Origin of the sequence: Streptomyces sp. NBC_01689, assembly GCF_036250675.1 — a bacterium.
Taxonomy (GTDB): domain Bacteria; phylum Actinomycetota; class Actinomycetes; order Streptomycetales; family Streptomycetaceae; genus Streptomyces.
This window is the reverse complement of sequence record NZ_CP109592.1, coordinates 7,693,962-7,751,359: the sequence shown is the minus strand read 5'-3', so window position 1 is coordinate 7,751,359 and position 57,398 is coordinate 7,693,962. Positions and strand designations below refer to the sequence as shown.

The window sequence follows — 57,398 nt, the reverse complement described above, 5'->3', positions numbered from 1 at the left end:
GACACCCTGCGCGATGTCCGGTGACTGGGAGCCGATCGACACCGAGACACCGCAGGAAGCGCCGTCGAAGCCCTTCTTCGACGAGTCGTAGCCGATCTCCAGGATCTTCTCCCGGACCAGCTGCGCGATCGGCGCGTACGCCTTGGTCGTGACCTCCCCGGCCACGTGCACCAGGCCGGTCGTGATCAACGTCTCCACGGCGACCCGGGACGTCGGGTCCTCCCGCAGAAGCGCGTCGAGAATGGTGTCGCTGATCTGGTCAGCGATCTTGTCGGGGTGACCCTCGGTCACGGACTCCGAGGTGAACAGGCGACGGGACACAACGCTCCCTGTGGTTGCAGCGGCTGCTGGCTGATCATTGGCGGACGGGACGGGAGCTGCGCCCGGCGTCGTCCGAGAACAGTTTATCGGTCGCACTCGCCGACAGGCCCCCCTGTCTCGCTTCTCGGAAGCGCTGTGACCTGCGGCACGGGCATTCTGCGCCATGGAGATCGCTCTCCACCAGGGTCCCCGCGGGCGAATTTCGCACGGACGGAGGCACCCGTCGGGGTGACGGGACCCCCTCAGGCCAGACGGCGTGTCACCAGATCCCACACGGTCTCGGCCAGGGCTTCCTTGGGTCCGTGGGGCACCGCGGTCTCGCTGCCGTCGGCGCCCAGCACCACGGCCTCGTTCTCCTCGGAGCCGAAGGTCCTGCGCTCCCCCACCTCGTTGACCACGAGGAGGTCGCACCCCTTGCGCTCCAGTTTCGCGCGGCCGTTGGCGAGGACGTCGTCCGTCTCGGCGGCGAATCCGACCACGATCTGGCCGGGGCGCGCACGGTCCGCCGAGATCTCGGCCAGGATGTCCGGATTGCGCACCAGGACGATCGGTTCGGGCTCCTCGCCGTCCTTCTTCTTGATCTTCCCCGCCGCGTACACGGCCGGACGGAAGTCCGCGACGGCCGCCGCCATCACGACGGCGTCGGCGTCCGAGGTCGCCTTGAGCACCGCCTCGCGCAGCTGGACGGCCGTGCCCACCCGCACCACGTCCACGCCCGCCGGGTCGGGCAGTCCGGTGTTCGCGGCGATCAGCGTCACCCGGGCGCCCCGGGCGGCGGCGGTGCGCGCGAGGGCGTACCCCTGTTTGCCGGAGGAACGGTTGCCGAGGAAGCGGACGGGGTCGAGCGGCTCGCGGGTTCCGCCGGCGCTGACGACGACATGGCGGCCGGCGAGGTCGGGCTCGCGGACACCGCGCGCGAGCACCCGGCGGCAGACCTCGAAGATCTCCGCGGGGTCGGGCAGCCGGCCCTTGCCGGTGTCCACGCCGGTCAGCCGGCCCACCGCGGGTTCGATGACGACGGCTCCGCGGCGGCGGAGCGTCGCCACGTTCTCCTGCGTGGCCGGGTGCTCCCACATCTCGGTGTGCATGGCGGGCGCGAAGACGACCGGGCAGCGGGCGGTGAGCAGGGTGTTGGTGAGGAGGTCGTCGGCGAGCCCGTGCGCGGCCTTGGCGAGCATGTCGGCCGTCGCCGGTGCCACCACCACCAGGTCCGCGTGCTGTCCGATCCGGACGTGCGGGACCTCGTGGACGTCCGACCACACCTCGGTGGAGACCGGATGGCCGGATAGCGCGGACCAGGTGGCGGCGCCCACGAAGTGCAGGGCGGACGCGGTCGGTACGACCCGCACGTCGTGCCCCGACTCCGTCAGCCGGCGCAGCAGCTCGCACGCCTTGTACGCGGCGATGCCGCCGCTGACCCCCAGCACGACCTTCGGCTTGTCCACCGGGCCTCCCCACACTCGACACCCGCACGCCCCGGCTCGAAGGCGTACGGCTCCATGACACGACTCCATGACACACCACGGGCCCGGCAGGTGTGCTGCCGGGCCCGGAATGAAGTGCTGCGGCGGACTACTGCGCGGGGCCCTCGATGGCCTCGGACGTCAGCAGACCGGCGTTGATCTCGCGCAGGGCGATGGAGAGCGGCTTCTCGTGGACGTGGGTGTCGACGAGAGGACCGACGTACTCGAGGAGGCCCTCGCCGAGCTGCGAGTAGTACGCGTTGATCTGACGGGCGCGCTTGGCCGCGTAGATCACGAGGCTGTACTTCGAGTCGGTGGCCTCGAGGAGCTCGTCGATCGGAGGGTTGATGATGCCCTCGGGAGCGGTGATGGAAGAGGACACGCTCTGCCTTCCGAAAGGTGGAAATTGACCTGGAATATCAAACAACTTCCATCAAGGCTAGCAGCTCACGCGCCACGTCCTCGACGGAGGTGTTGACCAGGGTGACGTCGAACTCCGGCTCGGCGGCCAGTTCGACCTTCGCGGCGTCGAGCCGGCGTTCGATCACCTCGGGCGGTTCGGTGCCCCGCCCGGTGAGCCTGCGCACCAGCTCCTCCCATGAGGGCGGAGCCAGGAACACGAGGAGCGCCTCGGGCATGGACTCGCGGACCTGCCGGGCGCCCTGGAGGTCGATCTCCAGGAGGACCGGCACACCCGTCTCCAGGTGCTCCAGGACGGCCGCGCGGGGCGTCCCGTAGCGGTTGCCGGCGAATTCGGCCCACTCCAGGAGCTCGCCGTTGGCGATCAGCTTGTCCATCTCCTCGTCCGAGACGAAGAAGTAGTGGACCCCGTGCTTCTCACCGGGGCGCGGCTTGCGGGTCGTCGCCGACACCGAGAGCCATACCTCGGGGTGTTCCTTGCGCATATGAGCGACGACCGTGCTCTTGCCGACCCCTGAGGGGCCGGAGAGCACGGTCAGCCGCGGACGTTCACTCATGCAGCGATTATTCCAGCAATCCCGGAGTGCCCAGGACTCAGGCGCCGGAACCGCCGAACTCACGCTCCAAGGAGGCGATCTGGTTCGAGCCGAGACCGCGCACGCGGCGGCTCTCGGAGATCCCGAGTCGCTCCATGATCTGCTTGGCGCGGACCTTGCCCACGCCCGGCAGGGACTCGAGGAGAGCGGAGACCTTCATCTTGCCGATGACGTCGTTCTCCTGGCCCTGCTTGATGACCTCGTGAAGGGAGGCGCCGGAGTGCTTGAGTCGATTCTTGACCTCGGCCCGCTCCCGGCGAGCCGCGGCGGCCTTTTCGAGCGCGGCTGCGCGCTGTTCAGGGGTAAGGGGCGGAAGAGCCACGCCTACGTCACCTCGGATGTCGAACTGTCGGATACGGACCGGTGAGGAACCTAGTCGCCCCACACCTGGGGAGCTGCGAGCAACACGCCTGCCCGCGCTCCCCCACTTGCCTGGGGGGCGTGGGAGGTGCCCCCACTCGACGGAGACTAGCGGGCAAGTCCGCCGGAGTCAGCGAGAACAGCGGAAAAGTCCTGGTCAGCCTCCCTGGAGCCGGTCATTTGCGACATACTGCCCCGGATTTGAGGATGTATTCAGACTCGGGCCGCTCCGGACTCGCCCGCCGGAGGACCGCGGCCCGCCGTCCGGAGGCTCGCGGGAGGCGGGCCCGGGGTCCCGAAGGCCCCGATAGGCCCCGGAAAGGGCGGCTCAGGCGGCCTCGACCGCGGACCTGATCTCCTCCGCGAAGCGGTCCGCGGACTCCCGCAGCGCGAGAACGTCGGGACCGTGACGAAGAACACCCCGGCTCACGTTCGGGACGACGTTGCGCACGGCCGCCCCGAAGACTCCCGCGAGATCGGCCGCGGTGGCCCCCTGGGCACCGATCCCCGGCGCCAGGAGGGGTCCGTTGATCTCCAGGTCGTAGGAGGAGAGATCGCCCAGGGTGGCGCCGACGACCGCGCCGAAGGACCCCAGGGGGCTCTCCGCGGCGTTCTCGGCGGCCAGATGGGCGAGCACGGTCGCCCCGACGGTACGGCCGTCGCCGCGGACCGCGTGCTGCACCTCGCCGCCCTCCGGGTTGGAGGTGAGGGCGAGCACGAAGAGCCCGGCGCCGCTCTCGCGCGCCAGCTCCACCGCGGGCTTCAGCGAGCCGTAGCCCAGATAGGGCGACACGGTCAGCGCGTCGGAGAACAGCGGCGCGCCCTTGCGCAGGAAGGTCTCGGCGTACGCGGCCATGGTCGAACCGATGTCACCGCGCTTGGCGTCCATGACGACCAGCGCCCCCGCCTCCCGCGCCTCCTCGACCGACCTCTCCAGGACGGCGATCCCGCGCGAGCCGAAGCGCTCGAAGAACGCGCTCTGGGGCTTCAGGACGGCGACCCGCTCGGCGAGCGCCTCGACGACCGTGCGGCTGAACCGCTCCAGACCCGCGATGTCGTCACCGAGCCCCCAGTCGGCGAGCAGGGAGGCGTGCGGGTCGATACCGACGCACAGCGGGCCGCGCTCGTCCATCGCGCGGCGAAGACGTGCGCCGAAGGGTTCCAGGCTCATGCGGACTTCCTCACGTCGGCGCCGACCGCGTCGGCGAGGGTGGCGTACGGGCTCGTGCGCAGGCGGGCGGCGAGGCCCTTGTGGATCCCGCGGGCCCAGAAGGGCCCCTCGTAGACGAAGGCGCTGTACCCCTGGACCAGCGTGGCACCGGCCAGGATGCGCTGCCAGGCGTCCTCGGCGTTCTCGACGCCGCCCACGCCCACCAGGGTGACGCGGTCGCCCACGCGCGCGTAGAGGCGGCGCAGCACCTCCAGGGAGCGTGCCTTGAGCGGCGCGCCGGACAGACCGCCGGTCTCCTTCACCAGGGAGGGGTCGGAGGCCAGACCGAGGCCCTCGCGCGCGATGGTCGTGTTCGTGGCGATGATCCCGTCCAGGCCGAGGTCGACGGCGAGGTCGGCGACCGCGTCGACGTCCTCGTCCGCGAGGTCGGGCGCGATCTTGACGAGCAGCGGGACGCGCCGGTCGGGCACGGCGCGGTCGGCGGCCTCGCGCACGGCGCCGAGGAGCGGGCGCAGTGCCTCGGTGGCCTGCAGGTCGCGCAGGCCGGGGGTGTTCGGGGACGACACGTTCACGACGAGGTAGTCGGCGTGCCGGGCGAGCCGCCCGGCCGACTTCACGTAGTCGGCGACGGCCTCCGCCTCGGGGGCCGCCTTGGTCTTGCCGATGTTGACGCCGACGACGGTCCTGAAGACGGGCGTACGGGCCGCCAGGCGCTCGGAGACGGCCGCGGAGCCCTCGTTGTTGAATCCCATGCGGTTGATCAGCGCGCGGTCCGGCACGAGGCGGAACAGGCGCTTCCGGGGGTTGCCGGGCTGGGGCTCCCCGGTGACCGTGCCGATCTCGATGTGGTCGAAGCCGAGCATGGCCATGCCGTCGACGGCCACGGCGTTCTTGTCGAAGCCGGCCGCGAGCCCGAAGGGGCCGTGCATGCGCAGCCCGAACGCCTCGGTGCGCAGTTCCTCGAAGCGGGGCGCGAGCGCGGCGGCGGCGAAGGTGCGCAGGACGGGTACGCGGGCGGCGAGGCGGATCCAGCGGAAGGCGAGATGGTGGGCGCGCTCGGGGTCCATGCGTTTGAAGACGAGGTTGAAGAAGATCTTGTACATGTGTCCTCACGAAGACGTGGAGCCCTCGCGAAGAGGGGGACACCGTTTCCGGTGTCCCCCTCGTCCGGGCTCCTCGGGCTGCTAGTCGCGGGCCGCGGTCAGGTGCTCGGCGTGTTCCTGCAGGGAGCGCACGCCCACGTCGCCGTGGTTGAGCGCGTCGATGCCCTGGACGGCGGCGGCGAGCGCCTGGACCGTCGTCAGGCACGGCACGGACCGTGCCACGGCGGCCGTGCGGATCTCGTAGCCGTCGAGCCGGCCGCCGGTGCCGTACGGGGTGTTGACGATGAGGTCGACCTCGCCGTCGTGGATCAGCTGGACGATGGTCCGCTCGCCGTTCGGGCCGGTGCCCTCGGACTGCTTGCGCACGACCGTGGCGTTGATGCCGTTGCGCTTGAGCACCTCGGCCGTGCCGGACGTGGCGAGCAGTTCGAAGCCGTGGGCGACGAGTTCGCGCGCTGGGAAGATCATCGACCGCTTGTCGCGGTTGGCGACCGAGATGAAGGCGCGGCCCTTGGTGGGCAGCGGGCCGTAGGCGCCCGCCTGCGACTTGGCGTAGGCGGTGCCGAACACCGAGTCGATGCCCATGACCTCGCCCGTGGAGCGCATCTCGGGGCCGAGCACGGTGTCGACGCCGCGTCCGTGGATGTCGCGGAAGCGCGACCACGGCATGACGGCCTCCTTGACGGAGATCGGCGCGTCGAGGGGCAGTTCGCCGCCGTCGCCGTGCGCCGGGAGCAGGCCCTCGGTCCGCAGCTGGGCCACGGTCGCGCCCAGGGAGATCCGCGCGGCGGCCTTCGCCAGCGGCACCGCGGTCGCCTTCGAGGTGAAGGGGACGGTGCGCGAGGCGCGGGGGTTGGCCTCCAGGACATAGAGGATGTCGCCCGCCATGGCGAACTGGATGTTGATCAGGCCGCGGACGCCGACGCCCTTGGCGATGGCCTCCGTGGAGGCGCGCAGCCGCTTGATGTCGAAGCCGCCGAGGGTGATCGGCGGCAGTGCGCACGCGGAGTCGCCGGAGTGGATGCCGGCCTCCTCGATGTGCTCCATGACGCCGCCGAGGTACAGCTCCTCGCCGTCGTAGAGCGCGTCGACGTCGATCTCGATCGCGTCGTCGAGGAAGCGGTCGACCAGGACCGGCCGGGAGGGGCTGATCTCGGTCGACTCGGCGATGTAGGAGGACAGCCGGGTCTCGTCGTAGACGATCTCCATGCCGCGTCCGCCGAGGACGTAGGAGGGCCGTACGAGGACGGGGTAGCCGATCTCGTCGGCGATGGCCTTGGCCTCGGCGAACGTCGTGGCCGTGCCGTGCTTGGGGGCCGGCAGGCCGGCCTCGGCCAGGACCCGGCCGAAGGCGCCGCGGTCCTCGGCGGCGTGGATGGCCTCGGGGGACGTGCCGACGACCGGGACCCCGTTGTCCTTGAGCGCCTGGGACAGGCCCAGCGGGGTCTGTCCGCCGAGCTGCACGATCACGCCCGCGACCGGGCCGGCGAGGGTCTCCGCGTGCACGATCTCCAGCACGTCCTCGAGCGTCAGCGGCTCGAAGTACAGGCGGTCGGAGGTGTCGTAGTCGGTGGAGACGGTCTCGGGGTTGCAGTTCACCATCACGGTCTCGTAGCCCGCGTCGCTGAGCGCGAAGGAGGCGTGGACGCAGGAGTAGTCGAACTCGATGCCCTGGCCGATGCGGTTCGGGCCGGAGCCGAGGATGATGACCGCGGGCTTCTCGCGGGGCGCGACCTCGGTCTCCTCGTCGTAGGAGGAGTAGAAGTACGGCGTCTTCGCGGCGAACTCGGCGGCACAGGTGTCGACCGTCTTGTACACCGGGCGCACGCCCAGCGCGTGCCGCACCTCGCGCACGACGTCCTCGCGCAGTCCGCGGATCTCGGCGACCTGCGCGTCGGAGAAGCCGTGCCGCTTGGCCTCGGCGAGCAGCTCGGGGTGGAGCTTGTCGGCGTCCGCCAGCTCGTCCGCGATCTCCTTGATCAGGAAGAGCTGGTCGACGAACCACGGGTCGATCTTCGTCGACTCGAAGACCTCCTCGGGCGTGGCGCCCGCGCGGATGGCCTGCATGACGGAGTTGATACGGCCGTCGGTGGGACGGACGGCTTCGCGCAGCAGCTCGGCCTTGTCGCCGGGGTCCCCCACGAAGGTGAACTGGCTGCCCTTCTTCTCCAGCGAGCGCAGCGCCTTCTGCAGCGCCTCGGTGAAGTTGCGGCCGATCGCCATGGCCTCGCCGACCGACTTCATGGTCGTGGTGAGGGTGGAGTCGGCGCTCGGGAACTTCTCGAAGGCGAAGCGCGGGGCCTTGACCACCACGTAGTCGAGGGTCGGCTCGAAGGACGCCGGCGTCTTCTCGGTGATGTCGTTCGGGATTTCGTCGAGCGTGTAGCCGACGGCGAGCTTGGCGGCGATCTTGGCGATCGGGAAACCGGTCGCCTTGGAGGCCAGCGCCGAGGAGCGGGAGACGCGCGGGTTCATCTCGATGACGATCACCCGGCCGTCCTCGGGGTTCACCGCGAACTGGATGTTGCAGCCGCCGGTGTCGACGCCGACCTCGCGGATGACGGCGATGCCGACGTCGCGCAGGATCTGGTACTCGCGGTCGGTGAGCGTCATCGCCGGGGCGACGGTGATCGAGTCGCCCGTGTGCACGCCCATGGGGTCGAAGTTCTCGATGGAGCAGACGACCACGACGTTGTCGTGCTTGTCGCGCATCAGCTCCAGCTCGTACTCCTTCCAGCCGAGGATGGACTCCTCCAGGAGCACCTCGGTGGTCGGGGAGAGCGTCAGTCCCTGGCCGGCGATGCGGCGCAGCTCCTCCTCGTCGTGCGCGAAGCCGGAGCCGGCGCCGCCCATCGTGAAGGAGGGGCGGACGACGACGGGGTAGCCACCGAGGGTGTCGACGCCCGCGATGACGTCGTCCATGGAGTGGCAGATGACGGAGCGGGCGGACTCGCCGTGCCCGATCTTCGCGCGGACGGCCTCGACGACGCCCTTGAAGAGTTCGCGGTCCTCGCCCTTGTTGATGGCCTCGACGTTGGCGCCGATGAGCTCGACGCCGTACTTGTCGAGGGTTCCGGCGTCGTGCAGCGAGATGGCCGTGTTGAGGGCCGTCTGACCGCCGAGGGTGGGCAGCAGCGCGTCCGGGCGCTCCTTGGCGATGATCTTCTCGACGAACTCGGGGGTGATCGGCTCGACGTAGGTGGCGTCGGCGATCTCCGGGTCGGTCATGATCGTCGCCGGGTTGGAGTTGACCAGGATGACCCTGAGCCCCTCGGCGCGCAGGACGCGGCACGCCTGGGTGCCGGAGTAGTCGAACTCGGCGGCCTGGCCGATGACGATCGGGCCGGAGCCGATGACCAGGACGGACTGGATATCGGTGCGCTTAGGCACGCTGGCCCTCCATCAGGGATACGAAGCGGTCGAACAGGTAGGCGGCGTCGTGCGGGCCGGCTGCCGCTTCGGGGTGGTACTGGACGCTGAAGGCCGGCTGGTCGAGGAGGTGGAGCCCCTCGACGACCTGGTCGTTCAGGCAGACGTGGGAGACCTCGGCGCGGCCGTAGGGGGTCTCGGAGACCTTGTCGAGCGGCGCGTCGACGGCGAAACCGTGGTTGTGCGCGGTGACCTCGACCTTGCCGGTCGTCCGGTCCTGCACGGGCTGGTTGATGCCGCGGTGGCCGTACTTCAGCTTGTAGGTGCCGAAGCCGAGCGCGCGGCCGAGGATCTGGTTGCCGAAGCAGATGCCGAACAGGGGCGTCTTCCGGGCGAGGACCTCCCGCATGACGGAGACCGGTCCGTCGGCGGTGGCGGGGTCGCCGGGGCCGTTGGAGAAGAAGACGCCGTCCGGGTCCACGGCGTAGACGTCCTCGGCGGTGGCCGTGGCGGGCAGCACGTGCACCTCGATGCCGCGCTCGGCCATCCGGTGCGGGGTCATGCCCTTGATGCCCAGGTCCACGGCGGCGACGGTGAACTTCTTCTCGCCGATCGCGGGGACGACGTACGTCTCCTTGGTGGCGACCTCGGCGGCGAGGTTCGCGCCCTGCATCTCGGGCGCCTGGCGGACCTCGCCGAGCATGGTGCCCTCGTCGGGCAGCGCGTTGCCGGAGAAGATGCCGACGCGCATGGCGCCGCGCTCGCGCAGGTGGCGGGTGAGGGCGCGGGTGTCGACGCCGCTGATGCCGACGACGCCCTGTTCGCGCAGTTCCTCGTCGAGGGAGCGGCGGGAGCGCCAGCTGGAGGGGACGCGCGCGGGGTCGCGGACGACGTAGCCGGCCACCCAGATCCGGCGCGACTCGGGGTCCTCGTCGTTGACACCGGTGTTGCCGACGTGCGGGGCGGTCATGACGACGACCTGCCGGTGGTACGACGGGTCGGTGAGGGTCTCCTGGTAGCCGGTCATCCCGGTGGAGAACACGGCCTCGCCGAAGGTCACCCCCACGGCCCCGTAGGCGCGGCCGCGGAAGATCCGGCCGTCCTCCAGGACGAGTACGGCGGGAGCCGCCTGGTGCCTTCGCGAGGCGGCTCCCTGGATGGAGGTCGTCATCGTGCGCCTTCCGTGTCGGTGCTCTTGTTGATCATGTGGTTCAGGGCCTCGACCCATGCGCCGTGCTCGGCCGCGCGGTCGGAGCGGAAGCCGGAGTCGATCAGCCGGCCGCCGTGCGCCCAGGTGACGACGAGCAGACCGCCCTCGGTCAGGACCTTGCCGGCGATGCCCTTGTCGAGCCGGGCCTCGCGCAGCGCCTCGGCGGGGACGAAGAAGTCGGCCGCGCCGGGGCGTACGACGTCCAGTCCCGCGTCCGTCAGCGTGAGCTCGACCCGGCTGCGGGTGCCCAGGCCACGCGCGACGATGCGGTCGAGCCACTGCCCGGCCGTGGTGGAGCCGTGGTAGCGGCCGCTCATGTCCAGTCTGGCCGGGCCGGGGTCGTGCGGCGCGGTGGGCAGCTCCGGCAGGTCGCCCTGGAGGGTGCCGCGCCACTTCCAGCCCTCGCGCATCAGCCAGTAGACGAGGGCGACGAAGAGGGCGAGTCCGACGAGCCAGCCGATGCGGGCGGACCAGTCGGTCACTTCGGCCGACTTCTGTTCGGCGGCCAGGGAGGCGGCCATCGGGATGAGAGGTGTCACGCGAGCTTCCCGTCGACGAGGGTGGCGTTGCCCCGCAGCCAGGTGTGGGTGACCCGGCCCGGCAGCTCACGGCCCGCGTAGGGGGTGTTGCGGCTGCGCGAGGCGAAGCCCGCGGGGTCCACGGACCCACGGTATGCGGTGTCGACGAGGGTGAGGTTGGCGGGCTCGCCCGCCGAGACGGGACGGCCGTGTCCGTCGGCCCGCCCGATGCGGGCGGGTGCGGACGACATCCGGTCGGCGACGCCGGTCCAGTCGAGCAGTCCCGTCTCGACCATCGTCTGCTGGACGACGGACAGCGCGGTCTCCAGGCCCACCATGCCCATGGCGGCGGCGGCCCACTCGCAGTCCTTGTCCTCGTGCGGGTGCGGCGCGTGGTCGGTGGCGACGATGTCGATCGTGCCGTCGGCGAGCGCCTCGCGCAGGGCCATGACGTCCCGCTCGGTCCGCAGCGGCGGGTTGACCTTGTAGACCGGGTCGTACGTGCGCACCAGTTCGTCGGTGAGCAGCAGGTGGTGCGGGGTGACCTCGGCGGTGACGGCGATGCCGCGGGACTTGGCCCAGCGGACGATCTCGACGGAGCCGGCGGTCGAGAGGTGGCAGATGTGGACGCGGGAGCCGACGTGCTCGGCGAGCAGGACGTCCCGGGCGATGATCGATTCCTCGGCCACCGCCGGCCAGCCCCCGAGGCCGAGTTCGGCGGAGACGACGCCCTCGTTCATCTGGGCGCCCTCGGTGAGGCGGGGTTCCTGGGCGTGCTGGGCGACGACGCCGCCGAAGGCCTTCACGTACTCCAGCGCCCGGCGCATGATCACCGCGTCGTCGACGCACTTGCCGTCGTCCGAGAAGACCGTGACGCCGGCGGCGGACTCGTGCATCGCGCCCAGCTCGGCGAGCTTCTTGCCCTCCAGGCCGACCGTGACGGCGCCGATGGGCTGCACATCGCAGTAGCCGTGTTCCCGGCCGAGCCGGTAGACCTGCTCGACGACACCGGCGGTGTCGGCGACCGGGAAGGTGTTGGCCATGGCGAACACGGCCGTGTAGCCGCCGCTCGCCGCCGCCCGGGTGCCGGTCAGGACGGTCTCGGAGTCCTCACGGCCGGGCTCGCGCAGATGGGTGTGCAGGTCGACGAGGCCCGGCAGGAGCACCTTGCCGTCCGCCTCGACCACCTCGGCGCCCTCGGCGGACAGGCCGGTGCCGACCTCCGCGATCACGTCGCCGTCGATCAGGACGTCCTGCGGCTCGCCGCCGAGCACCTTCGCACCACGGATCAGGATCTTGCTCATTCTTCTTACTTCTCCTCGGTGCGGGTGTGGGTGACGGCGGGCTCGTTGCCGCCCAGCAGCAGGTACAGGACGGCCATGCGGATGGAGACGCCGTTGGCGACCTGCTCCACGACGGTGCAGCGGTCGGAGTCGGCGACCTCGGCGGTGATCTCCATGCCGCGGACCATCGGGCCGGGGTGCATCACGATGGCGTGCTCGGGCATCTTCGCCATCCGGTCGCCGTCGAGGCCGTAGCGCCGCGAGTACTCGCGCTCGGTCGGGAAGAAGGCCGCGTTCATGCGCTCGCGCTGGACGCGCAGCATCATCACGGCGTCGGACTTGGCGAGGGTGCTGTCGAGGTCGTAGGAGATCTCGCAGGGCCAGGTCTCGACGCCGACGGGCACCAGGGTGGGCGGCGCGACGAGGGTGACCTGGGCGCCGAGGGTGTGCAGCAGGTCGACGTTGGAGCGGGCGACGCGGCTGTGCAGGACGTCACCGACGATCGTGATCCGGCGGCCGGCCAGGTCCTGGCCGATCCCGGCGTCCCGGCCGACCAGACGGCGGCGCATGGTGAAGGCGTCCAGCAGGGCCTGCGTGGGGTGCTGGTGGGTGCCGTCGCCCGCGTTGATGACGGCGGCGTCGATCCAGCCGGAGGTGGCGAGCCGGTACGGGGCCCCGGAGGCGCCGTGCCGGATGACGACGGCGTCGACGCCCATGGCCTCCAGGGTCTGGGCGGTGTCCTTGAGGGACTCGCCCTTGGAGACGCTCGATCCCTTGGCGGTGAAGTTGATGACGTCCGCGGAGAGGCGCTTCTCGGCGGCCTCGAAGGAGATCCGGGTCCGGGTCGAGTCCTCGAAGAAGAGGTTGACGACGGTGCGGCCGCGCAGGGTCGGCAGCTTCTTGATCGGCCGGTCGGCGACCCGGGCCATCTCCTCGGCGGTGTCGAGGATGAGGACGGCGTCGTCGCGGGTGAGGTCGGCGGCCGAGATGAGATGACGCTGCATCTGTCAGGCTCCGTAAGGCAGTTCAGTTCGGGAGGCGGACGCCGCGGGGGTGTGCCCCGGAGGCGCCGCGGGAGGGCGTGCGGGCGCGCGGGCGTGCTCGGTGGGCGTACCGCGGTGACGGACGCCGGAGGCCGAGGTCGCTACTGCTGCGCGTCCGGGGAGATCCGCTTCGCACCGAGCAGCACGGTGTCGCGACCGTCCTCCTCGGCGAGCTGGACCTTGACCGTCTCCCGCAGCGACGTGGGGAGGTTCTTGCCGACGTAGTCGGCGCGGATGGGCAGTTCGCGGTGGCCTCGGTCGACGAGGACCGCGAGCTGCACGGCACGCGGGCGGCCGATGTCGTTCAGCGCGTCCAGGGCGGCGCGGATCGTGCGTCCCGAGAAGAGCACGTCGTCCACGAGGACGACCAGCCTGCCGTCGACGCCGTCACCGGGGATCTCGGTACGGGCCAGCGCTCGGGGCGGATGCATGCGCAGGTCGTCGCGGTACATGGTGATGTCGAGCGAGCCCACCGGGATCTTGCGGCCGGTGATCTCCGCGAGCTTGTCGGCCAGCCTGCGGGCCAGGAAGACGCCCCGGGTCGGGATGCCGAGGAGCACCACGTCGTCGGCGCCCTTGGCGCGCTCGACGATCTCGTGGGCGATACGGGTCAGCACCCGCGCGATGTCGGGGCCTTCGAGCACGGGCCGCGCACCGGCCGCGTACTGCTGCTTTTCCTGCTCAGAGTCCATACGAAACGGACCTCCTTCTCCGCCTCACGGGACGGATCATTAAAGGACGTCGGATTTGCGCCAACCACGGTACCAGCCCCGCAACGCGCCTGATCACCCCCCTTCGAGCCACCCCGGGTGACCCGGGTGGAGCGCCGGGTCCGGCCCCTTCGGCTTGACGGGGGAGAGTAACGCTGCGTAACCTCACAGTGAGTCACCAGAGTCACCAGCCGCGCGGCCGAGCCGCACGTTGATACAGCGTCCGGGGAGCTATATGTCCAGCGAATACGCCAAACAGCTCGGGGCCAAGCTCCGGGCCATCCGCACCCAGCAGGGCCTTTCCCTCCACGGAGTCGAGGAGAAGTCCCAGGGACGCTGGAAGGCGGTCGTGGTCGGTTCCTACGAGCGAGGCGACCGTGCCGTGACCGTGCAGCGTCTTGCCGAACTGGCCGATTTCTACGGGGTCCCCGTGCAGGAACTGCTGCCGGGCACCACGCCGGGCGGAGCCGCCGAGCCGCCGCCGAAGCTCGTCCTGGACCTGGAGCGGCTGGCCCATGTGCCGGCCGAGAAGGCGGGACCCCTGCAGCGCTACGCCGCGACGATCCAGTCGCAGCGCGGTGACTACAACGGCAAGGTGCTCTCGATCCGCCAGGACGACCTGCGCACCCTCGCCGTCATCTACGACCAGTCGCCCTCGGTCCTCACCGAGCAGCTGATCAGCTGGGGTGTGCTGGACGCCGACGCGCGCCGCGCCGTCGCCCACGAAGAGGTCTGACCCCTTCGCACAGCTCAGCAGAAACGTGCCGCCGGGGTGGCCGGAACCAAGGGGTTCCGGCCACCCCGGCGGCTTTCTGCGGCCCTCGGGGCCCTCGCGGGCACGGGAACGCCGGAGGGCCCGCAGCGAACGCGCTGCGGGCCCTCCGGCGATGTCCCACCTGTTCCCAGGCTGTGCGGACGAGCCCGGTCAGGACTCGTCACGGCGGAGCGACGGCTTCAGGTCCTTGAGCCGGCCCAGGAGCCCGTTGACGAACGAGGGCGACTCGTCCGTGGAGAACTCCTTGGCGAGCTGCACCGCCTCGTCGATGACCACCGCGTCGGGGGTCCCGTCGACCCAGATCAGCTCGTAGGCGCCGAGGCGCAGGATGTTGCGGTCGACGACCGGCATCCTGTCCAGCGTCCAGTCGACGGCGTACGTCGCGATGAGCTCGTCGATCCGCTTCGCCTTGGTGGCGTAGCCCTCGACCAGCTCCATCGTGTACTCGCTGACCGGCGGCTGCCGGGTGTCGCTCCGGGAGTGCCGGATCCAGTCCGCGAGGACCGTCAGGACGTCCACGCCGCGCTGGTCGCCCTCGAAGAGGATCTGGAAGGCGCGCTTGCGGGCCGTGTTGCGGGCAGCCACGGTTAGCTGTTCACCCGGCCGAGGTAGTCGCTCGTGCGGGTGTCGACCTTGATCTTCTCACCGGTGGTGATGAAGAGCGGGACCTGGATCTGGTGGCCGGTCTCCAGGGTGGCGGGCTTGGTGCCACCGGTGGAGCGGTCGCCCTGGACACCCGGCTCGGTCTCCTGGATGACGAGCTCGACGGCGGCGGGCAGCTCCACGAAGAGCACCTCGCCCTCGTGCTGCGCCACGGTGGCCGTGAAGCCCTCGATCAGGAAGTTGGCGGCGTCACCGACGGACTTGCGGTCGACCATGAGCTGGTCGTACGTGTCCATGTCCATGAAGACGAAGTACTCGCCGTCCATGTACGAGAACTGCATGTCGCGCTTGTCGATCGTGGCCGTCTCGACCTTGACGCCGGCGTTGAACGTCTTGTCGACGACCTTGCCGGAGAGCACGTTCTTCAGCTTGGTGCGCACGAAGGCCGGGCCCTTGCCGGGCTTGACGTGCTGGAACTCGACGACGGACCAGAGCTGGCCTCCGTCGAGCTTGAGCACCAGGCCGTTCTTGAGGTCGTTCGTGGAAGCCACGGTTGCGGAATCTCCTGGACTGACGTGGACGACCCCGGGACACGCGCACAGCCGGAGGCTAGAGCGCGAGCAGTTCCTTGGTCGTGATGGTGAGTAGCTCGGGTCCGCCGTCCGCCTCGGGGCGCACGACGAGCGTGTCATCGATCCGGACACCGCCCCGGCCCGGGAGGTGGACCCCCGGTTCGACGGTGACCGGCACGCAAGCGTCCAGTTTACCCATGGCCGCGGGGGCCAGCTGCGGGTCCTCGTCGATTTCGAGCCCGACGCCGTGCCCCGTCAGTGAAGGGAGGGCCTCCGCGTACCCCGCGGAGTCGAGGACCTGGCGGGCCGCGCGGTCCACGTCGCGGTAGGCCGCGCCCGGCACCAGGGCCTCGCGTCCGGCCCGCTGGGCGGCGAAGACGAGGTCGTAGAGGGCGATCTGCCAGTCCGCGGGCGAGGTGCCGATCACGAAGGTACGGCCGACCTCACAGCGGTAGCCGCGGTAGGTCGCGCCGAGGCAGACGGACAGGAAATCGCCTTCCTCGACCCGTCGGTCCGTGGGCCGGTGCCCGCATCTGCCGGAGTTCGGCCCGGTGCCCACGGAGGTCGCGAAGGCCGGTCCGTCGGCGCCGTGGTCGACCAGCCGGCGCTCCAGTTCGAGGGCGAGATGACGTTCCGTCCGACCGACGAGGATGGATTCGAGGAGTTCCCCGAGTGCCTGGTCGGCGATCTCGGCGCCGATCCGCAGACAGGAGATCTCCTCCTCGTCCTTGATCACCCGCAGCTGTTCGACCGCGGCGCCCAGGTCGCTCAGGCGCAGCCGGGGTGCCACCGATCCCATGGCCCGGTGCCGGGTCACCGTCAGGTGGTGTTCCTCCACGGCCAGCGAGTCGGCTCCCTGAGCGGTGGCGACATCGGCCGCGGCCACGGCCGGATCACCGCCGGGCCCCGTCGGCGTCTGTACGCGCAACGCCTCGTCCAGGCGTCCCGCGCCCGCCTCTTCGAGCAGCGGGCCCGCGCAGAACAGCAGGTCCTCCTCCCGGCCCAGCAGGAGGACGGCACCCTGCGGGGCCGCCCCCGCGAGGTATCTCACGTTGGCGGGGCGCGTGACGAGCGCGGTCGCGCTGCCACCCGCGGTACAGCGCTCCCTCAGCCGCTCGCGGCGAACCGCGTACACCTCTGACATGGATCGAGCCTACGAGCGCCGACCGGATACCGCCGGTTCTGCGGGGCCGGACGGGCGGGTGGGGCCACGGGACACCCGGGAGCCCCGGATCGCCGAAGCCGTGGGAGGGCGTGCCCGGCGGCCACCGCCGGGCACCCGGGGACACCGGCCGGTGCCGGGCGGGTGGTCGTCGGGCCGCCCTACCCCCGGGAGATCACCCCGCGGGTGCCGGGTCGTCAGCCATGGACTACCACTGCGGCGGGCTGGCGATCGACCGGGCGAGGACGTCGTCCAGGACGCGGGCCGTGGCCGCCACGTCGAGCTGCGAGTTGTCGATGATGGGCAGCCCCGAGCCGTACCAGCCGGCCATCCGGCCGTGGATGCGGGCGACCTCCTCGTCGCTGAGGCGGCGGTTCCCGGAGCGCTCCGCGTTGCGCTCCAGGACTATCTCCAGGCCCGGCAGCAGGACGACCGGCAGCAGGCCCGGTCCGACGTGCCGCTTCCAGCCGCCGAGCCCGACGACCGGGCGGTCCGGGAAGACGGCGTCGTCGAGGACGCAGGAGATGCCGTTCGCCAGGAAGTTCCGCGCGGCGAAGCCGCAGGTGCGGCGGGCGAGGCGGTACTGCGCCTCCGAGTGGTCGTTCCACCCCGACTGGGGGTCGGCGAAGCCGGAGCGGACCCACTCGCGCACGTCGTCGAGGCTGATGTGCGCGGTCGGGACGCGGCGGTGGTCCGCCCAGTACTTGGCGACGCTGGTCTTGCCCGCGCCCGCGGGGCCGATGAGCAGGACGGCGAGCGTGGTCGCCGTGGGGTCGGGGGCGCCCGTGGAAGGCAGGGCGCTCGGTATCCCGACCGGGCCGCCCGGGGGCAGCTGGACATGTCCCGTGGTGTCGGGCATCGGCGGTACGGGGGCGTGCTGCGGGGGCGCGGGGTGCGGCAGGTGCGACGGCGGCGCGGGTGGCCCCGGCGGGGGGCCGGCGAAGCCGGGAGCCGGGGCGTTCGCGGGTGCCTGGCCCGGATGACCGCCCGGGTGCCCCGGGTGGTGCGCGGCCGGCGACCAGGCGGTGCCCGGTCCCTGCCCCGGCTGGTGGGGCGGCGGCAGCGGAGCCCCCACTGCGTGCTGCATCCGGTGCCACTCCGTCTCGTACAGGCGATGGGCGCTGGCGAGCGGGGCCTCGGTCCCGACCCGCTCTCCCCGCCCCGGAGGGCGCGGGAGGCGCCCCTACCGAACGGTACCTTCCCCGGCCGCCGTTGTGTGAACGGCCGGGGAAGGTGAGAAGTGCCCGTGAGGCGAGGGCAAACCCGCCCAAGTGAGGGCCCGTTGGGTGTTACTCCCCCACTTCGCCGTACGCGGCGAGGAGCACGGCCGGGTCGGGGCCCTCCAGGACGGTCGGCTTGGCGAGGCCGTCGAGGACGATGAACCGCAGCAGGTCGCCGCGCGACTTCTTGTCGACCTTCATGTTCTCCAGGAGCTTGGGCCACTGGTCGTGGCGGTAGCTCAGCGGGAGACCCACGGACGCGAGGATCGTGCGGTGCCGGTCGGCGGTGGCGTCGTCCAGCCGGCCCGCGAGCCGGCCGAGTTCGGCGGCGAAGTGCATGCCGACGGAGACCGCCGCGCCGTGCCGCCACTTGTAGCGCTCGTTCTTCTCGATGGCGTGCGCGAGGGTGTGGCCGTAGTTGAGGATCTCGCGCAGCCCGGACTCCTTGAGGTCGCCGGAGACGACCTCCGCCTTGACCTTGATGGAGCGCTCGATCAGCTCGGCGGTGTGCGGCCCCGCGGGGGTACGGGCCGCCTCCGGGTCGGACTCGATGAGCTCCAGGATCGCCGGGTCGGCGATGAAGCCGGCCTTGATGACCTCGGCGAGACCGGAGACGAAGTCGTTGACCGGCAGCGAGTCGAGCGCGGCCAGGTCGCAGAGCACGCCGGCCGGCGGGTGGAAGGCACCGACGAGGTTCTTGCCCTCGGCGGTGTTGATACCGGTCTTGCCGCCGACCGCCGCGTCCACCATGCCGAGCACGGTGGTGGGGACGGCGATCCAGCGCACCCCGCGCAGCCAGGTCGCCGCCACGAAACCGGCCAGGTCGGTGGTGGCTCCGCCGCCCACGCCGACGATCACGTCGGTGCGGGTGAAGCCGGACTGGCCGAGCGCCTTCCAGCAGTAGGCGGCGACCTCGGCGGTCTTCGCCTCCTCCGCGTTCGGCACCTGGATGGCGACGGCCTCGAAGCCCTGACCGGCCAGATCGGCGCGCAGCGCCTCACCGGTCTCGGCGAGCGCCTCGGGGTGGACGACCGCGACGCGCTTGGCCCGCTCGCCGATGAGTCCGCCGAGCTCGCCGAGGAGCTGACGGCCGACCAGGACCTCGTAGGGGTCGGTGCCCGCGGTGCCGCCGACCTGGATACGCGTCACTGCCTCGCTCATGCTTCCTTCAACTCCAGTGCGTCGAGGACGGCTTGGGCGACCTCTTCGGGGGTGCGGCCGTCCGTGGGCACGACCGCGCTGGCGACTTCGGTGTACAGGTGGCGGCGCGCCTCCATCAGCTCGCGCCACTGCCGGCGCGGGTTGACGGCGAGCAGCGGCCGGGCCGCGTTCAGACCGGTGCGCTGGACCGCCTCCTCGACCTCCATCGAGAGGTAGACGACCCGGTGCCCGGTGAGCAGCGTGCGGGTGTCGGCGTCGAGGATCGAGCCGCCGCCGAGCGCCAGAACACCGTCGTGTCCGGCCAGCGCGCGGCCGACCGCGTCCCTCTCCAGGGCGCGGAAGACCGGTTCGCCGTCGTCGACGAAGATGTCGGCGATGGTGCGGCCCTGTTCGGCGACGATGTCGTCGTCGGTGTCCCGGTAGGCGCAGCCGAGCCGGTCGGCGAGCAGCGCGCCCACCGTGGACTTGCCGACGCCCATGGGGCCGACCAGCACGACCACGGGGCCCGCGGTCACCGTACGACCAGGTTCTGGAGGTAGGACTCGACGTTGCGCCGCGTCTCGGGGACGCTGTCGCCGCCGAACTTCTCCGCCACGGCGTCCGCGAGGACGAGGGCGACCATGGCCTCGGCGACGATGCCGGCAGCCGGGACCGCGCAGACGTCGGAGCGCTGGTGGTGGGCCTTGGTGGCCTCGCCGGTGGCGACGTCGATGGTGGCCAGCGCGCGCGGCACGGTGGCGATCGGCTTCATCGCGGCGCGGACACGCAGCAGCTCGCCGGTGGTCAGACCGCCCTCGGTACCGCCGGAGCGGCCGGTGGCGCGGCGGATGCCGTCCTCGCCGTGGACGATCTCGTCGTGGGCCTTGGAGCCGGGCACCCGGGCGAGTTCGAAGCCGTCCCCGACCTCGACGCCCTTGATGGCCTGGATGCCCATGAGAGCGGCGGCGAGCCGGGCGTCGAGGCGGCGGTCCCAGTGGACGTGCGAGCCGAGGCCCACGGGCACGCCGTACGCGAGCACCTCGACGACCCCGCCGAGCGTGTCGCCGTCCTTGTGGGCCTGGTCGATCTCCGCGACCATCGCCTTCGAGGCGTCGCTGTCGAGGCAGCGCACCGGGTCGGCGTCGAGCTTCTCGACGTCCGAGGGCCTGGGGTACACGCCGTACGGCGCCTTCGCCGCGGCGAGCTCGACGACGTGCGAGACGATCTCGATCCCCGCCGTCTCCTTGAGGTACGAGCGGGCGACGGCGCCCAGGGCCACGCGGGCGGCGGTCTCGCGGGCGGAGGCGCGTTCCAGGATCGGCCGGGCCTCGTCGAAGCCGTACTTCTGCATGCCCGCCAGGTCCGCGTGGCCGGGCCGGGGCCGGGTCAGCGGGGCGTTGCGGGCCAGGTCGGCGAGGATCTCCGGGGCGACCGGGTCGGCCGCCATGACCTGCTCCCACTTGGGCCACTCGGTGTTGCCGACCATGATGGCCACCGGAGAGCCGAGGGTGAGCCCGTGCCGGACCCCGCCGAGGAAGGTGACCTCGTCACGCTCGAACTTCATCCGGGCACCGCGTCCATAGCCCAGGCGCCGCCGGGCGAGGTGGTCCGCCACCATGTCCGTGGTGATCGGAACGCCGGCGGGAAGACCCTCCAGCGTCGCGACAAGTGCGGGACCGTGGGACTCCCCCGCGGTCAGCCAGCGCAACCTGCTCAACGGTGCTCCTCATGCTCGCGCCCTGGTACTGCTGCTGCGTACACGCGTCCTCGCGTACGGCGACGGCGCGACCGGGTGCGCGGCCCTGGCCCGCCACCCCCGATCCTCCCATGGCCGGGCCCCCTGTCCGGCCTCAGGTCCATCAGACGGACGTGTCCGCCCTGACCGGAGGGTGTCCGGCGGGAGGGGCCGCAGGGTGCTCAGCGCCTGGCGAGCGCGTGCTCGCCCGCCTTCCGCATGGCGCCCAGGGGGGCCGGGGAGCGTCCGGTCATCCTCTCGACCTGCAGCACGGCCTGGTGCACGAGCAGGTCGAGCCCTCCGACGACGGCACCGCCGTACGCCGACCAGCGGGCGGCGAGCGCGGTGGGCCAGGGGTCGTAGAGCACGTCGAAGAGGGTGGCGGGCCGCTCGGGGACCGCGGCGGCCAGCGCGTCCGTGGTGCCCGCCGGGGTGGTGGCGATCACCAGGGGGGCGCGCAGGGCCTGCTCCGCGTCCGCCCAGTCGGCGGTACGGACCGGCACGTCGAGCCGTTCGCCCCACCGCCGCATCTCGGCGGCGCGCTCGGCGCTGCGGACGTAGGCGACGACCTCGCCGGTGCAGACGCGTGCCAGGGCGGCCAGCGCCGACGAGGCGGTGGCTCCGGCGCCCAGGACGGCGGCGGACTCCACCTGCTCGACACCGTGCTCGCGCAGCGCGGCGACCATGCCGGGGATGTCCGTGTTGTCGCCGACGCGGCGTCCGTCGTCCGTGAGGACGACGGTGTTGACCGCCTCGACGGAAGCCGCCGTCTCGCTGACGGAGTCGAGCAGCGGGATGACGGCCCGCTTGAGCGGCATGGTCAGCGACAGGCCGGCCCACTCGCCGCCGAGTTCCTCCAGGAAGCCCGGCAGTGCCTCCTCGTCGACCTCGAAACGGTCGTAGGACCAGTCGTCGAGTCCCAGTTCCCGGTAGGCGGCGCGGTGCAGCACCGGGGAGAGGGAATGGGCGATCGGCGATCCGAGGACCGCCGCCCGGCGGGCGTCAGCGGCCCGAGCTCTCATTGAACTTGTCCTTGAGCCTCTGGAATTCGGCGTAGGTCTTGGCGAATTCGGTGTTGTTCTGGCCGTCGGTCGCCACGAAGTAGATCCAGCCGTCGTCGGTCGGGTTGAGCGCCGCCTTGAACGCGTCGTCGCCGGGGTTTCCGATGGGACCGGGCGGCAGACCCTTGCTGGTGTAGGTGTTGTACGGGTCCTTGTTGCTGTTGATCTCGGACTCACTGATGTGGATGTTGCTCTGGCCCTTGAGGTAGTTGAAGGTCGAGTCGAACTGGAGCAGCTGGTTGGTCTCCGTGTTCGTCGACTTGAGGCGGTTGTAGATCACCTCGGCCATCTTGCGGAAGTCGTCGTGGGTCTTGCCCTCGGCCTGGACCAGGCTCGCGACCGTGACGAGCTGCAGCGGGTCGGCGAGGTCGAGGTCCTTGGCCTTCGCCTCGAGATTCAGCTTCCGGTAGGTCTGGGTGGCCTGTCCGACCATCTGCTTCAGGACGGTCTCGGGCTTCATCCCCTTGGCCGCGGGGTAGGTCGCCGGGTAGAGGAATCCTTCCAGCGGGTCCTTGATCTCCTTGTTGTCGTTCGCCCAGCTGGGGAGACCGAAGCTCTTGTACTCCTTCTTGGCGATCTTGGCGGTGGTGCCGTCGGGAAGCGCGAGTTTCTCGTCGATCTTCTTGTAGATGATGACGTTGCGCTGTCCGGGGGCGACGACCACGTTGTTCTGGCTCTTGGGGTCGAGCATGAGCTTGACGGCGCTGGCGGCCGACATGCCTTTCCTCAGCAGATAGGCCCCGGCCTGGATCCTCGTGCCGTCGGGGTTGGTCTGCTGGGCGGAGACGAAGGCGTCGACGCTCTTGATGACGCCGGCCTGCTTCAGTGCCTGTCCGATCGCGAAGCCGCCCGACCCCTTGGGGATGTTGACCGTCACCTCGCCGGAGCCGTCGCCCACGTAGTCCGGGGCCGGACCGAAACGTTTTTGGTAGAACTGATACCCGAAGTAACCGACACCGCCGACACCGCCGCCGAAGACGAGCACGACCACCAGGCAGGCGCAGCCGCTGCGGCGCTTCTTGGTCGTGCCGCCCTTGCCGCCCCGGCCCTTCCGGTCGCCGCGGCCGGCCTTCGGATCGTCGTCCGGGGAGTCGTCGTCATCGTCGTCGCCGCCCGCGAAGAAGGCGTGCTCGCCCTGGTCCGGGCCCGGGTCCCAGTCGGTCGGGGCCGGTTCGGGCTCGGCGCGCCTGCGGGCGGGCGGTTCCGGCGGCGGGTAGGCGTCGGGGGTGTTGTAGAAGTCGGGCTGCTCACCGCCGTAGGCCGCGGCCTGGTTCGCGTACGGGTCCGTCGGGTCGGGGGCGTACGCGACCTGGTGCTGCGTCCCGTTGTCCCAGCCACCGTCGTGGTACTGCTGCTGGTCCTGCCCGTGGTACTGCTGCTGTCCCGGGTCGACGTACTGCTGCTGGTCGTGGCCGGTGTACTGCCCCGCGTACTGCTGCTGCCCCTGACCGCCGTAGTGCTGCTGTCCCTGACCGGGGTACTGCTGCCCCTGGTGGTGCCGGCCCGTGGCATCGAACTGCTGCCCGCCGTAGCCGCCCTGCTGACCGTCGCTCCAGTCGCCGTACTGCGCCTGCTGCTGTTGCGGCTGCTGTGGATAGTGCTGCGGCTGGCCGCCGTAGGGGGCCTGGCCGTCGGCGGCCTGGCCTCCCCATCCGCCGTCCCCGTACAACGGGTCCTCCGGATGCCACGGTTCGGAGCCTGGGCCCCGGCCATACTCAGTCATCGATCCCCTAGAGCCGAGAGACGGTGGCGGCTGGCGCTGTTGCTCGGCTCCCGTTCGCCTCTTTCGCTGTGCGGTGGCTGTTCGAACACCACCACGCCGCGCGGAACGTTACCGTATCGCGATCAGATGACCACTTCGACGCCCTCGCCAGGTGGATTACCTGACACCCGTTCGGATTCCAGAGCCTGTTGAAGGATGATCACAGCGGCCGCCTGGTCGATGACCGACCTGCCCTTCTTGGACTTCACGCCGGAGGCGCGCAGTCCCTGACTGGCGGTCACCGTGGTCATTCTCTCGTCGAGGAGCCGCACCGCGACCGGCGCGATCGACCGGGCGAGCTCCTGGGCGAAGCCCCGGACCTTCACGGCGGCCGGGCCCTCGCCCCCCTTGAGGGAGCGGGGCAGGCCGACGACGACCTCGATCGGCTCGTACTCCTCGACCAGCTGCCGAAGCCGGCGCTGGGCGGCGGGCACGTCCCGGCCCGGTACGGTCTCGACCGGAGTCGCGAGGATCCCGTCGGGATCGCACGAGGCGACCCCGATCCGCGCGTCCCCGACGTCGATCGCGAGCCGACGGCCGCGGCGCATGCCCCGGCCGTCACCGTCGCCCGGACCGTTCGTGCCCACGGGTCCGCCCGTGCTCACTTGGCCGTCTCGCCGACCAGGCGTTCGACGGCGTCCATGGCGTCGCCGATGGCGTCCGGGTTCTGGCCGCCGCCCTGGGCGACGTCCGGCTTGCCGCCACCGCCACCACCGAGGGTCTTGGCGGCCGTGCGGACCAGGTCCCCGGCCTTGAGACCGCGCTCGCGGGCCGCCTCGTTGGTGGCGATGACCGTGAGCGGCCGGCCGCCGGCGGTGGTGAACAGGGCCACGACGACGGCCCGGTCTCCCTGGATGCGGCCCCGGACGTCGAGGACCAGCTTGCGCAGGTCGTCCGCGCCGGTGCCGTCCGGCACCTGGCCGGTGACCAGCGCGACACCGCGGACGTCCTTGGCGGACCCGGCGAGACCGGCGGCGGCCTGCAGGACCTTCTCCGCGCGGAACTTCTCGATCTCCTTCTCGGCGTCCTTCAGCTTGCCGAGCATGGCCGAGATCTTCTCCGGCAGCTCCTCCGGACGGCCCTTGACCAGCTCCTGGAGCTGAGCGACGACCGTGTGCTCCTTGGCGAGGAAGTTGTAGGCGTCGACGCCGACCAGGGCCTCGATGCGGCGCACACCGGAGCCGATCGAGGACTCGCCGAGCAGCTTGACCAGGCCCAGCTGCGCGGTGTTGTGGACGTGCGTCCCGCCGCACAGCTCCTTGGAGAAGTCGCCGATGGTCACGACGCGCACCCGCTCGCCGTACTTCTCGCCGAACTCGGCGATGGCGCCCTGCTTCTTGGCCTCGTCGAGACTGAGGATCTCGGCGTGCACGTCCAGGTCCCGGGCGAGCACCTCGTTGATCTTCTGCTCGACGTCGGTCATGACGGCCGTGGGGACGGCCGAGGGCGAACCGAAGTCGAAGCGGAAGCGGCCCGGCTGGTTCTCGGAGCCGGCCTGGGCGGCCGTCGGGCCGAGGGCGTCACGCAGGGCCTGGTGGGTGAGGTGGGTGGCCGAGTGGGCGCGGGCGATGGCGGTCCGCCGACGGGTGTCGATGGTGGCCTGGGCCTGCGCGCCGACGGTGACCTCGCCGACCTGGACGACGCCCTTGTGGACGTAGACCCCCGGGACGGGCTTCTGGCAGTCGCGGATCTCGACGATCGCGCCGCTGTCCACCCTGATGCGCCCGGTGTCGCCGATCTGGCCGCCGCCCTCGGCGTAGAACGGGGTGCGGTCGAGGACGATCTCGACCTCGTCGCCCTCGGTGGCGGCGGGCGAGGACACACCGTCGACGAGGATGCCGACGATCGTCGACTCGCCCTCGGTCCGGTCGTACCCGATGAAGTCGGTCTCACCGGAGGCGTCGGCGATCTGCCGGTAGGCGCCCAGGTCGGCGTGGCCGGTCTTCTTGGCCCGGGCGTCGGCCTTGGCCTTGTCCCGCTGCTCCTTCATCAGACGGCGGAAACCGTCCTCGTCCACCGACAGGCCCTGCTCGGCGGCCATCTCCAGGGTGAGGTCGATCGGGAAGCCCCAGGTGTCGTGGAGCAGGAACGCCTTGTCGCCGGCGAGCACCGTGCCGCCGGACTCCTTGGTGTCCGTGATGGCCGTGTCGAGGATGTTCGTGCCGGCCTTCAGGGTCTTGAGGAAGGCGGCCTCCTCGGCGAGGGCCACGGTCTCGATGCGCTGCCGGTCGGTGACGAGCTCCGGGTACTGCCGGCCCATCATCTCGATCACGACGTCGATGAGGTCCTTGACGACCGGTCCCGTGGCCCCGAGCAGCCGCATGTTGCGGATGGCGCGGCGCATGATGCGGCGCAGGACGTATCCGCGGCCCTCGTTGCCGGGGCTCACGCCGTCACCGATGAGCATCACGGACGTCCGCATGTGGTCGGTTACCACTCGCAGCGAGACGTCGGAGTCGTGGGCGGCGCCGTACTCGACGCCCGTCAGCTCGGTGGCCTTCTTGATGACGGCCATGGAGGTGTCGATCTCGTACATGTTCTGCACGTCCTGCAGAATCATGGCGAGGCGTTCCAGACCGAGGCCGGTGTCGATGTTCTTGCTGGGCAGCTCGCCGAGGATCTCGAAGTCCTCCTTCGAGGTGCCCTCGCCGCGCTCGTACTGCATGAAGACCAGGTTCCAGATCTCCACGTACCGCTCGTCGTTGACGGCGGGACCGCCCTCGACGCCGAACTCCGGACCGCGGTCGTAGTTGATCTCGGAGCACGGGCCGCACGGACCCGGGACGCCCATGGACCAGTAGTTGTCCTTCTTGCCGAGGCGCTGGATGCGCTCGGCGGGCACGCCGATCTTGTCGCGCCAGATGGACTCGGCCTCGTCGTCGTCGAGGTAGACCGTGATCCACAGGCGCTCCGGGTCGAGCCCGTAACCACCCTTGTCCTGGGGCGAGGTGAGCAGCTCCCAGGCGTAGGTGATGGCGCCTTCCTTGAAGTAGTCGCCGAAGGAGAAGTTGCCGCACATCTGGAAGAACGTGCCGTGGCGGGTGGTCTTGCCGACCTCTTCGATGTCGGGCGTACGGACACACTTCTGCACGCTGGTGGCGCGCGGCCACGGCGGCTTGACCTCACCGAGGAAGTACGGCTTGAAGGGGACCATGCCCGCGGGGACCAGGAGCAGAGTCGGGTCGTCCGCGATGAGCGACGCCGAGGGAACGACGGTGTGACCGCGCTCCTCGTAGAAGCTCAACCAGCGGCGGCGAATCTCGGCCGACTCCATCAGTGGTCCTCATTCCGGTTGTGCGAGTACGCCGACCTCTCGACATACCTCGGATCGTCATGGTTCTCGATGGCGGCGTACCGCCGGGGTGCGGGAAGTTCGGGGTCGACGGGGGCGCCGAGCCCGAGCGCGTCGTCGAGTTCGGCCTCCCGCTGGGCCATGCCCTCGCGGACGTCGAGCGCGAAGTCCTTGAGCCGGTGCCCTGCCTCCAGCGCCTTGTTCGCGGCCTGGGCGGCGAGGCTCTCCGGAGTCAGCTGCCTGAGCTTGCGGTTGACCTTGGTGGTGGCCCACACGCCCGCGGCTGCGCCGGCGGTGAACCAGAACGTACGGCGGAACATCGCTGCGTCAGTCCTTCTTCCGCTTTCCCCGTCGCGCGGACGGGACGGCGCGGCCCACGATCACGGTGCGACGGGAGGCCCTGGCGGGCACATTGTCCTTGCGGCCACCGATGGCCCGGCGGACGCCGTAACCGAACGCCGCGACCTTGACCAGCGGGCCGCCGAAGGTGGAGGCGACGGTCGTGGAGAGCGCCGACGCGTTCGACGTGACCTCCTGGACGTCGGATGCGATGGCGTCGACCCGGTCGATCTGGGTCTGCGCGGAGCGCACGGCCTCCGAGGCGTCGGCCAGCAACGGGACGGCCTGGTCGGTCACGTCCGCCACGAGCTTGGTGGTCGCCCTGAGCGTCTGGGCCAGTCTCGCCAGCGCGACGGCGAGGAACGACACCAGGATCGCCCAGAAGACGGCCACCAGGATCCCGGCCACCTCACCACCGGACACTGTCGCACCCGCTCCCTAGTACGTGCCTGAACATCGAAAAGTCGTCCCCCGAGCCTATCGCGCCGGGGCCTCCGCTCCGTACCGCATTAACGGCCGCGAGGGCCGGAGTTGCGCCAGGCGATTGTACGGAACGCGTACGGGTCAGTACTCTCCGTTCACCATGCAGCATTTTGACCGGCCCCGGCCCTCCGGCGGTGCGCCGCGCGGCAATCTGCCCCTGGAACTCGACGCGTTCGTCGGGCGTTCGGCCGAACTCGCGCGGCTGACCGCGGCCCTGGAGGTATCCCGGCTGGTCACGGTGACCGGCGTGGGCGGCGTCGGCAAGTCGCGGCTCGCGGCCCGGGCGGCGGCCCGCTCGGACGCGCGGGACGGCGTGTGGCGGGCGGAGCTGGCCGCCGTACGGGATCCGGACCTCGTCGCGTACACGGTCGTGGAGGCTCTCGGCCCGACCGACCAGACGTCGAGGCCCCCGCGCGAGCTGCTGCTCGACCGTCTCGCGGGGCGTCAACTCCTCCTGGTCGTCGACGGGTTCGAGCATCTGGTGGACGCGTGCGCGGCGCTCGTGGGCGAACTGCTGCGCCGGACGCCGGGGCTGCGGGTGCTCGCGGTGGGACGCCGACCGCTGGAGATCGAGGGCGAACGGCTGTTCCCGCTGGCGCCGCTGGACGGCACGGAGGCCGTGGAGCTGTTCGAGGAGCGGGCGGCGGCCCGGGTGCCCGGGTTCGCCGTGGACGACGGCAACCGGTCGGACGTGCGGGAACTCTGCCGCCGGCTGGACGGCATCCCGCTCGCCGTCGAGCTGGCCGCGGGCCGGCTCAGCGCGCTCTCCCCCGCCCAGCTGCTGGCACGGCTGGAGGACCGCTTCCGGCTCCTGACCGGCGGCGGACGGGACGCCCTGCCGCGGCACCAGACGCTGCGCACGGCGATCGGCTGGAGCCACGAGCTGTGCACGTCCGAGGAGCGGCTGCTGTGGTCGCGGCTTTCGGTGTTCGCCGGCCGGTTCGACCTGGAGGCCGCCGAGTACGTGTGCGGCGGTGGCGGACTCCACGCCGACCAGGTCCTGGACGTGCTCGGGTCGCTGCTCGCGCAGTCCGTGCTGGCCCGCGAGGAGACACCGGCGGGCCCGCGCTACCGGATGCTGGACTCGGTCCGGGCGTACGGCGCGGACTGGCTGACGGCGTCGGGGGACGCGGACCGGCTGCGCCGCCGCCACCGCGACTGGTACATGGGTCTGGCGACCTGGTGCGAACTGGACTGGTTCTCGCCGCGGCAGGCCGAGGTGGCCGCGCGGGTCGAGGCGGAGCTGCCGAACCTGCGCCGCGCCCTGGAGTACTGCCTGACCGAGCCGGGCGAGACGCATCTGGGCCAGTACCTCGCGGGCAGCCTGTGGTTCTACTGGGTGGGCTGCGGCCGGCTGGCGGAGGGGCGGCACTGGCTGGAACGCGGTGTGGAACTCGACGGCGACCGGGAGCAGTCGCGGCTCAAGGCCCTGTGGGTGCTCGGCTATGTCGCGATCCTGCAGGGCGACACGGTCTCCGCGCTGACCGCGCTCCAGGAGTGCCGGGACGAGGCGTTGCGCACCGGCAACCCGATCGCGCTGGCCTACGCCGAGCACCGGTCCGGCTGTCTCGCGCTGGTCGGCGACGACATGCGGCGGGCGGAGACGCTGCTGCGCTCGGCGCTGGACCGCTACCACGAGATCGGCGAGCTCAACAGCAATGTGCTGATGGGGCAGGTCGAGCTGGCGATGGCGCTGGCGTTCCAGGGCGACATGCCGGCCGCGGTGAAGCTGTGCGAGGACGTCCGCCGGGTGTGCGAGGACCACGGGGAGCGCTGGACGCTGGCGTACGCGCTGTACGTGCTCGCGTACGAGGCCCTGGCCGCGGAGGATCCGGCCCGTGCCCGGAATCTCCTGGTCCGGTGCCTGGAAATCGCGCACACCTTCCACGACCTGCTCGGCACGGTTCTCGCGCTGGAGCTGCTGGCGCTGGTCACGGCCGTACAGGGCGATCCGGCCGAGGCAGCGGTGCTGCAGGGGGCGGCCGCCCGGCTGTGGCCGTCGGTGGGGCTGCCGCTGTTCGGCTCGGCCTACTACAACGTGCCGCACGAGCGGTGCGAGGCCGGCGCCAGGGAGGCGCTGGGCGACGAACGCTACGCGGAGTGCGTGCGCGCCGGGGAGCGGCTCGGGCGGGAGGCGGCGGTGGCACGGGCGCTGCGGCGGCCCGGACAGCGGCCGCCGGGCGGGGTGCCCGCACCGCTCGGGCCGGCCCCGGAAACGCACGAACCCGCCGTCTCGCGCACCTCGAAGGGCGGCGGGACGACGGGCTGACGCGCAGGTGGTGCTACGTCCGCGGACCGATGATCAGCGGGCGTAGTACTCGACGACGAGCTGCTCGTCGCAGATCACCGGGATCTCCTTGCGGTTCGGCTCGCGGTCCAGGCGGAAGGCCAGGGCGGCGAGGTTCACCTGGAGGTAGCGCGGGGTCTCGCCGTCGGGGGCGAACCCACCGGCGCGGGCGACCTCGAACAGCGTCTTGCTGCGGCTGCGCTCGCGGACCATCACGACGTCGTCGGGACGGACACGGAACGACGGCTTGTCGACCTTGCCGCCGTTGACCTCGATGTGGCCGTGAACGACCATCTGACGGGCCTGGTAGATCGTGCGGGCGATGCCCGAACGAAGGACCAGCGCGTCGAGACGACGCTCCAGCTCGATGACCAGGGCCTCACCGGTCTTGCCCTGCGTCTTGGCGGCACGCTCGTAGGCGCGGACGAGCTGGCGCTCGGACACGTCGTACTGCGCGCGCAGACGCTGCTTCTCGAGCAGACGGACCTTGTAGTCCGAGTTCTGCTTGCGGCCACGGCCGTGCTCGCCCGGCGGGTAGGGGCGGGCCTCGAAGTACTTGACGGCCTTCGGGGTCAGCGCGATGCCGAGGGCACGCGACTTCTTGACCTTGGGGCGGGACTGGTTCGCCATGAACCAAACACCTCATGTTTCCGATACGAATACGGCTTCACCAGGGTTAGGGGAGGTCGCAATCCGCAGCCCGGGAAACCCTCCTCGCCACCGTGGGGGTCCACGTGGGCGGGGCGGGCAGCCGCTCCTGGGTCTGGGCACATACGTGCAGCACGCGAGTGGCCCACCGACCTCTCCCCGGGAACCGGGTGGTGGTGGGCTGCCCGCGACACCTTCGACGGTGCGCGACGCTCCTGGAATCCCCCCATGGAGGCGGGGGCTCCGGCTGGATGTCCCGTTCTGGTGGTGCCGACCGGGGCCGGACACGGGACGCAGCGCTTCGGGACATCGTACAGGGTGGTCAGGACCGCCCTCGACCGAGGCGCTTGCGGGTCCACTCCACCGCGTCCGCGTAGCGCGCCTCCGTGCCGTGCCGCGTCGGCGTGTAGTACTCCCGGTCCTTCAGCTCCTCGGGGGCGTACTGCTGGGCGGCGATGCCCTCCGGCAGGTCGTGCGGGTACACGTACCCCTGGGCGTGCCCCAGCTTGGCCGCGCCCTTGTAGTGCCCGTCGCGCAGATGCATCGGCACCGGGCCCGCGTGCCCCTTGCGCACGTCCTCCATGGCGGCGCCGATGGCCGTGGTGGCGGCGTTGGACTTCGGCGCCAGGGCCAGGGCGATGGTCGCGTGGCTGAGGGTGAGCGCGGCCTCGGGGAAGCCGATCATGGCGACGGCCTGGGCGGCGGCGACGGCCGTCGGCAGCGCGTGCGGATCGGCGAGGCCGATGTCCTCGCTGGCGGAGATCATCAGACGGCGGGCGATGAAGCGCGGGTCCTCGCCGGCCTCGATCATCCGGGCCAGGTAGTGCAGGGCGGCGTCCACGTCCGAGCCGCGGATGGACTTGATGAGGGCGCTCGCCACGTCGTAGTGCTGGTCGCCGTCACGGTCGTACTTCACCGCGGCACGGTCGACGGTCTCCTCCAGGGTCTGGAGGGTGATCTCCGGCTCGCCCTTGTCGAGCGCGGACCCCGCCGCCGCTTCCAGGGCGGTCAGCGCCCGGCGGGCGTCACCGCCGGCGATCCGCATCAGGTGCTGCTCGGTGTCCTCGGGGAGGGTGACGGACGCCTTGAGGCCGCGCTCGTCCTGGAGTGCCCGGCGCAGCAGTCCGCGCAGGTCGTCGTCGGTGAGCGGTTCCAGGGTGAGCAGGAGGGAGCGGGAGAGCAGCGGGGAGATCACCGAGAAGTAGGGGTTCTCGGTCGTCGCCGCGATGAGCGTCACCCAGCGGTTCTCGACGGCCGGGAGCAGGGAGTCCTGCTGGGCCTTGCTGAAGCGGTGGATCTCGTCCAGGAAGAGGACGGTCTCCTTGCCGAAGCCGCCGGTGGCCCGGCGGGCGCTCTCGATGACCGCGCGCACCTCCTTGACGCCCGCGGTGATCGCGGAGAGCTCCACGAACCGCTTGTTCGTGGCCTTGGAGACCACGTAGGCCAGGGTGGTCTTGCCGGTGCCGGGCGGGCCCCAGAGGATCACGGACGAGGGTCCGGCGGGACCGCCGCCGCTCTCGCCGACGAGTCTGCGCAGGGGGGAGCCCGGCTTCAGCAGGTGCTGCTGGCCCACCACCTCGTCGAGGGTGCGCGGGCGCATCCGGACGGCCAGGGGACTCCCGGAGGGGTCCTTCTCCTGGCGTTCTTCGGCTGCGGCGGTGAACAGGTCGGGCTCCACGGACGAAACCCTATGTCACCCCACTGACAATCCCCCCGGGGCTGTCAGCTCGTCCAGAAGTCCCACCAGCGGGTCAGGATCAGCATGCCGATGATGCCGATGTGCAGGACCGGCAGGACCCAGGTGAACTCGCCGAAGAAGCTCCTCGCCCAGCGCGGGGCGGGCAGGAAGCCGTTGCGGACGTTGGACGAGGTCACGTACCAGAACATGATGATCGTGGCGACCCAGGCCAGTGAGCACCACAAGCACAGCGAGTTGATGCGGTACAGCGACTGGAACTGCAGCCAGGTGCAGAATCCGACGCCGAAGAGCGTGCCGGCGTTGAACGTCAGCCAGTACCAGCGCGGGAAGGTCGCCCGCGCCAGCAGGCTCACCCCGACGCAGATCACGATGCCGTACGCCACCAGGCCCAGCATCGGGTTGGGGAACCCGAAGGCCGAGGCCTGCTCGCTCTTCATGATGTTGCCGCAGGACACGACCGGGTTCAGGCTGCACCCCGGCACGAAGTCCGGGTTCTCCAGCAGCTTGAACTTGTCGATCGTGATGACCCACGCGGCGAGCAGACCGGCCGCACCGGTGATCACCAGCAACAGGGCGAGCGCACGGCTGCCGCCGACCGTCCGGGGACCGTCGACGCGGTCCGGTTCGGTGGAGACGTCCTTGACTGTCGTCTTGCTCATCACGCCGTTTCCGTAGTCTCGAAGGGCCTGCGGGCACCGACATTGTGCCGCACGCGCGGGTATGGCCACCGTTCGATGGACATAAGGAGGTACGCGCGGTCGTCCCGGAACGTTCGGTTCGGGGGGAAGCTCGGGGCCATGACAACACACGCGGAAGAGCTCGCGGTGGACGTCCGGGGGCTGCGCAAGCGCTACGGGGACGTGACCGCCGTGGACGGTGTCGACCTCGGTATCCGCCGGGGAGAGGTGTTCGGCCTGCTCGGACCCAACGGCGCGGGCAAGAGCACGACGGTGGAGATCCTCCAGGGCAACCGCGCCCGGGACGGGGGCGAGGTCACCGTCCTGGGCGCGGACCCGGCGACGGGGACGCGCGCGTGGCGCTCCCGGATCGGCATCGTCTGGCAGGACGAATCCGCGCCCGCCGAGTTGACGGTGCGCGAGACCGTACGGCATTTCGCCCGCTACTACCCGAGGCCGCGCGACGCCGAGGAGGTCGTCGCGCTGGTGGGTCTGGAGGCCAGGGCGGACAGCCGGGTCAAGGCGCTCTCCGGTGGTCAGCGCAGGCGGCTGGACGTGGCGCTCGGGGTGATCGGCGGCCCCGAGCTGCTGCTCCTGGACGAACCGACCACCGGTTTCGACCCGGCCGCGCGCCGCCGCTTCTGGGACCTGATCAGGAAGCTGGCCGGCGAGGGCACCACCATCCTCCTCACCACCCACTACCTGGAGGAGGCGGAGACGCTCGCGGACCGGCTCGCCGTCGTCGCCCGCGGACGGGTCGTCGCGGAGGGCGAGCCGGCCGCGCTGCGCGAGCGGTTCGGCACCGGGGCGACCGTGGGGTGGACGGAGGCCGACGGCACCCCGCGCTCCGAGCGCACCGAGACCCCCACCCGCACGGTCGCCGCGCTCACCCTCCGCTTCGACGGCGAGATACCGGGGCTGACGGTGACGCGCCCCACGCTGGAGGACGTCTATCTGCGCCTGACCGGACAGGAGACCGCGCGATGACCGCGACCGGCGTACCGTCCCGCGACGCGGTCGGCACCGGCCGCCTCCCGGGCGCCTGGAGCCTCGGCCTGCGGCGGGGCGCCCTGGAGATCAAGCAGTTCTTCCGCCAGCGCGACCAGGTGGTCTTCACCTTCGCCTTCCCGGTCGTCTTCCTGTTCCTCTTCGCCTCGATCTTCAGCGACGACGTGCGGGGCGCGGGCATCACGGCCTCACAGCTGTACGTGCCCGCCATGATGGCCGCGGGCATCATGTCCACCAGCTTCCAGTCGCTCGGCATCTCGATCGCCATCGAACGGGACGAGAGGGTGCTGCGCCGGCTGCGCGGCACACCGATGCCCCCGGCCGCGTACTTCCTGGGCAAGATCTGGCTGGTCCTCGTCACCGGCGTCCTGGAGACGGCGATCCTGCTCCTGGTGGGGACGACGCTCTACGACGTGGAACTCCCCTCGGACGCGGGCAGATGGGCCGAGTTCGGCTGGATCTTCGTCCTCGGTCTGGCCGCCTGCGCCCTGCTCGGCATCGCGATCAGCTCCGTCCCGAAGTCCGGCAGGAGCGCCACCTCGGTGGTCGTTCTCCCGTTCCTGGTCCTGCAGTTCATCTCCGGGGTGTACATCGCGATCGACACGATCCCCGACTGGATGCTGAACGTCGGCGCGCTGTTCCCGCTGAAGTGGATGTGCCAGGGCCTGCGCGGGGTGTTCCTGCCGGAGTCGGCGAAGGTCCTGGAGCAGGCGGGCGCCTGGGAGTTCGGGCGGATCGCCCTGGTGCTGGGGGCGTGGTGCGTCGGAGGACTGGTGCTCTGTCTGCTGACCTTCCGCTGGACCGACCGGCGCGACGGGTGACCCACCCGGCGGGCCCTCGGGCACGGCCGCCGGGGCGATGCCCCCGCCGGCCGTGCCCGGGAAGTCGTCCCGGGGCGGGACGGGCGGGGGCGGCCCACCGCGCTCAGCCGAGCCGGACCTCCAGCTCCGCGACGATCTCGTTGACGCCGACGGCGGTCTGTTCGCCGGACTCCATGTCCTTGAGCTGCACAACGCCTTCGGCGAGATCACGCTCACCGGCGACGATCGTGTAGCGCGCGCCGGACCGGTTCGCGTTCTTCATCGCGCCCTTGAGGCCCTTGCCGCCGTACGAGAAGTCGGCGGCGATCCCGAGCTTGCGCAACTCCGTGACCTTGGCGAAGAGCACCCGGCGGGCCTCCTCACCCAGCGGCACCGCGAACACGCTGGTGAGCGCGGGGAGTTCGAGTTCCACGCCCTCCGCCTCCAGCGCCAGCACCGTGCGGTCGACGCCCAAGGCCCAGCCCACCGACGGCAGTTCGGGACCGCCGATCATCTCGGAGAGGCCGTCGTAGCGTCCGCCGCCGCCCACCGCGGACTGCGAACCGAGACCGTCGTGGACGAACTCGAAGGTGGTGCGGGTGTAGTAGTCCAGGCCGCGCACCAGCTTGGCGTCGTCCTCGAAGGCGACGCCCGCGGCGGTGATCAGCTCGCGCACCTCCTCGTGGTACGCCTTGCAGGCGTCGCACAGGAAGTCGCGCAGCAGCGGCGCGCCGACCAACTGCTTCTGCACGTCGTCGCGCTTGTCGTCGAGGACCCGCAGCGGATTGATCTCGGCCCGGCGGAGGGTGTCCTCGTCGAGGTCGAGACCGCGCAGGAAGTCCTGGAGCGCGGCCCGGTAGACGGGACGGCACTCCCGGTCGCCGAGCGAGTTGAGCAGGATCCGGAAGTTCCGCAGTCCGAGCGAGCGGTACGCCTGGTCCGCCAGGATGATCAGCTCGGCGTCGAGGGCCGGGTCCTCCGCGCCGATGGCCTCGGCACCCACCTGCGAGAAGTGCCGGTACCGGCCCTTCTGGGGGCGCTCGTAGCGGTAGTACGAGCCGGAGTACCAGAGCTTGACCGGGAGGTTGCCGAGCTTGTGCAGGTTCGCCTCCAGCGCGGCGCGCAGCACGGACGCGGTGCCCTCGGGGCGCAGCGCCAGCCGGTCGCCGCCCTTGGTCTCGAACGCGTACATCTCCTTGCTCACGATGTCGGTGGACTCACCGACCCCGCGCGCGAACAGGTCGACGCTCTCGAAGCCGGGGGTCTCGATGTAGCCGTAGCCCGAGTTGCGCAGCGGGCCGGCGATGGCCTCGCGGACCGCGAGGAACTTCGCGCTGTCCGGCGGGATCAGGTCGTACGTGCCCTTGGGGGCCTTGAAGGTGCTCACGAAGGTCTCTCGTCACATTCCTCGTCGGGGAGCCGGCCGCGGGCCGGGCTCTTGACGGTCTGCCGCCACCTGTCGCAGGTACGGGTTGGTGGCGCGCTCCTGGCCGATGGTCGTCTGGGGACCGTGCCCCGACAGCACCACGGTCGAGTCGTCGAGCGGCAGGCACACGCGGGCCAGCGAACCGAGCATCTCGTCCATGTCACCGCCGGGCAGGTCGGTACGTCCGATGGAGCCGGCGAACAGCAGGTCCCCGGAGAAGAACACGGACGGGACGTCCGCGCTCTCCGGCATCCGGAAGGTCACCGACCCCTTGGTATGACCGGGCGCGTGCGCGACGGACAGCTCGAGACCGGCCAGCGCGAGCCCGGCGCCGTCGGCCAGCTCCTTGACGTCGTCCGGCTCTCCCACCGTCAGTTCGCCCATGAGCGGCATGCCGATGGACCGGCCGAGCGCCTTCTCGGGGTCGCTCATCATGTAGCGGTCCTCGGGGTGGATCCACGCGGGAACGCCGTGCGCCCCGCACACCGGGACGACCGAGGCGACATGGTCGATGTGGCCGTGGGTGAGGATGACCGCGACGGGCTTGAGCCGATGCTTCTTGAGCGCGTCCTCGACTCCCTGGGTGGCCTGGTGGCCCGGGTCGATGATCACGCACTCCTCACCCGCGGCGGGGGCGACCAGGTAACAGTTGGTCCCCCAGGCCCCGGCGGGGAACCCGGCAATGAGCACGATCGTCCTTCGGGGTGTCGTACGTGATGTGTCGTACGGGGTGGGCGGCTGTGGCTCAGAGCCTACCGGCGCTGCCGTTTCCTCAGCCAACCCATATACGGTACGGGTCACACGCAGGCGATCGGCTCACCAGACGCACGCGTCCCACCTGACGTACGAGACGCACGAGGAGATAACCCGGTGGTCACCCAGGAACAGCGGCGGCGTCAGCTCGCCCGGGAGAAGTTCTTGCGGCAGCAGCAGCGGCGCACGGCCGCGCGGCGCAAGTCACACATGCGGAACACGGTGGTCGCGTCGGTCCTCGGCGTGGTCGTCGTGGGCGCCGTGGTGTCCTACGCGACCGGGGTCTTCAAGAACGACGACAAGAAGGCCAACGCGGGCGCGGAGGTCACGCCGAGCGCCGCCCCGACCAGCAAGGCGCCGGATCCGTGCGCCAAGCCGGCCGAGGGCGCGGTGAAGTCGCTGAGCTGGAAGAAGGAGCCTGCGATGACCATCGACAAGTCGGCCGACTACAGCATGAAGATGGCCACGACCTGCGGGGACGTGGACATCGCGCTCGACACGGCGGCCGCTCCGCACACGGTGAACTCGTTCGACTTCCTCGCGGGCAAGGGCTTCTTCGACCACACGAAGTGCCACCGGCTCACCACGAACGGCATCTACGTGCTGCAGTGCGGTGACCCGAAGGGCACCGGCAGCGGCGGTCCCGGGTACACGATCCCGGACGAGAACCTGAAGGACAAATCCCTCAAGGGCGGCGTCTACCCGGCGGGTACGGTCGCCATGGCCAACACCGGCCAGAAGCACACCGGTGGAAGCCAGTTCTTCCTCGTGTACCAGGACAGTCAGCTGCCGCCCAGTTACACACCGTTCGGAACTATTTCCAAGTCCGGTCTCGCGGTGCTCAAGAAGATCGCCGCGGCCGGGGAGAGCACGGGCCAGGGCGACGGGGCACCGAACGCGACCGTCGTGGTCAACAAGATGACCGTGACGAAATCCTGACCGCCAACTGCGAAATTTCGGTCGCGCTGGATGCGGACAGCCGCCGTGCTGGTCGCCTATGTTGGCCGTGACGAAACTGTGGACGATGCCCGGGGGCCCTGAAGCCCCTCGCAGGCATCATGTGGAGGAGGCGCTGTGAGCAGCGACCCGTGGGGCCGCGTCGACGAGACGGGGACCGTGTACGTGCGTACGGCCGACGGCGAGCAGGTCGTCGGTTCCTGGCAGGCAGGCTCCCCTGATGAGGCGCTGGCCTACTTCGAGCGCAAGTACGAAGGCCTGGTTGTGGAGATCGGCCTCCTCGAGAAGCGAGTGAAGACCACCGACCTGTCGGCGAAGGACGCCCAGACGGCCATCGACCACATCCGCGCGCAGGTGGACGCCCACCACGCCGTCGGTGATCTGGACGCGCTGAAGGTACGGCTGGACAAGCTCGTCGAGACGGTGGACGCGCGCCGTGAGGAGCGCAAGGTCCAGCGGGCGAAGCAGTCCGACGAGGCGCGGCACTCCAAGGAGGCGCTGGTCGTCGAGGCGGAGGAGCTGGCGCAGAGCGACCAGTGGCGGGCGGCCGGTGAGCGGCTGCGCTCCCTGGTGGACACCTGGAAGGGGCTGCCGCGACTCGACCGCAAGTCGGACGACGAGCTGTGGCACCGCTTCTCGCACGCGCGCTCGGCGTTCTCCAAGCGCCGCAAGGCGCACTTCGCCTCGCTGGACGCGCAGCGCGAGGACGCCCGCAAGACCAAGGAGAAGCTGGTCGCGGAGGCCGAGTCGCTGTCCTCCTCGTCGGACTGGGGTCCGACGGCGGCGCGCTACCGCGAGCTGATGGCGGACTGGAAGGCCGCGGGCCGTGCCCAGCGTGAGCACGAGGACGACCTGTGGAACCGCTTCCGCGGCGCCCAGGACGTGTTCTTCGCGGCGCGCGGTTCGGTCTTCGCCGAGCGGGACGCGGAGCAGTCGGAGAACCTGAAGCTCAAGGAGGAGCTGGCCGAGGAGGCCGAGAAGCTCGTCCCGGTGCAGGATCTCAAGGCCGCCCGGGCCGCCTTCCGCTCGATCAACGAGCGCTGGGAGGCCATCGGCCATGTGCCGCGCGACGCCCGTCCGAAGGTCGAGGGCCGGATGCACGCGGTGGAGCGGGCCCTGCAGGAGTCCGAGGAGGCCGAGTGGCGCCGGACCAACCCGGAGGCACGCGCGCGTGCCGAGGGGCTGACCGGTCAGCTGCAGGCCGCCGTGGACAAGCTCCAGGGGCAGATCGAGGCGGCGCGCTCCGCGGGCAACGCGTCGAAGGCGGACAAGCTGCAGCGCGAGCTCGACGGCCGTCAGGCCCTGCTGGACCAGGCGCTGAAGGGGCTGCAGGAGTTCGGCGGCTGAGAGGCCGTCGCCCTGTGTGAAGGGCTCTGTGAGAGGGGCTCCCGTACACCGGTACGGGAGCCCCTCTCGTCATGTCCGCCGGTACACCCGGCGGGCGGCTACGGCCTGCGCGCCGAAGTCACCCGGTACACGTCGTACACGCCCTCCACGCCGCGTACCGCCTTCAGCACGTGGCCCAGGTGCTTGGGGTCGCCCATCTCGAAGGTGAAGCGTGAGGTGGCGACGCGGTCCCGGGAGGTCTGGACGGCCGCGGACAGGATGTTGACGTGCTGGTCGGACAGGACGCGGGTGACGTCGGAGAGGAGCCGGGAGCGGTCCAGCGCCTCCACCTGGATGGCGACCAGGAAGACCGAGGACTGGGTGGGCGCCCACTCCACGTCGAGGATGCGCTCGGGCTCGCGCGAGAGGGACTCCACGTTGACGCAGTCGCTGCGGTGGACCGAGACCCCGCTGCCCCGGGTGACGAAGCCGATGATGGGGTCGCCCGGAACGGGGGTGCAGCAGCGCGCGAGCTTGACCCACACGTCGTCGACGCCCTTGACGACCACACCCGGGTCGGCGTTGGAGCGCCGCTTGCGACCGCGGCCGCGGGCCGGCGGGACGCTCTCGTCGATCTCCTCGGTGGCCGCCTCCTCGCCGCCGAGGGCCTGCACCAGTTTCTGCACGACGCTCTGCGCGGCGACATGTCCCTCACCGATCGCCGCGTACAGCGACGAGATGTCGGGGTAGCGCATCTCGTGCGCGAGCGTCACCAGGGAGTCGCCGGTCAGGATGCGCTGGATCGGCAGGTTCTGCTTGCGCATCGCGCGGGCGATGGCGTCCTTGCCCTGTTCGATCGCCTCGTCGCGGCGCTCCTTGGAGAACCAGGCGCGGATCTTGTTGCGGGCGCGCGGGGACTTGACGAAGCCGAGCCAGTCACGGGAGGGACCGGCGCCGGCCGCCTTGGAGGTGAAGACCTCCACCAGGTCCCCGTTGTCCAGGGTGGATTCGAGCGGGACGAGACGTCCGTTGACCCGTGCGCCTATCGTGCGGTGGCCGACCTCCGTGTGGACCGCGTACGCGAAGTCCACGGGGGTCGCGCCCGCCGGGAGCGCTATGACGTCGCCCTTGGGCGTGAAGACGAAGACCTCGTTGCGGGACAGGTCGAAGCGCAGCGACTCCAGGAACTCGCTGGGGTCCTCCGTCTCCTTCTGCCAGTCGAGCAACTGGCGCAGCCACGCCATGTCGTTGACCGCGTCCTTGTCCTTGCTGACGCTCTTCGGGGCGTCCGTGCGGACCTTGGAGGCGCCGGCGGAGGGCTCCTGCTTGTACTTCCAGTGCGCGGCGATGCCGTACTCGGCGCGGCGGTGCATGTCGAACGTACGGATCTGGAGTTCGACCGGCTTGCCGTTGGGCCCGATGACCGTCGTGTGCAGCGACTGGTACATGTTGAACTTGGGCATCGCGATGTAGTCCTTGAACCGGCCGGGGACCGGGTTCCATCGCGCGTGCACGGTGCCGAGCGCCGCGTAGCAGTCGCGGACGGTGTCCACGAGGACGCGGATGCCCACCAGGTCGTAGATCTCCGCGAAGTCACGGCCGCGGACGATCATCTTCTGGTAGACGCTGTAGTAGTGCTTCGGGCGGCCGGTGACGGTCGCCTTGATACGGGCCGCGCGCAGGTCGGACTGGACCTCGTCGGTCACTATGGCGAGGTATTCGTCGCGCTTGGGGGCGCGCTCGGCGACCAGGCGCACGATCTCGTCGTACATCTTGGGGTAGAGGATCGCGAAGGCGAGGTCCTCCAGCTCCCACTTGATGGTGTTCATGCCCAGGCGGTGGGCGAGCGGCGCGTAGATCTCCAGGGTCTCGCGCGCCTTCTTCTCCTGCTTCTCGCGCTTGAGATAGCGCATGGTGCGCATGTTGTGCAGGCGGTCGGCGAGCTTGATGACCAGGACGCGGGGGTCCTTGGCCATGGCGACGACCATCTTGCGCACGGTCTCGGCCTGGGCGGCCTCGCCGAACTTGACCTTGTCCAGCTTGGTGACACCGTCGACGAGCAGGGCGACCTGGTCGCCGAAGTCGCGCTTGAGGGTGTCCAGGCCGTACTCGGTGTCCTCGACGGTGTCGTGCAGCAGGCCGGCCATCAGGGTGGCCGGGTCCATGCCCAGCTCGGCCAGGATGGTGGTGACGGCGAGCGGGTGCGTGATGTACGGGTCGCCGCTCTTGCGCTTCTGGCCGCGGTGCCAGCGTTCGGCGACCTGGTAGGCCTTCTCGACCTGCCGGAGCGTGGCCGTCTCGATCTTGGGGTCGTTGCTGCGCACGATCCGCAGCAGAGGCTCCAGAACCGGGTTGTACGGGTTCGAGCGCTGCACGCCGAGGCGGGCCAGGCGAGCACGGACGCGGTTGGAGGAGCCACCGGTGCGCGTGGACTGGCTCGGGGCCGAACGGACCGCCGGGGTGGCCGCGGGGCGCCCGGGAGCGGCCGGCTTGGGGCGGGACTGCTCGGCCGCCCTGTCGTCGGGCGCGGACTGGGCGTGCTCGACCGGCCCGGGAGCTGCGCTCGTCGCGGGCTTGTCCGTGCCGCCCGAGGCGGGCTCGGGCTTGGCGGCGGTGAGTGGCTGGGCCTCGTCTGGCAAGAGGGCTCCTCGTGCGCGTTCCGGGTCCCCCGGTCAGGCTCCGGAGACCCCATGGTAGCGATCCTGGGCGCCGGGCTCGCTTTCGGCCGTGGGCACGGCCCTTACCAGGGGGAACGCGAAAGGCGGGCGCCGGATTCCTCCGGGCCCGCCTCCCACGGTGTCCTACGGGTGTCCCAGGCCTTTCCCCGAGCCTTCCAGGGCCTTTACCCGGGCCTTGCCGCGCTCGCTCGAACCTGCCGGATCCGCCGGATCCGTCAGATCTGGAGGAGTGCCTCCAGCGGAGCGCCCGCGAGAGCGGGCTCCAGACGGCTCCGGCCGCCGAGGAAGCCGAGCTCCATCAGCACGGCGACGCCGGCGACCGCGGCGCCCGCCCGGCGGACGAGCTGCAGCGACGCCTCGGCGGTGCCACCGGTGGCGAGGACGTCGTCGACGACCAGGACACGGTCCTCCGCGTCCAGGTCCTCGGCGTGCACCTCGATCTCGGCGGAGCCGTACTCCAGGTCGTACGCCTGCGCCAGGGTCGCTCCGGGGAGCTTGCCCGCCTTGCGGACCGGGATGAAGCCGAGGCCCGCGCGGACGGCGACCGGGGCCCCGAGGATGAACCCGCGGGCCTCCAGACCGACGATCTTCGTCGCACCCGTGCGGACGGCGATCTCGGCGAACGCGCCGGTGAGCGCCTCGAAGGCCACCGGGTCGGCCAGCAGCGGCGTGATGTCCTTGAACACCACGCCCGGCTCCGGGTAGTCGGCCACGTCGCGTATACGGCTGAGCAGCAGCGTGGAGACGTCCGTCAGCTCGGTCATCGGCGCTTCCCCGAAGGTCGGCCGCGGCCCCGGTTGCGGGACGCGGGCTGGTTGCGCGGGCCGACGACCGCCGCCGCGGCGCCCTCCGGCTCGTCATCGTCGTCGAGCGGGACGGCCGAGGCCGGCGCGTCCAGGGGTTCGCCCTTCGCGGCCGCCTGGGCGCGCTTGGCGAGGACCCGCTTCTTGAGCGCCTTCATCTGCGGCTCGCGCTCCTTGAGGTCGGCGACGAGCGGCGTGGCGATGAAGATCGAGGAGTACGCACCGGCGGCGAGGCCGACGAACAGCGAGAGCGAGATGTCGTTGAGCATGCCCGCGCCGAGCACACCGCCGCCGATGAACAGCAGACCCGCGACGGGCAGCAGCGCGACGACCGTGGTGTTGATCGAGCGGACCAGGGTGCCGTTGATCGAGCGGTCCGCAACCTCGCTGTACGTGTAGCGGGTCTGCTTGGTGATGTCCTTCGTCTGCTCCTTGAGGCTGTCGAAGACGACGACCGTGTCGTAGAGCGAGTAACCGAGGATCGTCAGCAGACCGATCACGGTGCCCGGCGTGACCTCGAAGCCGACGAGGGCGTAGATGCCGACCGTGATGGTGATGTCGTGGATCAGGGCGACCAGGGCGGCCACGGCCATGCGCCACTCGAAGGCGATCGCCAGGTAGATCACGACGAGGACCATGAAGATCGCCAGGCCTTCCCAGGCCTTGTTGGCGATCTGGTCACCCCAGCTGGGACCGACCAGGTCCGCGTTGATGTTCTCCGAGTCGACCTTCAGGTCCTTGGAGAGCTGGTCCTTGATCTGGTCCGACTTGTCGGTGTCGATGCCCGCGATCTGGATGCGCAGGCTGCCGTCGCCGAGCTTCTGGACGATGGCGTCGTGCCCGGAGGCGTCCTGCGCGTACGTCTCGGCCTGGGTCACCGAGGCCGACATGTGCTTCGGCGTCGTGAAGACGGCTCCGCCCTGGAACTCGATGCCCATGTTCAGGCCCCGCACCGTCAGACCGAGGATGGCCGTGATGGTGATCAGGATCGAGATCGCGTACCAGATCTTGCGCTTGCCGACGAAGTCGTAGCCGATCTCACCGCGGTGGAGCCGGGCGCCGAGGGTGCCGAGTTTCGACATCTCACGCCTCCTTCGTGTCGACGGGGGCGGACGCGCGACGGGTGCGGCGCAGCGGCGGCTGGGCGCCCAGTCGCTTCGGGTCGAGTCCGGACCAGCTGTGGCCGCTCGCGAAGAACTTCTTGCGGGCGAGGATCGTCATCAGCGGCTTGGTGAAGAGGAAGACGACGACCACGTCGAGCAGGGTGGTCAGACCGAGCGTGAACGCGAAGCCCTGGACCTTGCCGACGGTGACGATGAAGAGCACCGCGGCGGCCAGGAACGACACGAAGTCGGAGACCAGGATGGTGCGCCGGGCGCGCGGCCAGGCACGCTCGACGGCGGGACGCAGGCTGCGGCCCTCGCGGATCTCGTCCCGGATGCGTTCGAAGAACACGATGAACGAGTCCGCGGTGATACCGATCGCGACGATCGCGCCGCAGACCGCGGGGAGGTTCAGCGCGAACCCGATGGCGGGGCCGAGCAACGCCATGATCACGTACGTGAGGACGGCGGAGACCATCAGGGAGGCGATGGCGATGATCGACAGACCCCGGTAGTAGACCACCAGGTAGATGATGACCAGGCCCAGGCCGATCGCGCCCGCGATCAGACCGGCATGCAGCTGCTCGCCGCCGAGGGCCGCCGTCACGGTGGTGACGCTCGCCTCCTTGAAGGTGAGCGGCAGCGCGCCGTACTTGAGCATGTTGGCCAGGTCCTGCGCCTCGGTCTGCGTGAAGCTGCCGGAGATCTCCGCGTTGCCGCCGGTCAGCGCCTGGCTGACGTACGGGTCGGAGACGACCTCACCGTCGAGGACGATGGCGAACTGGTTCTGCGGGGACTGGTTCTTCGCGAGCTTGCCGGTGATGTCGGCGAACTTCTTGGAGCCACCGGACGTGAAGTCCATGGTGACCTTCCAGCCCGCGGCGCTCTGGGTGTCGAAGACGGCCGCGGCGCTCTTGATGTCCGTGCCGGAGACCTCGGCGGGGCCGAGCACGTACTTCTGCCACTGGCCCGAGGAGTTCTTGCCACAGGCCACGGTGGGGTCGGTGGGCTTGACGCCGTCTCCGGCCTTGGCGCGGACCGCCTTGTCGGTGCAGTCGAGCGCGGCGTACTGGGCCTGGAGCTTGGCGGTCGCGGGGTCGACGCTGCCGCTGGGCGACGGCGTGGTGCCCGTGGAGGCGGACGCCTTCGCGGACGCGGACGACTTCGCGGAGGCGGTCCCGGACGGTGTGGCGTCGGCCTTCAGGCCGTCGGTGACCGCGCGTCCCTGGGAGGTGGCCGTGGCCGACGGGGTCGCGGAGCTCGACGAGGTCGCCTTGTCGGTCGCCTTGTCGGTCGCCTTGTCGCTCGCCTTGTCCTTCGAGGAGTCGCTGCTCGACGGCTTCGGCGAGGGGCTGGCCGTGGCGGCGCCCCCGGAGACCTCGGTGGCCAGCACCGGGCGGAAGTAGAGCTTGGCGGTGGTGCCGACCTGCTCCCGGGCCTGCTTGGAGTTCGTGCCCTTGGGGATGTTGACGATGATGTTGCGATCGCCCTGGGTCTGGACCTCTGCCTCGGAGACACCAAGACCATTGACACGGCGGTTCATGATGTCGACCGCGGTGTTCATGTTGGTCTTGTTGATCGCGTTCGGCTGGCCCGGCTCGTTCTTCGCCTCCAGCGTGATGCTGGTGCCGCCGGCGAGGTCGATGCCGAGACGCGGGGTGGAATGCCCGGAGAGGAACATCCCCCCGGTGAGCGCCACGATGGCGATCAGGATGAGGGCAAGCGAGCGCCCCGGCCTGCTCTGGGCACTCGCGCTCCGGCCCTTCTTCGGTGCTGCCACCTTCTCGTACTCCCTCTCGGGCCGCCTCGCGCGGGGTCAGCGCGTGGGCGGCCATGACATGGTGTCGGGACTCCGTGCGACAGAGGCACATCCCTGGGGTTCACGGGGCGCGAGCGGATCGCGCCGGGTTCCCCCGGGGATGCTACTTCGCGCCGGACTCGCCGTCGGTCTTCTTCGGCTCTGCTGCGTCGCCCTCGGCCGCCTTCGTGTCGGCGGGCTCGTCCGCGGCGTCCTTCTTGCCGAGGTCGATGGGCTTGTCGTCGGAGGCGTCGGAAGCGGCGTCGGCGGCGGGCTCGTCGGTCTCGGTGAGGGAGGAGGCGTCGTCCGGGACAACCGAGCCGTCGGCCTCGAGGTCGTGCTCGATGCCGTGCACGATGCGGTTGTACTCGTCGTCGGTGAGGACGGCGCCGATCGAGTTCTTCGCAAAGAGAAGGTCCACGCCGGGGCCCGCGTCAAGGAGGACCGAGTCCTCGTTGACCTCCTTGACCGTGGCGTACATGCCACCGATCGTGCGCACGCCGGAGCCGGGCTGCATCTCGTTGCGCATGGAAGCAGCCTGCTGCTGCTTCTTCTTGGCAGACCGGGTCATCAGGAACATGGCCCCGATGAGCACGATGAACGGGAGGAGGGTCACGAGACTCACGGGTCGGAACTTCCTTCTTCGACCGCGATGGTGAGCGGCCTGCTGGATGGGGGTATGTATGTCGCCTGCAAGAGCGGCATCGGCGGAGTCTAAGCGAGTCCGCACTCAGGGAACAACGCTCAGCATGGCACCGGGGTTCCTGACCCCGCGAGTGCCCGCGCCGTCACGCCCCGAACAGGTCCCCTTGTCCGTTTCCCCCCACCGTCCGCCCCGGCGGGGTGAGACCGAGATGGGTCCATGCCGCCGGAGTGGCGACGCGGCCACGGGGCGTACGGGCCAGCAGTCCCTCGCGCACCAGGAAGGGCTCGGCGACCTCCTCCACGGTCTCCCGCTCCTCCCCCACGGCGACCGCGAGCGTGGACAGTCCCACCGGGCCGCCGCCGAAGAGCTTGAGCAGGGCTTCCAGGACTCCCCGGTCGAGGCGGTCCAGACCGCGGGCGTCGACCTCGTAGACCTTGAGGGCGGCGGCGGCGATCTCCCGGGTGATGACGCCGTCGGCCTTGACCTGCGCGTAGTCCCGGACCCGGCGCAGCAGGCGGTTGGCGATGCGCGGCGTGCCGCGGGAACGCCCGGCGATCTCGGCGGCGCCGTCGGCGCCGATCTCGACGTCGAGGAGGTTCGCGGAGCGGTGGATGACGCGCTGCAGCTCGGCGGGCTCGTAGAACTCCATGTGCGCGGTGAAGCCGAAGCGGTCGCGCAGCGGCGGCGGCAGCAGTCCGGCCCGGGTGGTGGCGCCGACCAGGGTGAACGGCGGCAGCTCCAGCGGGATCGCGGTGGCTCCCGGGCCCTTGCCGACGATCACGTCGACCCGGAAGTCCTCCATCGCCATGTAGAGCATCTCCTCGGCGGGCCGGGACATGCGGTGGATCTCGTCCAGGAAGAGCACCTCGCCCTCCTGGAGCGAGGAGAGGATGGCGGCGAGGTCCCCGGCGTGCTGGATGGCGGGGCCGCTGGTGATGCGGATCGGGGCGCCCATCTCGGCCGCGATGATCATCGAGAGGGTGGTCTTGCCGAGGCCGGGGGCGCCGGAGAGCAGCACGTGGTCGGCGGTGGCGCCGCGGGCGCGGGCGGCGCGCAGCACGAGGTCGAGCTGCTCGCGGACCTTCTCCTGGCCGATGAACTCGTCCAGGTCCTTGGGGCGCAGGGCCGCCTCGACGGCCTGGTCCTCACGGTCGGCGGACGCGCCGACGAGCCGGTCGGCGGCGGTCTCGTCGGTCGTGTCGTCCCAGTTCATTGCGTGTGCCTCGCGGTGTGGTGGTGGGGCGGCCGGCGGATCGGCGGACGCCGGTCGGGTCGGGCGGCGGGCCGCCGGGTCAGCGGGCGCGGTTGAGGGTCTGCAGGGCGGCCTTCAGGAGCGCGCCCACCTGGGGTGTTCCCTCCGCCGCCTCGGCCTGCGGGGCGACCGCGGCGACCGCCTCGTCGGCCTCGCGGGTGGCGTACCCGAGGCCGATCAGCGCGGCGTGCAGCTGCTCGCGCCAGCCGGTGACGGCCGGGGCACCGGTTCCGGTGCCGGTGCCGAGCGGGGCGCCGAGCCGGTCCTTGAGCTCCAGCAGGAGTTTCTGGGCGCCCCGCTTGCCGATGCCGGGGACGGCGGTGAGCGCCTTCTCGTCGCCCGTGGCGATCGCCCGGCGCAGGGCGTCCGGGGTGTGCACGGCGAGCATCGCCTGGGCGAGGCGGGGACCGACTCCGCTCGCGGTCTGCAGCAGCTCGAAGGTCCCGCGCTCGTCGTCGTCCGCGAAGCCGTACAGCGTCAGGGAGTCCTCGCGGACGACCAGGGAGGTGGCGAGCCTGGCCGGCCGGCCCATGCGGAGCGCGGCGAGGGTGCCGGGCGTGCACTGGACGGCGATGCCGATGCCGCCGACCTCCACCACCGCTGAGTCGGGGGCGAGGGCGGCGACCGGGCCGCTGACGAAGGCGATCATGCGGTACGGCCTTTCGATACGTGGTGCGGGGCGGCCTGCGACGCCGCTTGCGCCGCGTGCAGGGCGGCCGCCTGCTGGAGTCGGTTCTGCGCGACGGCCTGCTGAGGCCGGTTCTGCGCGGCGGCCCGCTGGATCCGGTTCTGCGCGGGGGCGCGCCAGATGTGACAGATCGCGAGGGCGAGGGCGTCGGCGGCGTCGGCGGGCTTCGGCGGGGCGTCCAGCCTGAGAAGCCGGGTGACCATCGCTCCGACCTGGGCCTTGTCCGCGCGTCCGCTGCCGGTGACGGCGGCCTTGACCTCGCTCGGGGTGTGCAGCGCGACGGGGATGCCACGCCGGGCCGCGCAGAGCATGGCGACGGCGCTGGCCTGGGCGGTGCCCATCACCGTACGGACGTTGTGCTGGCTGAACACCCGCTCCACGGCGACGAATTCGGGCCGGTACTCGTCGAGCCACCGCTCGATGCCCTGCTCGACGGCGACGAGACGCAGGCCCAACTCGGCGTCCGCCGGAGTGCGTACGACGCCGACGCCGCGCATCGTGAGGGGCCGGCCGGCGACTCCCTCGACCACGCCGACACCGCATCGGGTCAACCCGGGGTCGACACCCAGTACGCGCACCCCGGTCCCCCTTCGTCGGTCTCCCCCGGCACCCGCCGGTGCCAGCTGTTCGTGCAGGCTATCGGGTGCCGCTGACAACGGGTGCCACCGACAAAGCGACGGGCCGACGGGGTGTGTCCCGTCGGCCCGTCCGGCTGTCGGCGGCTCAGGCGTCGACCTTCTCCATGACCTCGTCGCTGACGTCGAAGTTGGCGAAGACGTTCTGCACGTCGTCGCTGTCCTCGAGCGCGTCGATCAGCTTGAAGATCTTCCGGGCGCCCTCCTCGTCCAGCTCGACCTGCATGGTCGGGACGAAGTTGGCGTCGGCGGAGTCGTAGTCGATCCCGGCGTCCTGCAGGGCGGTGCGCACGGCGACCAGGTCGGTCGCCTCGGAGATGACCTCGAAGGTGTCACCGAGGTCGTTGACCTCCTCGGCTCCCGCGTCGAGCACCGCGCCCAGGACGTCGTCCTCGGTCAGTTCGCCCTTGGGGACGATGACGACGCCCTTGCGGTTGAAGAGGTACGAGACCGAACCCGGGTCGGCCATGTTGCCGCCGTTGCGGGTCATGGCGACGCGGACGTCGGAGGCGGCGCGGTTGCGGTTGTCGGTGAGGCACTCGATGAGCACCGCGACACCGTTCGGGCCGTAGCCCTCGTACATGATCGTCTCGTAGTCGGCGCCACCGGCTTCGAGGCCGGCGCCGCGCTTGACGGCCGAGTCGATGTTCTTGTTCGGGACCGAGCTCTTCTTGGCCTTCTGGATGGCGTCGAAGAGCGTCGGGTTGCCCGACACGTCGGCGCCGCCCGTACGGGCCGCGACCTCGATGTTCTTGATCATCTTCGCGAAGAGCTTGCCGCGCTTGGCGTCGATCACGGCCTTCTTGTGCTTCGTCGTAGCCCATTTAGAGTGGCCGGACATCTGCCTGTCTCCTTCGCGTAACCCATCCTGTACGAACTCCCCCACACTTTAGGAGCCCGGGGGACCTCCAGATCCTACTAGGAGCCGGGTGTCCGGTTCGCGCGCACCATGTCGACGAACAGGCCGTGCACGCGGTGGTCCCCGGTCAGTTCGGGGTGGAACGAGGTGGCGAGCGCGTTGCCCTGGCGCACGGCGACGATGTGGCCCTCGTGCGTGGCCAGCACCTCGGCCTGCGCGCCCACGGACTCGACCCAGGGGGCGCGGATGAAGACGCCCTCGACGGGATCGCCCTCGACGCCCGCGACCTCGACGGCCGCCTCGAAGGACTCGTTCTGCCGTCCGAAGGCGTTGCGGCGCACGATCATGTCGATGCCGCCGATCGTCTCCTGGCCCGAGCGCGGGTCGAGGATCTTGTCGGCGAGCATGATCATGCCGGCGCAGGTCCCGTACACGGGCATTCCCTCGCGCACGCGCGCGCGAAGGGGCTCCATCATGCCGAACAGGTGGGCCAGTTTGGAGATGGTGGTGGACTCGCCGCCGGGGATGACCAGGCCATCCACCTCGGCGAGCTCCTCGGGGCGCCGTACCGCCCTGGCCACGGCGTCGGCCGCGGCCAGGGCGATGAGGTGCTCCCGTACGTCGCCCTGGAGGGCCAGGACGCCTATGACGGGGGTGCTCATGAGTGGTGTGTCCTACCAGCCGCGGTTGGCGTAGCGCTCGGCCTCGGGGAGGGTGTCGCAGTTGATGCCGACCATGGCCTCGCCCAGGTTGCGGGAGGCGTCCGCGATGATCTTCGGGTCGTCGTAGAAGGTGGTGGCCTTCACGATGGCCGCGGCGCGCTTGGCGGGGTCGCCCGACTTGAAGATGCCGGAGCCGACGAAGACGCCCTCGGCGCCGAGCTGGCGCATCAGCGCGGCGTCGGCGGGGGTGGCGACACCACCGGCGGAGAACAGGACGACCGGGAGCTTGCCGAGCTCGGCGACCTCCTTGACGATCTCGTACGGGGCGCGCAGTTCCTTGGCGGCGGCGTACAGCTCGTTGTTGTCGTAGCCGCGCAGCCGGGCGATCTCGTTCTTGATCTGGCGCAGGTGGCGGACGGCCTCGACGACGTTGCCGGTGCCGGCCTCACCCTTGGAGCGGATCATGGCGGCGCCCTCGGCGATGCGGCGCAGGGCCTCGCCCAGGTTGGTGGCTCCGCAGACGAAGGGGGTGGTGAACGCCCACTTGTCGGAGTGGTTGACCTCGTCGGCCGGGGTGAGGACCTCGGACTCGTCGATGTAGTCGACGCCGAGGGACTGCAGGACCTGGGCCTCGACGAAGTGGCCGATGCGGGACTTGGCCATCACCGGGATCGAGACGGCGTCGATGATGCCCTCGATCATGTCCGGGTCGGACATCCGGGCCACGCCGCCGTCCTTGCGGATGTCGGCCGGGACCCGCTCCAGGGCCATGACGGCGACGGCGCCCGCGTCCTCGGCGATCTTCGCCTGTTCGGGGGTGACGACGTCCATGATCACGCCGCCCTTGAGCTGCTCGGCCATGCCGCGCTTCACTCGGGCGGTGCCGGTCGCCGCGTTGTCTTCGGGGCGGGCGGGGGTGGGGAGCGTGCTGGACACGGGTTGACCTCACTCGGTGAAAGAGGGTTTCTGCAGTTCAGAGGAAACGGGAGGGGAGCAGGCCACTGCAAGGGCCAATGGGGACCCGGTGGCTCATTTTTCGCGCCTGCTCCCCCCAAGGGGCTGCCGCCCCTGGACCCCCGCCCTCGCCCGAAGGGCTCGTCCTCAAACGCCGGACGGGCTGGATGGTGCGCGCCCGCGCCGCACCCCGGGGGCGGCGGGGCGGTGCGGGCCGGAGGTGGGGGCCGGGTCGACCGACGGAGTCCGCGGGTCAGGTGGTGGGCCGGTCCGCCAGCGCCGTCGGGGGCTCGTCGTCCATTTCGAAGGCCATCGGGAACGGTGCGTGGCCCGCCAGCCGGAACCACCGCACCTTGCGGTGCCTGCGCAGCGCCCGCGCCGCCCGCACCGCGTCGTTGTGGAACCGCCGGGCCATCGGCACCCGCCGTACGGCCTGTGCCAGCTCCCCCGCCGCCGAGTCGCCGCCCGGCGCCTCCCGCACCGCCTCCATCTGCTGGACCTCGCCGAAGACGGCCCGCAGGGCCTGGCTCAGCTCGCTCTCGGCGACCTCGCGCTGCTCCTCCTCCGCCTGTCTGGCGGCGTGCGCGGCCTCGTACAGCACGATCGAGGCGGCCGGGTCGAGCACTCCGGAGGTCGCCAGTTCCTGGGCGACCGAGGCACGGCGCAACAACTGTGCGTCGAGTGCGGCGCGCGCGGCGTCGATCCGGGCGTGCAGCCGGTCGAGACGCCCCGCGGTCCAGCTCAGGTAGAGGCCGATCGCGACGAGGCCGACGAGGATCCAGATCAGGGTTGCGGTCACGGGCGGCAAGGCTACTCGGGCGGGGTCACCCGCCCCTCACGTCCCCCGTGCGCGTCCGCCGCGCGGCGGGGCGGACGCGCCCTCCCGCCGCGGCCCGGCCGCCTCACTCCCGGGCCAGTCCGAACCGTGCCCGCAGTCCCGTCCGTTCGTCCGCGGCGACCGCCGCGGCCCCGTCCGTCACCGTCTCGTACACGGACAGGATGTCGGCGCCGACCGTGGACCAGTCGAAGCGCCGCACGTGCGCGCTGCCCCGGACCCGCAGTTCGGCGCGGCGCTCGGGGTCACCGAGCAGGCGTACGGCGGAGGCGGCCAGCGCGTCCGCGTCCTCGTTGGCGAAGAGTTCGCCGGCCGCGCCCTGGTCGAGCACCTGGGCGAAGGCGTCCAGGTCGGAGGCGAGCACCGGGGCGCCCGCGGACATGGCCTCCACCAGGATGATCCCGAAGCTCTCCCCGCCGGTGTTGGGTGCCACGTACACGTCGACGCTGCGCAGGAAGCGCGCCTTGTCCTCGTCGCTGACCATGCCGAGGAACTCGACGCGCGAGCGCATCTCGACGGGCAGCGACTCGACGGCCTCCTCCGCGTCGCCCCGCCCGGCGACCAGGAGCCGGGTCCCGGCGCGCTCGGCGAGGATCTTCGGGAAGGCCTTCATGAGGACGGGCAGGCCCTTGCGGGGCTCGTCGATGCGGCCGATGAACCCGAGGGTGTCGCCCTGCCAGTCCTGCCGGGGCTTGGCCCGGGCGAAGAAGTCGACGTCGACGCCGTTCGGGATGACCACCGCGTCGCCGCCCAGGTGCTCGACGAGCGTGCGCCGCGCGTACTCGCTCACCGCGATCCGGGCGCTGATCTTCTCCAGCGCGGGCTGCAGGATCGGGTACGCGGCGATCATCGCCCGGGAGCGCGGGTTGGAGGTGTGGAAGGTGGCGACGATGGGCCCCTGCGCCGCCCAGCACGCGAGCAGCCCCAGGGACGGCGAGGTCGGCTCGTGGATGTGGATCACGTCGAAGGTGCCGTCATGCAGCCAGCGCCGCACCCGGGCCGCCGACAGGAAGCCGAAGTTCAGGCGCGCCACGGAACCGTTGTAGGGCACCGGGACGGCACGGCCCGCCGAGACCACGTACGGCGGCAGCGGCGTCTCGTCGTCCGCCGGGGCGAGGACGGAGACCTCGTGCCCGAGGCGGATGAGGTGGTCGGCGAGGTCACGGATGTGGAACTGGACGCCGCCGGGCACGTCCCACGAGTACGGGCAGACGATGCCGATCTTCATGACCGCTCCCCGGGGGACGGCGCGGGACGGGGTTCCAGGTCGGCGAGCCACAGACGCTGCAGCATGTGCCAGTCCTCCGGATGGTCGGAAATACCCGTGGCGAAGGCGTCGGCCAGCGCCTGTGTCATGACAGACGTCTTCTCGGCCCGGGTACCTGTCTCGGGGACCTCGACGGGCGGATGCACGCGGCCCTGCATCACGGGCGAGTCGTCGTACCAGAGGGTCACGGGGAGGAGCAGCGCCCCGGTCTGCTGGGCCAGCAGCGCCGGGCCCGCGGGCATCCTGGTGGTCTCTCCGAAGAACTTGACCTCGACACCGGACGCGGACAGGTCGCGCTCGGCGACCAGGCAGACCAGGCCCCCGTCGCGCAGCCGCCGGGCCAGGGTGCCGAAGGCGGTGCCGCCGCTGTGCGGGAGGACCTCCATGCCGAGGCCCTCGCGGTAGGCGACGAAGCGGTCGTACAGCGATTCCGGCTTGAGGCGTTCGGCCACGGTGGTGAACGGCGTCTCCAGCTCGGTGGTGACCCACGCGCCGGCCAGGTCCCAGTTGCCCATGTGCGGGAGCGCGAGGATGACGCCCCGGTCGGAGGCGATGCCGTCCGTGAGGTGGTGCACGTCCCTGGGGGCGAAGCCCGCCCGTACGCGCTCCCGGCTCCAGGCGGGGAGGCGGAAGGACTCCATCCAGTAGCGCAGGTAGGAGCGCATGCCGGCCCGGGACAGCTCCGCGAGCCGCTCCGGGCCCGCGTCGGGCACCACGCGTGCGTAGTTGCTCTCCAGGCGCAGCACACCCTTGCCGCGCTTCCTCCAGGCGAGGTCGGCGACGGTGCGGCCGAGGCGTACGGCGACCGGCTCCGGGAGCGTCTTGACCGCGCTCCAGCCGAGCGCGTACGCCCCGTCCACCAGTCTGTCCCGCAGACCGGTCACGACGAGGTCCCGCTGCTGTGCGCGGCGGCGGCGTCGGCCTCGGCGGACTCCCGCCGTACCGTGACGACGCGCTGGACCAGCGTCACCAGGCTGCCGACGGCGACGATCCAGAGGGCGACGGGCAGCAGCCACTGGATGCCGGGCACCCCGAACGCGTGCAGCCCCGCGAGGCCCGCCGCGACCAGGGAGATCACCAGGCGTTCGGCGCGCTCCACCAGACCGTTGACGGCGACCGGCAGGCCGATCGACTCACCCCGGGCCTTGGTGTACGAGACCACCTGCCCGCTGGCCAGACAGAAGATCGACACGGCGCAGAGCACGTTGTTGTCGCCGTTGCCCGCGTACCAGAGCGCGAAGCCGCCGAAGATGGCCCCGTCGGCGACCCGGTCGAGCGTGGAGTCCAGGAAGGCCCCCCAGCGGCTGGAGCGGCCGAGCTGGCGCGCCATGTTGCCGTCGACCAGGTCGGAGAAGACGAAGAGCGTGATGACGATCGTGCCCCAGAAGAACTCTCCCCGGGGGTAGAAGACCAGCGCGCCCGCCATCACCCCGGCCGTGCCCAGGAGGGTGACCGTGTCGGGGCTCACCCCCCGGCGGATGAGAAACGCGGCGAACGGTGTGAGGACACGCGTGAAGAATGCACGCGCGTACTTGTTCAGCATGGCCTTCCCGAGGTTCGGTGTCGCCGGGCGGCCCCTGCTGACCCCCGGCTGGCCCATCGTAGTCACGCGCGCGCAACGGCGACGGCCGGGCACCCGGACCCCGTGTCCCGCCGGGACTCCGGGGGGCGGCACGGCGCGATGACGTCCGCCGTATGGACGCACCGTGACGCGAGTGCAAAGCTCGAAGTCACCGCGGGCGTCATCGGAGCCGTACCGCTGGGGGTACGGTCCGGACCCGGTCCGGGAAGCAGTCCGTCGTGCCCGCGCCCACAGAGACCTCACCGTGCACGGGAGGCAAGGCCATGGGCGACAAGGCGAACGCACACTCCGGAGCCGCCGGCAGGGCTACGGCGGCCGACCACCCCGCGTCCGTACGGAATGTGGTGCTGGTCGGCCACTGCGGATCGGGCAAGACGACGTTGGTGGAGGCTCTCGCGCTGACAGCGGGGGCCGTGAACCGGGCGGGCCGGGTGGAGGACGGCACCGCCGTATCGGACTACGACGAGATCGAGCACCGGCAGCAGCGCTCGGTGCAGCTCTCCCTGGTACCCGTCACCTGGGACGGATACAAGATCAACCTCATCGACACCCCCGGATACGCCGACTTCGTCGGGGAGCTCAGGGCCGGTCTGCGCGCCGCGGACGCGGCCCTCTTCGTGGTCTCGGCCGCGGACGGCGTGGACGGCTCGACCCGGATGGTGTGGGACGAGTGCGCCGCGGTCGGCATGCCGCGGGCCATCGTGGTCACCCATCTCGAATCGGCCCGCGCCGACTTCGACACGATGACCGGGATCTGCGCGGAGGCGTTCGGCGCCGACGACCCCGACGCCGTGCTGCCGCTCTATCTGCCGCTGCACGGAGAGCCGGGCCCCGACGGCCACGCGCCGGTGACCGGGCTGATCGGGCTGCTGTCGCAACGCCTGTTCGACTACTCGTCCGGGACCCGCGAGGAGGCCGAGCCGGTCGACGGCCAGTTGCCGCGGATCGAGGAGGCGCGCAACCGGCTGATCGAGGGGATCATCGCCGAGAGCGAGGACGAGACCCTCATGGACCGCTATCTGGGCGGCGAGGAGATCGATCTCAAGACCCTGGTGCAGGACCTGGAGCGGGCCGTGGCGCGCGGGGCGTTCTTCCCGGTCCTGGCCGCCGCGCCGGCCGCCGAGGGCGCCCGGCAGGGGCTGGGCACCGTCGAACTCCTGGAGCTCGTCACCGGCGGCTTCCCGACCCCCCTGGAGCGCGCGGCCCCCGTGGTGACCACACCGGGCGGCGCGGCGCGCGAGGTCAGTGCCTGCGACCCGGACGGTCCGCTGGTGGCGGAGGTCGTGAAGACGGCCAGCGATCCCTACGTCGGGCGGGTGTCCCTCGTCCGCGTCTTCTCCGGCACCCTGCGCCCCGACGAGACGGTGCACGTCTCGGGTCACGGGCTCACCGAGCGCGGCCACGAGGACCACGACGTCGACGAACGGGTCGGCGCGCTCTCCGCGCCGTTCGGCAAGCAGCAGCGGGCCCTCACCCACTGCATCGCGGGCGATCTGGCGTGCGTGGCGAAACTCAACCGGGCGGAGACCGGGGACACCCTCTCGGCCAAGGACGACCCACTGCTGATGGAACCGTGGCAGATGCCCGACCCGCTGCTGCCGCTGGCCATCCAGGCGCACAGCAAGGCCGACGAGGACAAGCTCTCGCAGGGACTCGGCCGGCTGGTCGCCGAGGACCCCACCATGCGCCTGGAGCAGAACCAGCACACCCACCAGGTGGTCCTGTGGTGTCTGGGGGAGGCGCACGCGGACGTCGCCCTGGAGCGGCTGCGCAGCCGGTACGGCGTCCAGGTCGACGTGATCCCGCACAAGGTCTCCCTGCGCGAGACGTTCGCGGCCCCTTCCACGGGACGCGGGCGCCACGTGAAGCAGTCGGGCGGCCACGGTCAATACGCCATCTGCGAGATCGAGGTCGAACCCCTCCCGAACGGTTCGGGCATCGAGTTCGTGGACAAGGTCGTCGGCGGGGCCGTGCCCCGGCAGTTCATCCCCTCCGTGGAGAAGGGCGTCCGTGCCCAGGCGGCCAAGGGTGTCGCCGCGGGGCATCCGCTCATCGACGTGCGGATCACCCTGCTCGACGGCAAGGCGCACTCGGTGGACTCCTCCGACGCCGCCTTCCAGACCGCGGGCGCGCTCGCCCTGCGCGAGGCCGCCGCCGAGGCCAGGATCCATCTGCTGGAGCCGGTCGCCGAGGTGACCGTCATGGTCGGCGACGACTTCGTGGGCGCCGTGATGAGCGACCTGTCCGGTCGGCGCGGCCGGGTCGTCGGCACGGAGCAGACGAGCGGCGGACGCACGCTCGTACGGGCCGAGGTGCCGGAGATGGAGATCGGGCGGTACGCCGT

The 57,398-nt window shown here is 71.0% G+C and carries 53 protein-coding genes (2 of these 53 cut by a window edge); 7 read left to right on the top strand and 46 right to left on the bottom strand.

Annotation, left to right across the window (positions count from 1 at the left end):
- From metK to pyrR, 13 genes are all read right to left on the bottom strand, one after another.
- Positions 1-321, bottom strand: partial view of a methionine adenosyltransferase gene (gene metK / locus OG776_RS33235; RefSeq protein ID WP_148007835.1) — the 5' portion only. The gene continues 888 nt to the left of window position 1, outside the view; the window shows 321 of its 1,209 coding nt (coding positions 1-321); it begins with the start codon at positions 319-321; the stop codon falls past the left edge of the window.
- 242 nt (positions 322-563) lie between these two features.
- A complete protein-coding gene (gene coaBC / locus OG776_RS33230) occupies positions 564-1,766 on the bottom strand; it encodes a bifunctional phosphopantothenoylcysteine decarboxylase/phosphopantothenate--cysteine ligase CoaBC (protein ID WP_329322991.1) in 1,203 nt (400 codons plus the stop codon).
- 127 nt (positions 1,767-1,893) lie between these two features.
- The gene (gene rpoZ / locus OG776_RS33225) at positions 1,894-2,166 is read right to left on the bottom strand and encodes a DNA-directed RNA polymerase subunit omega (RefSeq protein ID WP_005319902.1); all 273 of its coding nucleotides are present in this window, start codon (positions 2,164-2,166) and stop codon (positions 1,894-1,896) included.
- A gap of 37 nt (positions 2,167-2,203) precedes the next feature.
- Positions 2,204-2,761 carry a guanylate kinase gene (gene gmk, locus OG776_RS33220; RefSeq protein WP_148007833.1) on the bottom strand — a complete coding sequence of 186 codons (558 nt, stop codon included), beginning with the start codon at positions 2,759-2,761 and terminating at the stop codon, positions 2,204-2,206.
- A 37-nt stretch (positions 2,762-2,798) separates the two neighbouring features.
- A complete protein-coding gene (locus OG776_RS33215; RefSeq protein WP_016638838.1) occupies positions 2,799-3,122 on the bottom strand; it encodes an integration host factor in 324 nt (107 codons plus the stop codon).
- Between the two features lie 366 nt (positions 3,123-3,488).
- Positions 3,489-4,331, bottom strand: a complete 843-nt coding sequence (pyrF, locus tag OG776_RS33210; protein WP_329322990.1) for an orotidine-5'-phosphate decarboxylase — start codon at positions 4,329-4,331, stop codon at positions 3,489-3,491.
- Complete coding sequence (locus tag OG776_RS33205; protein ID WP_148007832.1) at positions 4,328-5,434, bottom strand: quinone-dependent dihydroorotate dehydrogenase; 1,107 nt, start codon at positions 5,432-5,434, stop codon at positions 4,328-4,330. The genes pyrF and OG776_RS33205 overlap by 4 nt, the downstream gene beginning before the upstream one ends.
- 81 nt (positions 5,435-5,515) lie before the next feature.
- The gene (gene carB, locus OG776_RS33200; RefSeq protein ID WP_148007831.1) at positions 5,516-8,824 is read right to left on the bottom strand and encodes a carbamoyl-phosphate synthase large subunit; all 3,309 of its coding nucleotides are present in this window, start codon (positions 8,822-8,824) and stop codon (positions 5,516-5,518) included.
- The gene (gene carA, locus OG776_RS33195) at positions 8,817-9,974 is read right to left on the bottom strand and encodes a glutamine-hydrolyzing carbamoyl-phosphate synthase small subunit (protein ID WP_148007830.1); all 1,158 of its coding nucleotides are present in this window, start codon (positions 9,972-9,974) and stop codon (positions 8,817-8,819) included. The genes carB and carA overlap by 8 nt, the downstream gene beginning before the upstream one ends.
- The gene (locus OG776_RS33190) at positions 9,971-10,534 is read right to left on the bottom strand and encodes a PH-like domain-containing protein (protein ID WP_384964096.1); all 564 of its coding nucleotides are present in this window, start codon (positions 10,532-10,534) and stop codon (positions 9,971-9,973) included. Before OG776_RS33190 ends, carA begins: the two co-directional genes overlap by 4 nt.
- Positions 10,535-10,548: 14 nt before the next feature.
- Positions 10,549-11,835: a dihydroorotase gene (locus OG776_RS33185; protein WP_329322988.1), complete on the bottom strand. Its 1,287-nt coding sequence runs from the start codon at positions 11,833-11,835 to the stop codon at positions 10,549-10,551.
- Positions 11,836-11,840: 5 nt separating this feature from the next.
- Positions 11,841-12,818, bottom strand: coding sequence for an aspartate carbamoyltransferase catalytic subunit (locus tag OG776_RS33180; protein WP_148007827.1), 978 nt, complete (start codon positions 12,816-12,818; stop codon positions 11,841-11,843).
- A 140-nt stretch (positions 12,819-12,958) separates the two neighbouring features.
- Positions 12,959-13,549 (bottom strand): bifunctional pyr operon transcriptional regulator/uracil phosphoribosyltransferase PyrR, encoded by a 591-nt coding sequence (pyrR, locus tag OG776_RS33175; RefSeq protein ID WP_148007826.1) that lies wholly within the window; start codon positions 13,547-13,549, stop codon positions 12,959-12,961.
- Positions 13,550-13,802: 253 nt separating this feature from the next.
- Here pyrR and bldD point away from each other — a divergent pair, with 253 nt between their 5' ends.
- On the top strand, positions 13,803-14,303 hold the full coding sequence (bldD, locus tag OG776_RS33170) for a transcriptional regulator BldD (protein ID WP_148007825.1): 501 nt from the start codon (positions 13,803-13,805) through the stop codon (positions 14,301-14,303).
- Positions 14,304-14,492: 189 nt separating this feature from the next.
- Here the strand turns inward: bldD and nusB are convergent, their stop codons facing one another.
- From nusB to OG776_RS33105, 13 genes are all read right to left on the bottom strand, one after another.
- Complete coding sequence (gene nusB, locus OG776_RS33165) at positions 14,493-14,927, bottom strand: transcription antitermination factor NusB (protein ID WP_148007824.1); 435 nt, start codon at positions 14,925-14,927, stop codon at positions 14,493-14,495.
- Positions 14,928-14,929: 2 nt separating this feature from the next.
- Entirely contained in the window at positions 14,930-15,496 is a 567-nt protein-coding gene (efp, locus tag OG776_RS33160; RefSeq protein WP_010988257.1) for an elongation factor P, read from the bottom strand.
- A 58-nt stretch (positions 15,497-15,554) separates the two neighbouring features.
- Entirely contained in the window at positions 15,555-16,661 is a 1,107-nt protein-coding gene (locus OG776_RS33155) for an aminopeptidase P family protein (RefSeq protein WP_148007823.1), read from the bottom strand.
- 226 nt (positions 16,662-16,887) lie between these two features.
- A complete protein-coding gene (locus OG776_RS33150; RefSeq protein ID WP_329322987.1) occupies positions 16,888-17,766 on the bottom strand; it encodes a Pro-rich N-terminal domain-containing protein in 879 nt (292 codons plus the stop codon).
- 202 nt (positions 17,767-17,968) lie between these two features.
- Entirely contained in the window at positions 17,969-19,060 is a 1,092-nt protein-coding gene (gene aroB / locus OG776_RS33145; RefSeq protein ID WP_148007822.1) for a 3-dehydroquinate synthase, read from the bottom strand.
- Positions 19,057-19,575, bottom strand: a complete 519-nt coding sequence (locus OG776_RS33140) for a shikimate kinase (protein ID WP_148007821.1) — start codon at positions 19,573-19,575, stop codon at positions 19,057-19,059. The genes aroB and OG776_RS33140 overlap by 4 nt, the downstream gene beginning before the upstream one ends.
- Complete coding sequence (aroC, locus tag OG776_RS33135; RefSeq protein ID WP_148007820.1) at positions 19,572-20,756, bottom strand: chorismate synthase; 1,185 nt, start codon at positions 20,754-20,756, stop codon at positions 19,572-19,574. The genes OG776_RS33140 and aroC overlap by 4 nt, the downstream gene beginning before the upstream one ends.
- A 200-nt stretch (positions 20,757-20,956) precedes the next feature.
- Entirely contained in the window at positions 20,957-21,796 is an 840-nt protein-coding gene (locus OG776_RS33130; RefSeq protein WP_148007819.1) for a shikimate dehydrogenase, read from the bottom strand.
- On the bottom strand, positions 21,777-23,558 hold the full coding sequence (gene mltG / locus OG776_RS33125; protein ID WP_148007818.1) for an endolytic transglycosylase MltG: 1,782 nt from the start codon (positions 23,556-23,558) through the stop codon (positions 21,777-21,779). Before mltG ends, OG776_RS33130 begins: the two co-directional genes overlap by 20 nt.
- A 122-nt stretch (positions 23,559-23,680) precedes the next feature.
- Positions 23,681-24,145 (bottom strand): Holliday junction resolvase RuvX, encoded by a 465-nt coding sequence (ruvX, locus tag OG776_RS33120; protein ID WP_148008145.1) that lies wholly within the window; start codon positions 24,143-24,145, stop codon positions 23,681-23,683.
- Positions 24,146-24,198: 53 nt separating this feature from the next.
- Positions 24,199-26,871 carry an alanine--tRNA ligase gene (gene alaS / locus OG776_RS33115; RefSeq protein ID WP_148007817.1) on the bottom strand — a complete coding sequence of 891 codons (2,673 nt, stop codon included), beginning with the start codon at positions 26,869-26,871 and terminating at the stop codon, positions 24,199-24,201.
- Positions 26,871-27,209, bottom strand: coding sequence for a DUF6167 family protein (locus OG776_RS33110; RefSeq protein WP_148007816.1), 339 nt, complete (start codon positions 27,207-27,209; stop codon positions 26,871-26,873). Before OG776_RS33110 ends, alaS begins: the two co-directional genes overlap by 1 nt.
- 7 nt (positions 27,210-27,216) lie before the next feature.
- A complete protein-coding gene (locus tag OG776_RS33105) occupies positions 27,217-27,651 on the bottom strand; it encodes a DUF948 domain-containing protein (protein ID WP_148007815.1) in 435 nt (144 codons plus the stop codon).
- 160 nt (positions 27,652-27,811) lie between these two features.
- Between OG776_RS33105 and OG776_RS33100 the strand changes: the two genes are divergently transcribed.
- Positions 27,812-29,980: an ATP-binding protein gene (locus tag OG776_RS33100; RefSeq protein WP_148007814.1), complete on the top strand. Its 2,169-nt coding sequence runs from the start codon at positions 27,812-27,814 to the stop codon at positions 29,978-29,980.
- Between the two features lie 33 nt (positions 29,981-30,013).
- On the opposite strand, the gene rpsD is transcribed toward OG776_RS33100, so the two are convergent.
- The 3 genes from rpsD to OG776_RS33085 all read right to left on the bottom strand — a co-directional run bounded on the left by rpsD (position 30,014) and on the right by OG776_RS33085 (position 33,004).
- Positions 30,014-30,628: a 30S ribosomal protein S4 gene (gene rpsD, locus OG776_RS33095; protein ID WP_148007813.1), complete on the bottom strand. Its 615-nt coding sequence runs from the start codon at positions 30,626-30,628 to the stop codon at positions 30,014-30,016.
- A gap of 340 nt (positions 30,629-30,968) precedes the next feature.
- Positions 30,969-32,324, bottom strand: a complete 1,356-nt coding sequence (locus OG776_RS33090) for a replication-associated recombination protein A (RefSeq protein WP_148007812.1) — start codon at positions 32,322-32,324, stop codon at positions 30,969-30,971.
- Between the two features lie 44 nt (positions 32,325-32,368).
- On the bottom strand, positions 32,369-33,004 hold the full coding sequence (locus OG776_RS33085; RefSeq protein WP_329322986.1) for a vitamin K epoxide reductase family protein: 636 nt from the start codon (positions 33,002-33,004) through the stop codon (positions 32,369-32,371).
- A gap of 138 nt (positions 33,005-33,142) precedes the next feature.
- Here OG776_RS33085 and OG776_RS33080 point away from each other — a divergent pair, with 138 nt between their 5' ends.
- Together OG776_RS33080 and OG776_RS33075 are read left to right on the top strand one after the other, a co-directional pair.
- Positions 33,143-34,009 (top strand): ABC transporter ATP-binding protein, encoded by an 867-nt coding sequence (locus OG776_RS33080; RefSeq protein WP_148007810.1) that lies wholly within the window; start codon positions 33,143-33,145, stop codon positions 34,007-34,009.
- The gene (locus OG776_RS33075) at positions 34,006-34,851 is read left to right on the top strand and encodes an ABC transporter permease (protein ID WP_148007809.1); all 846 of its coding nucleotides are present in this window, start codon (positions 34,006-34,008) and stop codon (positions 34,849-34,851) included. Before OG776_RS33080 ends, OG776_RS33075 begins: the two co-directional genes overlap by 4 nt.
- A 103-nt stretch (positions 34,852-34,954) precedes the next feature.
- Here the strand turns inward: OG776_RS33075 and hisS are convergent, their stop codons facing one another.
- Together hisS and OG776_RS33065 are read right to left on the bottom strand one after the other, a co-directional pair.
- Positions 34,955-36,217 carry a histidine--tRNA ligase gene (gene hisS / locus OG776_RS33070; protein WP_148007808.1) on the bottom strand — a complete coding sequence of 421 codons (1,263 nt, stop codon included), beginning with the start codon at positions 36,215-36,217 and terminating at the stop codon, positions 34,955-34,957.
- A 12-nt stretch (positions 36,218-36,229) separates the two neighbouring features.
- Positions 36,230-36,946, bottom strand: a complete 717-nt coding sequence (locus OG776_RS33065) for an MBL fold metallo-hydrolase (RefSeq protein WP_148007807.1) — start codon at positions 36,944-36,946, stop codon at positions 36,230-36,232.
- Positions 36,947-37,126: 180 nt separating this feature from the next.
- Between OG776_RS33065 and OG776_RS33060 the strand changes: the two genes are divergently transcribed.
- A complete protein-coding gene (locus OG776_RS33060; protein WP_148007806.1) occupies positions 37,127-37,948 on the top strand; it encodes a peptidylprolyl isomerase in 822 nt (273 codons plus the stop codon).
- Positions 37,949-38,083: 135 nt separating this feature from the next.
- Positions 38,084-39,313, top strand: coding sequence for a DUF349 domain-containing protein (locus OG776_RS33055; protein WP_148007805.1), 1,230 nt, complete (start codon positions 38,084-38,086; stop codon positions 39,311-39,313).
- A gap of 98 nt (positions 39,314-39,411) precedes the next feature.
- Here OG776_RS33055 and OG776_RS33050 read toward each other — a convergent pair whose 3' ends face one another.
- From OG776_RS33050 to pgsA, 15 genes are all read right to left on the bottom strand, one after another.
- Positions 39,412-41,931: a RelA/SpoT family protein gene (locus OG776_RS33050; protein ID WP_148007804.1), complete on the bottom strand. Its 2,520-nt coding sequence runs from the start codon at positions 41,929-41,931 to the stop codon at positions 39,412-39,414.
- Between the two features lie 254 nt (positions 41,932-42,185).
- Complete coding sequence (locus OG776_RS33045) at positions 42,186-42,734, bottom strand: adenine phosphoribosyltransferase (RefSeq protein WP_148007803.1); 549 nt, start codon at positions 42,732-42,734, stop codon at positions 42,186-42,188.
- Positions 42,731-43,855: a protein translocase subunit SecF gene (gene secF, locus OG776_RS33040; protein WP_148007802.1), complete on the bottom strand. Its 1,125-nt coding sequence runs from the start codon at positions 43,853-43,855 to the stop codon at positions 42,731-42,733. Before secF ends, OG776_RS33045 begins: the two co-directional genes overlap by 4 nt.
- A gap of 1 nt (position 43,856) precedes the next feature.
- Positions 43,857-45,656, bottom strand: a complete 1,800-nt coding sequence (secD, locus tag OG776_RS33035; RefSeq protein WP_148007801.1) for a protein translocase subunit SecD — start codon at positions 45,654-45,656, stop codon at positions 43,857-43,859.
- Positions 45,657-45,798: 142 nt separating this feature from the next.
- Positions 45,799-46,299 (bottom strand): preprotein translocase subunit YajC, encoded by a 501-nt coding sequence (gene yajC / locus OG776_RS33030; protein WP_148007800.1) that lies wholly within the window; start codon positions 46,297-46,299, stop codon positions 45,799-45,801.
- A 163-nt stretch (positions 46,300-46,462) separates the two neighbouring features.
- Complete coding sequence (gene ruvB, locus OG776_RS33025; protein ID WP_148007799.1) at positions 46,463-47,533, bottom strand: Holliday junction branch migration DNA helicase RuvB; 1,071 nt, start codon at positions 47,531-47,533, stop codon at positions 46,463-46,465.
- A 79-nt stretch (positions 47,534-47,612) separates the two neighbouring features.
- Entirely contained in the window at positions 47,613-48,221 is a 609-nt protein-coding gene (ruvA, locus tag OG776_RS33020) for a Holliday junction branch migration protein RuvA (RefSeq protein ID WP_148007798.1), read from the bottom strand.
- Positions 48,218-48,838 (bottom strand): crossover junction endodeoxyribonuclease RuvC, encoded by a 621-nt coding sequence (ruvC, locus tag OG776_RS33015; protein ID WP_329322985.1) that lies wholly within the window; start codon positions 48,836-48,838, stop codon positions 48,218-48,220. Before ruvC ends, ruvA begins: the two co-directional genes overlap by 4 nt.
- Before the next feature lie 145 nt (positions 48,839-48,983).
- Positions 48,984-49,736 carry a YebC/PmpR family DNA-binding transcriptional regulator gene (locus OG776_RS33010; protein ID WP_148007796.1) on the bottom strand — a complete coding sequence of 251 codons (753 nt, stop codon included), beginning with the start codon at positions 49,734-49,736 and terminating at the stop codon, positions 48,984-48,986.
- A 77-nt stretch (positions 49,737-49,813) separates the two neighbouring features.
- Positions 49,814-50,416, bottom strand: coding sequence for a pyridoxal 5'-phosphate synthase glutaminase subunit PdxT (gene pdxT / locus OG776_RS33005; protein ID WP_148007795.1), 603 nt, complete (start codon positions 50,414-50,416; stop codon positions 49,814-49,816).
- A gap of 12 nt (positions 50,417-50,428) precedes the next feature.
- Positions 50,429-51,277 (bottom strand): pyridoxal 5'-phosphate synthase lyase subunit PdxS, encoded by an 849-nt coding sequence (gene pdxS / locus OG776_RS33000; protein WP_329323793.1) that lies wholly within the window; start codon positions 51,275-51,277, stop codon positions 50,429-50,431.
- A 346-nt stretch (positions 51,278-51,623) separates the two neighbouring features.
- Positions 51,624-52,169, bottom strand: coding sequence for a hypothetical protein (locus OG776_RS32995; RefSeq protein ID WP_148007793.1), 546 nt, complete (start codon positions 52,167-52,169; stop codon positions 51,624-51,626).
- Positions 52,170-52,272: 103 nt separating this feature from the next.
- On the bottom strand, positions 52,273-53,433 hold the full coding sequence (locus OG776_RS32990; RefSeq protein WP_329322984.1) for a glycosyltransferase family 4 protein: 1,161 nt from the start codon (positions 53,431-53,433) through the stop codon (positions 52,273-52,275).
- On the bottom strand, positions 53,430-54,356 hold the full coding sequence (locus tag OG776_RS32985) for a phosphatidylinositol mannoside acyltransferase (RefSeq protein ID WP_148007791.1): 927 nt from the start codon (positions 54,354-54,356) through the stop codon (positions 53,430-53,432). The genes OG776_RS32990 and OG776_RS32985 overlap by 4 nt, the downstream gene beginning before the upstream one ends.
- Positions 54,353-55,072, bottom strand: coding sequence for a phosphatidylinositol phosphate synthase (pgsA, locus tag OG776_RS32980; protein ID WP_148007790.1), 720 nt, complete (start codon positions 55,070-55,072; stop codon positions 54,353-54,355). The genes OG776_RS32985 and pgsA overlap by 4 nt, the downstream gene beginning before the upstream one ends.
- A gap of 245 nt (positions 55,073-55,317) precedes the next feature.
- Here pgsA and OG776_RS32975 point away from each other — a divergent pair, with 245 nt between their 5' ends.
- Positions 55,318-57,398, top strand: the 5' portion of a protein-coding gene (locus tag OG776_RS32975; protein ID WP_329323792.1) for an elongation factor G-like protein EF-G2. The gene runs 118 nt beyond the window's last position; 2,081 of the gene's 2,199 nt are visible here — the first part of the coding sequence; the start codon lies at positions 55,318-55,320; its stop codon lies beyond the right edge, outside the window.

Bases quoted from the DNA above. Each gene is read 5' to 3' on its own strand.
- ruvB (WP_148007799.1), bottom strand. From the start codon at position 47,533: ATGAACTGGGACGACACGACCGACGAGACCGCCGCCGACCGGCTCGTC.
- pdxS (WP_329323793.1), bottom strand. From the start codon at position 51,277: ATGGCCGAGCAGCTCAAGGGCGGCGTGATCATGGACGTCGTCACCCCC.
- pdxT (WP_148007795.1), bottom strand. From the start codon at position 50,416: ATGAGCACCCCCGTCATAGGCGTCCTGGCCCTCCAGGGCGACGTACGG.
- OG776_RS33155 (WP_148007823.1), bottom strand. From the start codon at position 16,661: ATGTCAGAGGTGTACGCGGTTCGCCGCGAGCGGCTGAGGGAGCGCTGT.
- pyrR (WP_148007826.1), bottom strand. From the start codon at position 13,549: ATGGACTCTGAGCAGGAAAAGCAGCAGTACGCGGCCGGTGCGCGGCCC.
- OG776_RS33085 (WP_329322986.1), bottom strand. From the start codon at position 33,004: ATGAGCAAGACGACAGTCAAGGACGTCTCCACCGAACCGGACCGCGTC.
- pyrF (WP_329322990.1), bottom strand. From the start codon at position 4,331: ATGAGCCTGGAACCCTTCGGCGCACGTCTTCGCCGCGCGATGGACGAG.
- carA (WP_148007830.1), bottom strand. From the start codon at position 9,974: ATGACGACCTCCATCCAGGGAGCCGCCTCGCGAAGGCACCAGGCGGCT.
- aroB (WP_148007822.1), bottom strand. From the start codon at position 19,060: ATGAGCGAGGCAGTGACGCGTATCCAGGTCGGCGGCACCGCGGGCACC.
- gmk (WP_148007833.1), bottom strand. From the start codon at position 2,761: ATGAGTGAACGTCCGCGGCTGACCGTGCTCTCCGGCCCCTCAGGGGTC.
- pgsA (WP_148007790.1), bottom strand. From the start codon at position 55,072: ATGGGCCAGCCGGGGGTCAGCAGGGGCCGCCCGGCGACACCGAACCTC.
- ruvX (WP_148008145.1), bottom strand. From the start codon at position 24,145: ATGCGCCGCGGCCGTCGGCTCGCGATCGACGTCGGGGACGCGCGGATC.
- OG776_RS33130 (WP_148007819.1), bottom strand. From the start codon at position 21,796: ATGAGAGCTCGGGCCGCTGACGCCCGCCGGGCGGCGGTCCTCGGATCG.
- rpsD (WP_148007813.1), bottom strand. From the start codon at position 30,628: ATGGCGAACCAGTCCCGCCCCAAGGTCAAGAAGTCGCGTGCCCTCGGC.
- OG776_RS33180 (WP_148007827.1), bottom strand. From the start codon at position 12,818: ATGCAGCGTCATCTCATCTCGGCCGCCGACCTCACCCGCGACGACGCC.
- mltG (WP_148007818.1), bottom strand. From the start codon at position 23,558: ATGACTGAGTATGGCCGGGGCCCAGGCTCCGAACCGTGGCATCCGGAG.
- OG776_RS33205 (WP_148007832.1), bottom strand. From the start codon at position 5,434: ATGTACAAGATCTTCTTCAACCTCGTCTTCAAACGCATGGACCCCGAG.
- ruvA (WP_148007798.1), bottom strand. From the start codon at position 48,221: ATGATCGCCTTCGTCAGCGGCCCGGTCGCCGCCCTCGCCCCCGACTCA.
- OG776_RS33190 (WP_384964096.1), bottom strand. From the start codon at position 10,534: ATGGCCGCCTCCCTGGCCGCCGAACAGAAGTCGGCCGAAGTGACCGAC.
- OG776_RS33150 (WP_329322987.1), bottom strand. From the start codon at position 17,766: ATGCAGCACGCAGTGGGGGCTCCGCTGCCGCCGCCCCACCAGCCGGGG.
- OG776_RS33100 (WP_148007814.1), top strand. From the start codon at position 27,812: ATGCAGCATTTTGACCGGCCCCGGCCCTCCGGCGGTGCGCCGCGCGGC.
- bldD (WP_148007825.1), top strand. From the start codon at position 13,803: ATGTCCAGCGAATACGCCAAACAGCTCGGGGCCAAGCTCCGGGCCATC.
- OG776_RS33010 (WP_148007796.1), bottom strand. From the start codon at position 49,736: ATGTCCGGCCACTCTAAATGGGCTACGACGAAGCACAAGAAGGCCGTG.
- OG776_RS33185 (WP_329322988.1), bottom strand. From the start codon at position 11,835: ATGAGCAAGATCCTGATCCGTGGTGCGAAGGTGCTCGGCGGCGAGCCG.
- OG776_RS33075 (WP_148007809.1), top strand. From the start codon at position 34,006: ATGACCGCGACCGGCGTACCGTCCCGCGACGCGGTCGGCACCGGCCGC.
- OG776_RS33045 (WP_148007803.1), bottom strand. From the start codon at position 42,734: ATGACCGAGCTGACGGACGTCTCCACGCTGCTGCTCAGCCGTATACGC.
- secF (WP_148007802.1), bottom strand. From the start codon at position 43,855: ATGTCGAAACTCGGCACCCTCGGCGCCCGGCTCCACCGCGGTGAGATC.
- OG776_RS32990 (WP_329322984.1), bottom strand. From the start codon at position 53,433: ATGAAGATCGGCATCGTCTGCCCGTACTCGTGGGACGTGCCCGGCGGC.
- OG776_RS33080 (WP_148007810.1), top strand. From the start codon at position 33,143: ATGACAACACACGCGGAAGAGCTCGCGGTGGACGTCCGGGGGCTGCGC.
- OG776_RS33110 (WP_148007816.1), bottom strand. From the start codon at position 27,209: ATGTTCCGCCGTACGTTCTGGTTCACCGCCGGCGCAGCCGCGGGCGTG.
- alaS (WP_148007817.1), bottom strand. From the start codon at position 26,871: ATGGAGTCGGCCGAGATTCGCCGCCGCTGGTTGAGCTTCTACGAGGAG.